General features: G+C 36.2%; 44 protein-coding genes and 1 pseudogene (2 of these 45 running past the window's edge). 11 read left to right on the forward strand and 34 right to left on the reverse strand.

Going from position 1 to position 57,671, the window contains the following annotated elements; all coding sequences use genetic code 11:
- From nuoK to BMW37_RS04475, 5 genes are all read left to right on the forward strand, one after another.
- A protein-coding gene (nuoK, locus tag BMW37_RS04455) for an NADH-quinone oxidoreductase subunit NuoK (RefSeq protein ID WP_093318112.1) crosses the window boundary here: on the forward strand, positions 1-268 show its 3' portion. The gene continues 47 nt to the left of window position 1, outside the view; only the last 268 of its 315 coding nucleotides appear in the window; its start codon lies off the left edge, out of view; its stop codon occupies positions 266-268.
- Positions 265-2,103 carry an NADH-quinone oxidoreductase subunit L gene (gene nuoL, locus BMW37_RS04460; RefSeq protein ID WP_093318115.1) on the forward strand — a complete coding sequence of 613 codons (1,839 nt, stop codon included), beginning with the start codon at positions 265-267 and terminating at the stop codon, positions 2,101-2,103. The genes nuoK and nuoL overlap by 4 nt, the downstream gene beginning before the upstream one ends.
- 47 nt (positions 2,104-2,150) lie before the next feature.
- Positions 2,151-3,683, forward strand: a complete 1,533-nt coding sequence (gene nuoM / locus BMW37_RS04465; RefSeq protein WP_093318117.1) for an NADH-quinone oxidoreductase subunit M — start codon at positions 2,151-2,153, stop codon at positions 3,681-3,683.
- A gap of 6 nt (positions 3,684-3,689) precedes the next feature.
- Entirely contained in the window at positions 3,690-5,180 is a 1,491-nt protein-coding gene (gene nuoN, locus BMW37_RS04470) for an NADH-quinone oxidoreductase subunit NuoN (protein WP_093318119.1), read from the forward strand.
- A 509-nt stretch (positions 5,181-5,689) separates the two neighbouring features.
- Positions 5,690-5,917: a YdgH/BhsA/McbA family protein gene (locus BMW37_RS04475; RefSeq protein ID WP_177168577.1), complete on the forward strand. Its 228-nt coding sequence runs from the start codon at positions 5,690-5,692 to the stop codon at positions 5,915-5,917.
- Positions 5,918-6,144: 227 nt separating this feature from the next.
- On the opposite strand, the gene sstT is transcribed toward BMW37_RS04475, so the two are convergent.
- Together sstT and BMW37_RS04485 are read right to left on the reverse strand one after the other, a co-directional pair.
- On the reverse strand, positions 6,145-7,344 hold the full coding sequence (sstT, locus tag BMW37_RS04480; RefSeq protein ID WP_093318125.1) for a serine/threonine transporter SstT: 1,200 nt from the start codon (positions 7,342-7,344) through the stop codon (positions 6,145-6,147).
- Between the two features lie 413 nt (positions 7,345-7,757).
- Positions 7,758-10,652 (reverse strand): autotransporter domain-containing protein, encoded by a 2,895-nt coding sequence (locus BMW37_RS04485; RefSeq protein ID WP_093318127.1) that lies wholly within the window; start codon positions 10,650-10,652, stop codon positions 7,758-7,760.
- A gap of 322 nt (positions 10,653-10,974) precedes the next feature.
- On the opposite strand from BMW37_RS04485, the gene BMW37_RS04490 reads away from it, so the two are divergent.
- Positions 10,975-12,036 (forward strand): hypothetical protein, encoded by a 1,062-nt coding sequence (locus BMW37_RS04490; RefSeq protein ID WP_093318129.1) that lies wholly within the window; start codon positions 10,975-10,977, stop codon positions 12,034-12,036.
- Positions 12,037-12,082: 46 nt separating this feature from the next.
- Positions 12,083-12,949: a hypothetical protein gene (locus BMW37_RS04495; protein WP_093318130.1), complete on the forward strand. Its 867-nt coding sequence runs from the start codon at positions 12,083-12,085 to the stop codon at positions 12,947-12,949.
- Between the two features lie 114 nt (positions 12,950-13,063).
- Here the strand turns inward: BMW37_RS04495 and BMW37_RS04500 are convergent, their stop codons facing one another.
- The 11 genes from BMW37_RS04500 to BMW37_RS04550 all read right to left on the reverse strand — a co-directional run bounded on the left by BMW37_RS04500 (position 13,064) and on the right by BMW37_RS04550 (position 26,077).
- Entirely contained in the window at positions 13,064-13,957 is an 894-nt protein-coding gene (locus tag BMW37_RS04500) for a hypothetical protein (RefSeq protein ID WP_093318132.1), read from the reverse strand.
- Between the two features lie 103 nt (positions 13,958-14,060).
- Positions 14,061-15,503 (reverse strand): cation:dicarboxylate symporter family transporter, encoded by a 1,443-nt coding sequence (locus tag BMW37_RS04505; RefSeq protein ID WP_093318134.1) that lies wholly within the window; start codon positions 15,501-15,503, stop codon positions 14,061-14,063.
- 226 nt (positions 15,504-15,729) lie between these two features.
- Positions 15,730-17,094, reverse strand: a complete 1,365-nt coding sequence (locus tag BMW37_RS04510) for an L-cysteine desulfidase family protein (protein ID WP_093318136.1) — start codon at positions 17,092-17,094, stop codon at positions 15,730-15,732.
- A gap of 571 nt (positions 17,095-17,665) precedes the next feature.
- Positions 17,666-18,667 carry a substrate-binding domain-containing protein gene (locus tag BMW37_RS04515; protein WP_093318137.1) on the reverse strand — a complete coding sequence of 334 codons (1,002 nt, stop codon included), beginning with the start codon at positions 18,665-18,667 and terminating at the stop codon, positions 17,666-17,668.
- 63 nt (positions 18,668-18,730) lie between these two features.
- A complete protein-coding gene (locus BMW37_RS04520; protein WP_093318138.1) occupies positions 18,731-19,684 on the reverse strand; it encodes an ABC transporter permease in 954 nt (317 codons plus the stop codon).
- Positions 19,685-19,851: 167 nt separating this feature from the next.
- On the reverse strand, positions 19,852-21,333 hold the full coding sequence (locus BMW37_RS04525) for a sugar ABC transporter ATP-binding protein (protein WP_093318139.1): 1,482 nt from the start codon (positions 21,331-21,333) through the stop codon (positions 19,852-19,854).
- 48 nt (positions 21,334-21,381) lie between these two features.
- A complete protein-coding gene (locus tag BMW37_RS04530) occupies positions 21,382-22,347 on the reverse strand; it encodes a sugar-binding transcriptional regulator (protein WP_093318140.1) in 966 nt (321 codons plus the stop codon).
- Between the two features lie 122 nt (positions 22,348-22,469).
- Positions 22,470-23,126 (reverse strand): dihydroxyacetone kinase subunit DhaL, encoded by a 657-nt coding sequence (gene dhaL / locus BMW37_RS04535; RefSeq protein ID WP_093318141.1) that lies wholly within the window; start codon positions 23,124-23,126, stop codon positions 22,470-22,472.
- A gap of 82 nt (positions 23,127-23,208) precedes the next feature.
- Positions 23,209-24,201: a dihydroxyacetone kinase subunit DhaK gene (locus BMW37_RS04540; protein ID WP_093318149.1), complete on the reverse strand. Its 993-nt coding sequence runs from the start codon at positions 24,199-24,201 to the stop codon at positions 23,209-23,211.
- Between the two features lie 42 nt (positions 24,202-24,243).
- Positions 24,244-24,975, reverse strand: a complete 732-nt coding sequence (locus BMW37_RS04545) for a GolD/DthD family dehydrogenase (protein ID WP_093318151.1) — start codon at positions 24,973-24,975, stop codon at positions 24,244-24,246.
- Between the two features lie 7 nt (positions 24,976-24,982).
- Positions 24,983-26,077, reverse strand: coding sequence for an MDR/zinc-dependent alcohol dehydrogenase-like family protein (locus tag BMW37_RS04550; protein ID WP_093318153.1), 1,095 nt, complete (start codon positions 26,075-26,077; stop codon positions 24,983-24,985).
- A gap of 315 nt (positions 26,078-26,392) precedes the next feature.
- On the opposite strand from BMW37_RS04550, the gene rpiB reads away from it, so the two are divergent.
- The gene (gene rpiB, locus BMW37_RS04555; RefSeq protein ID WP_093318155.1) at positions 26,393-26,845 is read left to right on the forward strand and encodes a ribose 5-phosphate isomerase B; all 453 of its coding nucleotides are present in this window, start codon (positions 26,393-26,395) and stop codon (positions 26,843-26,845) included.
- A gap of 73 nt (positions 26,846-26,918) precedes the next feature.
- A complete protein-coding gene (gene tal / locus BMW37_RS04560) occupies positions 26,919-27,875 on the forward strand; it encodes a transaldolase (RefSeq protein ID WP_093318157.1) in 957 nt (318 codons plus the stop codon).
- Positions 27,876-27,985: 110 nt separating this feature from the next.
- Here tal and BMW37_RS04565 read toward each other — a convergent pair whose 3' ends face one another.
- The 7 genes from BMW37_RS04565 to BMW37_RS04595 form a co-directional block, all read right to left on the reverse strand.
- Positions 27,986-28,330 carry a PTS lactose/cellobiose transporter subunit IIA gene (locus BMW37_RS04565; RefSeq protein WP_093318159.1) on the reverse strand — a complete coding sequence of 115 codons (345 nt, stop codon included), beginning with the start codon at positions 28,328-28,330 and terminating at the stop codon, positions 27,986-27,988.
- A 388-nt stretch (positions 28,331-28,718) separates the two neighbouring features.
- A complete protein-coding gene (locus tag BMW37_RS04570; RefSeq protein WP_093318160.1) occupies positions 28,719-29,666 on the reverse strand; it encodes an AraC family transcriptional regulator in 948 nt (315 codons plus the stop codon).
- Positions 29,659-32,109: a beta-glucosidase gene (locus BMW37_RS04575; RefSeq protein WP_093318161.1), complete on the reverse strand. Its 2,451-nt coding sequence runs from the start codon at positions 32,107-32,109 to the stop codon at positions 29,659-29,661. Before BMW37_RS04575 ends, BMW37_RS04570 begins: the two co-directional genes overlap by 8 nt.
- A gap of 55 nt (positions 32,110-32,164) precedes the next feature.
- Positions 32,165-33,583, reverse strand: a complete 1,419-nt coding sequence (locus BMW37_RS04580) for a glycoside hydrolase family 1 protein (protein WP_093318162.1) — start codon at positions 33,581-33,583, stop codon at positions 32,165-32,167.
- Between the two features lie 229 nt (positions 33,584-33,812).
- Positions 33,813-35,081 carry a PTS sugar transporter subunit IIC gene (locus BMW37_RS04585; RefSeq protein ID WP_093318163.1) on the reverse strand — a complete coding sequence of 423 codons (1,269 nt, stop codon included), beginning with the start codon at positions 35,079-35,081 and terminating at the stop codon, positions 33,813-33,815.
- A 99-nt stretch (positions 35,082-35,180) separates the two neighbouring features.
- Positions 35,181-35,498: a PTS sugar transporter subunit IIB gene (locus tag BMW37_RS04590; RefSeq protein WP_093318164.1), complete on the reverse strand. Its 318-nt coding sequence runs from the start codon at positions 35,496-35,498 to the stop codon at positions 35,181-35,183.
- A 161-nt stretch (positions 35,499-35,659) separates the two neighbouring features.
- Positions 35,660-36,451, reverse strand: coding sequence for a histidine phosphatase family protein (locus tag BMW37_RS04595; RefSeq protein WP_093318165.1), 792 nt, complete (start codon positions 36,449-36,451; stop codon positions 35,660-35,662).
- 591 nt (positions 36,452-37,042) lie between these two features.
- On the opposite strand from BMW37_RS04595, the gene BMW37_RS04600 reads away from it, so the two are divergent.
- Positions 37,043-37,591 carry a hypothetical protein gene (locus BMW37_RS04600; protein ID WP_093318166.1) on the forward strand — a complete coding sequence of 183 codons (549 nt, stop codon included), beginning with the start codon at positions 37,043-37,045 and terminating at the stop codon, positions 37,589-37,591.
- 105 nt (positions 37,592-37,696) lie between these two features.
- Here the strand turns inward: BMW37_RS04600 and BMW37_RS04605 are convergent.
- From BMW37_RS04605 to rbsD, 14 genes and pseudogenes are all read right to left on the reverse strand, one after another.
- A pseudogene (locus BMW37_RS04605) lies at positions 37,697-38,200 on the reverse strand (DUF4411 family protein).
- Entirely contained in the window at positions 38,197-39,345 is a 1,149-nt protein-coding gene (locus tag BMW37_RS04610; protein WP_093318171.1) for an ImmA/IrrE family metallo-endopeptidase, read from the reverse strand. The pseudogene BMW37_RS04605 and the gene BMW37_RS04610 overlap by 4 nt, the downstream one beginning before the upstream one ends.
- Positions 39,346-39,521: 176 nt before the next feature.
- A complete protein-coding gene (locus BMW37_RS04615) occupies positions 39,522-41,768 on the reverse strand; it encodes a YgiQ family radical SAM protein (protein ID WP_093318172.1) in 2,247 nt (748 codons plus the stop codon).
- 334 nt (positions 41,769-42,102) lie between these two features.
- A complete protein-coding gene (locus BMW37_RS04620; protein WP_093318173.1) occupies positions 42,103-43,224 on the reverse strand; it encodes an ABC transporter ATP-binding protein in 1,122 nt (373 codons plus the stop codon).
- Entirely contained in the window at positions 43,217-44,980 is a 1,764-nt protein-coding gene (locus BMW37_RS04625; protein WP_093318174.1) for an ABC transporter permease, read from the reverse strand. The genes BMW37_RS04620 and BMW37_RS04625 overlap by 8 nt, the downstream gene beginning before the upstream one ends.
- A 195-nt stretch (positions 44,981-45,175) precedes the next feature.
- Entirely contained in the window at positions 45,176-46,300 is a 1,125-nt protein-coding gene (locus BMW37_RS04630; protein WP_093318175.1) for an ABC transporter substrate-binding protein, read from the reverse strand.
- 161 nt (positions 46,301-46,461) lie between these two features.
- Positions 46,462-49,206: a sensor histidine kinase gene (locus BMW37_RS04635; protein ID WP_093318176.1), complete on the reverse strand. Its 2,745-nt coding sequence runs from the start codon at positions 49,204-49,206 to the stop codon at positions 46,462-46,464.
- Positions 49,187-49,852 (reverse strand): response regulator transcription factor, encoded by a 666-nt coding sequence (locus BMW37_RS04640; protein ID WP_093318229.1) that lies wholly within the window; start codon positions 49,850-49,852, stop codon positions 49,187-49,189. The genes BMW37_RS04635 and BMW37_RS04640 overlap by 20 nt, the downstream gene beginning before the upstream one ends.
- A gap of 220 nt (positions 49,853-50,072) precedes the next feature.
- Positions 50,073-51,077: a ribose operon transcriptional repressor RbsR gene (rbsR, locus tag BMW37_RS04645; RefSeq protein WP_093318230.1), complete on the reverse strand. Its 1,005-nt coding sequence runs from the start codon at positions 51,075-51,077 to the stop codon at positions 50,073-50,075.
- Between the two features lie 91 nt (positions 51,078-51,168).
- Positions 51,169-52,095 carry a ribokinase gene (gene rbsK, locus BMW37_RS04650; RefSeq protein WP_093318178.1) on the reverse strand — a complete coding sequence of 309 codons (927 nt, stop codon included), beginning with the start codon at positions 52,093-52,095 and terminating at the stop codon, positions 51,169-51,171.
- Positions 52,096-52,279: 184 nt separating this feature from the next.
- On the reverse strand, positions 52,280-53,164 hold the full coding sequence (gene rbsB, locus BMW37_RS04655; RefSeq protein WP_245711024.1) for a ribose ABC transporter substrate-binding protein RbsB: 885 nt from the start codon (positions 53,162-53,164) through the stop codon (positions 52,280-52,282).
- Positions 53,165-53,328: 164 nt separating this feature from the next.
- Positions 53,329-54,297, reverse strand: coding sequence for a ribose ABC transporter permease (rbsC, locus tag BMW37_RS04660; RefSeq protein WP_093318180.1), 969 nt, complete (start codon positions 54,295-54,297; stop codon positions 53,329-53,331).
- A 23-nt stretch (positions 54,298-54,320) separates the two neighbouring features.
- On the reverse strand, positions 54,321-55,811 hold the full coding sequence (gene rbsA, locus BMW37_RS04665) for a ribose ABC transporter ATP-binding protein RbsA (RefSeq protein WP_093318182.1): 1,491 nt from the start codon (positions 55,809-55,811) through the stop codon (positions 54,321-54,323).
- 7 nt (positions 55,812-55,818) lie between these two features.
- Positions 55,819-56,238: a D-ribose pyranase gene (gene rbsD / locus BMW37_RS04670; protein ID WP_093318193.1), complete on the reverse strand. Its 420-nt coding sequence runs from the start codon at positions 56,236-56,238 to the stop codon at positions 55,819-55,821.
- Between the two features lie 586 nt (positions 56,239-56,824).
- Here rbsD and BMW37_RS04675 point away from each other — a divergent pair.
- Positions 56,825-57,671, forward strand: partial view of a phosphohexomutase domain-containing protein gene (locus tag BMW37_RS04675; RefSeq protein ID WP_093318194.1) — the 5' portion only. Its footprint extends 521 nt past the window's final position; the window shows 847 of its 1,368 coding nt (coding positions 1-847); it begins with the start codon at positions 56,825-56,827; its stop codon lies beyond the right edge, outside the window.

The raw sequence follows: 57,671 nt of genomic DNA on the forward strand, positions 1-57,671 counted from the left end.
CATCTTATTTGTCTTAGGATTAACTGGTCTATTGATTCGACGAAACTATATTTTTATGCTTATCAGTTTAGAAATCATGATAAATGCTGCAGGTTTAGCGTTTATTGTTGGTGGCGCTGCACATGGTTCTGCTGATGGACAAGTTATGTACATATTCCTTATCACGTTAGCTGCGGCTGAAGCGAGTATTGGTTTAGCTCTATTACTCCAACTTTATCGCCGTCGCCATACCCTTAATATAGATACAGTAAGTGAGATGCGCGGATGAGTATATTATTTCTAACAATTTTATTCCCTCTGATCGGGTTTTTAATTCTAAGCTTTTCTAGCGGCCGATTGAGTGAAAATGGTGCTGCTACAATCGGAATAGGTTCGGTTGGTCTTGCTGCACTCGTCACTCTATTTGTCGGGTTTGGCTACCTAACAAATACCCCTGATAGTGCAGAAACCATACATCTTTGGACATGGATGCAAGCTGGTCAATTTAAGATACCCGTATCTTTAACCTTAGATGGTTTATCACTTACCATGTTAAGTGTTGTGACAGGTGTTGGTTTTTTAATTCATATTTATGCATCGTATTACATGCGTGGGGAAGAAGGATATTCTCGCTTCTTTGCTTATACCAATCTGTTTATTGCTAGCATGGTAATTTTAGTGCTTGCCGAGAACATGGTGCTGCTCTATCTTGGCTGGGAAGGCGTTGGACTTTGTAGCTACTTATTGATTGGATTCTATTTTAAAAATCCTGCTAATGGTGCTGCTGCAATGAAGGCATTTATCGTCACCCGTGTCGGTGATGTACTTTTAGCATTTGGTTTATTTATCCTCTTTCGTGAAGCCGGTACGCTTAATATGCGTGAATTGGCACAAATTATCCCTGTGAGTTTAGCAGCAGGTTCACCAGAAATTACCTGGGCGACGTTAATGCTGTTAGGTGGTGCGGTGGGTAAATCAGCTCAATTACCACTTCAAACTTGGCTAGCTGATGCAATGGCAGGTCCGACACCCGTTTCTGCATTAATCCATGCAGCAACCATGGTGACTGCTGGAGTCTACTTAATTGCTCGTAATCATGTTTTATTTTTACATGCGCCAGAAGTGTTACACCTAGTTGGTGTGGTTGGTGCTATAACGTTAGTTATGGCTGGATTTGCTGCACTAGTCCAAACAGATATCAAACGCGTACTTGCTTATTCAACAATGAGTCAAATAGGGTATATGTTTTTAGCATTAGGCGTTCAAGCATGGGACGCGGCAATCTTCCACTTAATGACTCATGCATTTTTCAAGGCCCTGCTCTTCTTAGCGTCAGGTTCTGTGATACTCGCATGTCATCATGAACAAAATATCATGAAAATGGGTGGTCTAAGACGTAAAATACCTCTAGTCTATGCAAGTTTCTTAGTTGGTGGTGGCGCACTTTCTGCCCTACCACTTATTACCTCAGGCTTCTTCAGTAAGGATGAGATATTATGGGGTGCTTATGTTAACGGAAATAATATACTGATGTATGCAGGCCTTTTCGGTGCCTTGTTAACTTCTATTTATACCTTCAGGATGATTATCCTTACTTTCCATGGCGAAGAAAAAACACACGCACATGAACTAAAAGGTATCACTCACCATTTACCTTTAGCTGTCTTAATTGTTTTATCTACTGCAATCGGTGCATTGATTCCTCAGCCATTGCATTCTGTATTGCCTGCAATAAAAGACATTGGCGAAAGTAAACTATTTTTGGAAATTGCCTCAGGAATTGTTGCAATAGTAGGGGTTGCTATAGCTTTTGCTCTCTATCAAGGTAATCAAAAACTGGTCAATTCCATTAAAAATAGTGCAATCGGTAAATTATTAGGAAAATTATGGTTTCATGCTTGGGGCTTTGATTGTGTTTATCACTGGCTATTGGTTAAACCTTATTTATTAATTGCAAAATTAATATCAAATGATCCCGTTAATAGCGCACTAGATTCAACTACCTTTGCCTTTAAATTAGGGAACAAAGGTTTATTATTGACCGCTAATGGTCAAACTCGTTGGTATATATCGACTATTGTCATTGGTGCAGTGATTTTACTCGTATTGCTGTTTTGGTTATAACGTTCGCGTTATGCATTTTTATTAATTAACAAGGAATATAAAACGCCATGCTACTACTTTGGCTTATTCTTATCCCTTTCATCGGTGGCCTGTTATGTTGGCTAATCGAGATATTAGGTGGGCGTTCTCCACGTTGGATGGCGCTTTTATCGATGGGTGCAACGCTTGCGATTTCACTTTATCTTTGGACACAGGGCACATACAGCTTATCGCCTGCTGAAAGTGGTACAAGTTGGCCATATGAACCTTTCAAGGTTCAATGGATACCAGCGCTAGGTATTTCACTCTATTTAGCAATTGATGGCTTGTCACTGCTAATGGTCGTATTAACGAGCTTGCTCGGTATAATGGCCATTTTATGTTCATGGAAAGAGATAAAGCATTATGTAGGATTTTTCCATCTTAATTTGCTTTGGATTCTAGGTGCAGTAATCGGTGTTTTCCTAGCAATGGACTTGTTCTTGTTCTTTGTATTCTGGGAATTAATGCTCGTACCAATGTATTTCTTGATTGCATTATGGGGACATAAAGCAGCAACAGGTCGCTCTAGAATCTCAGCAGCAACAAAATTCTTCATCTACACACAAGCAAGTGGTTTACTGATGCTAATCGCTATTTTAGCATTAGTATTTATTAACTTTAAAAACACAGGTGTGTATAGCTTTGCCTATGAAGATTTGCTAAATGTGACAATGAGTGAAACCACTCAATTTATCATTATGCTCGGATTTTTCATCGCGTTTGCTGTTAAGATGCCAGTTGTGCCATTACATGGGTGGTTACCTGATGCCCATAGTCAAGCACCAACAGCAGGATCTGTTGACTTAGCTGGGATATTACTTAAAACAGCTGCGTATGGTTTATTGCGTTTTTGCTTACCGTTCTTTCCAGAAGCCTCAATTACTTTTGCGCCTGTCGTGATGGTGCTAGGTTTAATTGGTATTTTCTACGGCGCATGGATGGCATTTGCACAAACCGATATAAAACGTTTAATTGCCTACACTAGTATTTCACACATGGGATTTGTTCTTATAGCTATCTATACAGGCAACCAAGTCGCCTATCAAGGTGTAGTCATTCAGATGGTTGCTCATGGTTTATCAGCTGCTGCGTTATTTATCATATGTGGACAAATTTATGAGCGCTTACATACCCGTGACATGCGTGAAATGGGTGGGCTATGGTCAAGAATTAAATGGATTCCAGCTCTCACTCTAGCATTTGCTGCAGCAAATCTAGGCATGCCTGGTACAGGTAACTTTGTTGGTGAGTTTATGATACTAATCGGAAGCTTTAGTGTTGCGCCTACTATTATTGTTATAGCCACATTCGCTTTAGTCTTTGCCTCAGTTTACTCTTTGATTATGGTTCAAAGAGCATTCTATGGACCGGTTAAAAGTGAAACACCTCTTGAAGGCATGAATAAACGTGAAATGTCTATTATACTGACTTTATTAGTTTTACTTATTTTATTAGGTGTCTATCCAAATCCGATTTTAGAAACTTCTAGCGGAGCGATGACACACGTCCAGCAGATTTTTACTACTGCTGCATCTTCTTTAACAACAATAAGGCCGTAATTAGCGATGACATCTTCTAATCAATTGCAGCTGCAAGATCTAATTGCAATTTTGCCATTATTAATCGTCGGATTAACTGTGGTAATTGTCATGTTAGGAATTGCATGGCGACGTAATCATTTTGTTAATGCTACGCTTACCGTAATCGGTCTTAATGTAGCGTTAGTTTCGATTCTATTTTTATATAATTCTGAACCTAGCTCAGTTACGCCAATGCTAAAAGCAGACAACTATGCCTACTTATTTAGCGCTATGGTGATACTAGCTAGCCTTGCGACCTGTACATTTGCTTATCCATGGTTATCAACTTACCCTGAAAACCGAGATGAGTTTTATTTACTGATTGCAATTGCAACATTAGGTGGCATCGTACTTGCTTATGCTCAACATTTTGCTTCGTTTTTTATCGGCGTAGAGCTTTTAACTTTGCCACTATTTGGCTTAATAGGGTATACCTATAACCTCAAACGCTCTCTTGAAGCGTCAATTAAATATCTAATTTTGTCTGCTTCAGCATCAGCCTTCTTACTATTTGGTATGGCGCTAATTTTTGCACAGTTAGGTCGATTAGATTTTGCATCTGTTGGACTTGCGATCAAAACATTTGCAACATCAGGAGATTTAAGCTCACATGCTATCTTGTTAGCAGGGCTTGGCATGATGATAGTTGGAATAGGGTTTAAATTATCAATTGTGCCATTTCATTTATGGACACCAGATGTATACCAAGGTAGCCCTGCACCTGTCACGACTTTCCTTGCAACAGCAAGTAAAATTGCCACATTAGCAGTCGTGCTGAGATTCTTTAGTTATGGTGTTGGTGATGCTCAAATCAATTCATTGAATATTGCATTAATGCTGCTTGGGATCGCCTCGATACTATTTGGTAATATCATGGCGCTTTACCAAAATAATATCAAACGGATGCTAGGTTTCTCATCAATCGCTCATTTAGGCTACTTAATTGTCGTACTGATTGTCTCTAATGATAAACAATTGGCGGTGGAAGCAACTGTTATTTATTCCGTAGGCTATCTGTTTAGTAGTATCGCTGCCTTTGGTGTAGTCAGCCTAATGTCATCCCCATATAAAGGAGATGACAGTGACGAGCTTTTCTCATATCGTGGCTTATTTTGGTATCGCCCATTCTTAGCAGCAGTACTCACTACCGCCCTACTCTCTTTAGCAGGCATTCCATTGACTGTTGGGTTTATAGGTAAATTCTATGTGATAAAACTAGCAGTAATAAATGAAATGTGGTGGTTAACAGCAGCTATGGTTATTGGTAGTGCAACAGGCATCTATTACTATCTACGTACAATGGTCAGCTTATACCTACGCCCACCTTCAAATACGACCTTAAAACGCCAAAGCACAGAAAACTGGGCAACAACAGCTGGAGGTATTATTGTATTAGGTGCTGGTTTATTAGTGGTATTCTTTGGATTGTATCCAGTACCTATTATTAATTTAGTAACTGGTAGCTTTTTAAATTAATTGATCATTTACCACTGTAATAAAAAAGGCGCTCTGCGCCTTTTTTATTACTCAGAAAAACACATATCTCTTTTTTTCATCAACTCACTAGAATTCCTATCTTACTTCCATCACAACAAATTACAACAAAACAAACACTCAAATAGATCAACTCAAATCATATTCAATTTCAAAAAGAGGTGCCAAATACAGTCTTTAGCATGCTAATACCATTTACTAGGATTGATAAGGCAACAAAACCTTCGTGGTAATGTACGAATAAGAAAATCAATATTAAATTAATTTCAAGAACTCTGACTAAATCATTATATCGCTCAATTTTTATGAATAGCCCTATCTAATAACTTAGATTTTAAGTTATTAGATAGATGGTTATGATAAAGACACTCTTGAAATATCAAGGGAAATGCGAAGCTCAAAAGTGCTCTTAATTAAGTACATTTAGGCAATGATATTAATATAATTTAAGAGATGTGTAGGATATGAATTTTTTTAAAATAGGTTTAGTAATGGCTTTAACATTTATGTTTTCATCTGTATGGGCAGCTGAACTTGTAGAAGTACAAAATGGGCAAAGAATTGGCTCTATCGTGGAATCATCGCATAATGGCATTGAAGAAGGACTTGCAAGAATTGCTATTCAAGCAGATGAAATGGGTGGAAAGTCATACAGAATTACAGGAATTAATGACAATGAAAATGGCAGTTTTAATATTTTTGCAGAGGTTTATAGATAAATACTAGGATCCAAGCTAGTATGCCTCCTAAAATCTATTTTTAGGGAATGAATTGACGGCTACACTAATAATATCTTCAAAGTGGCACATAAAGAATATAACATGAAGCGTTTGAAAATTAATTGTTAATTTTCTTTTGATAAAAAAGCGTACTAAATAAGAGTACAATTTTTAGGATAAAACACGATGTATCTCACCAGCATAATCGGTGAGATACATGATAACAACTAACTGTGGCGTTTATCTATTGCAGCTGTAAATAATACGTCTGTAGAGCTATTTAATGCGGTTTCTGCAGAATCTTGAATGACACTGATAATATATCCTACTGCGACAACTTGGAAAGCAATTTCATCGTTAATCCCGAACAATCCGCATGCTAAAGGAATCAATAATAAAGAGCCACCTGCTACGCCTGATGCTCCGCATGCTGAGAGCGTTGCAACAATACTCAATATAATAGCGGTGACCATATCAACTTCAATACCCATTGTATTTACTGCTGCTAATGTTAGTACTGTTATTGTAATTGCTGCGCCGGCCATATTAATAGTCGCACCTAACGGGATAGTTACCGAGTATATATCCTCTTTAAGATTTAATTTCTTAGCTAATGCCATATTCACTGGAATATTAGCAGCACTTGAACGGGTAAAAAATGCTGTTAACCCACTTTCACGAAGGCAAGTAAAGACTAATGGGTATGGATTTTGTCTTGTTGTCAAAAATACTATAATTGGATTAACCAAAAAGGCGATAAAGGCCATTGATCCCAGTAACACGGCTAATAACTTGCCATACTCAGCAAACGCTTTAAACCCTGTTGTGGAAATGGTCGCGGCAACCAAACCAAAAATTCCTATCGGAGCTAAACGAATTACGACTTTAATGATAGAAGAAATGCTATCACTTAAATCGCTAAATACTGCTTTCGTTGTATCTGATGAACGAATAAGCGTTAACCCTAATGCTATACCCCAAAGTAAGATTCCAATATAGTTTGCTTCTAAAAGTGCATTAACTGGATTATCAAATAATTTAAAGAGTAAATCCTTTAAGACTTCAACTACACCTTGAGGAGCTGCAGTTGCCACACCATCTGTAGGTAAGGTTAGTGTAACAGGGAATAGAAAACTTGCCACTATTGCAGTCACTGCAGCAGAAAACGTCCCTAACAAATAAAGTATGATGATGCCTCTAAATGATTTTGTTTGCTCACCAGTACTTTTGTGATTTGCGATAGCAGAAGCGACTAAAATAAACACGAGTACTGGCGCAACTGACTTTAATGCTCTAACAAATAATTCACCTAAAATTGAAATAGGACCCGCTACATCTGGTAAGTAACGACCTACAACCACACCTAAAATGATACCAATTGATATTTGAAATATCAGATTATTCCAAATAGTTCCTTTGTTCTGCATGATGATTCCTTTTGAGATATATGAACAAACGCTCATTAATAAATTTAATTTATTGATTGAATATGCTAACTAAAAGCATATAGCTTACCGAAATATACTATACATTTATTGACAATACCTACGTTACCAAAAATAGCTATATCTGTTAAGTATTAATTTTTTTGACCAATCACTTAGCCGTAAATTAGCTAAAAGTCAGAGTAATAGTATAAAATTCATACCAAATGGCATTTTTAATATACACCTTACTGTAATTAAGTTTCATTCTATATAAGGCCGCATAGATTCGTATAAATCTGTCTATAATCTTTAAATAGAATAAATGAATAGCAATTAACCCAACTTTTAAGCTGACAAAAAAGCCCACCTAATAAGATGGGCTTTAATTTTATGAAACGACTAAATAGTGACTATTAGAATGTCCAGCGTAAATCAACTTTAGCTGCATTTTCGTTACGGCTGCTACCAAACTCACCATTATAGTTGAGACCTAATTTTAGTGAATCACCTACATCAACAACTGTACCTGCTCCAACTATCATGGCATTTTCATCCATTTCAATCCCACGAGTTTGGAAACTTGCCCCATTACCAATCAGTGTCATATCTGAATAAGACTCTGTATCTCCCATATTATGACGCCATGCTAAAGTTGCATTCACATTACCGGTCGCTGTTCCTACTTGGAAGTTATTAGACACCCTTGTTCCGACTTTAGATGAAACAACATCTTGCCCTTCACGTCTAGACCTTAGCCCACTTGATAATTCACTTTCAGAAATGTCACCAATACTATACTTGTGATATGCAAGATTCAAGAATGGTTCAACATGTGACTGCTTGCTTAATGGGTATTGATACCCTACTTCAGTTGCTAATGAAATTGAATCAACATCGTATTTAGCACTCAGTACCTCTTCGAAATTAGCAAAAGCAACGGCACGTTTAGTTTCAACTTTATTCTGTTGATAGTTAAACCCGCTCATCCAGTTCACTTTAGCGTTACCAAGGTCATAAACCGTACCTCCATACATTGCTAAGTTCATTGTGCGCGTATCAGCATGACCTGGTTGTCCATGCATTTCTAGATTACCATTATCATAACCGACTGATGCTCCAAGACGGAATGTACCCATATGGATATCACCACCAAATGTCACACCTGAAGTTCTAATGTCAGCAGAGGCCGCAAGCTCACCTGATAGGTCTTGCTTAGCTGTATGAAAATCAATCCATAATGGCCACTCATCCTCAGGTGTATCAGACATTAAATTGTAACGAGTCTTCTCAAATTCATAATCTAACGATGTTAATGCCTTATTTTTCATAGCTGTTGTTGCTGTAGGGTGAATTTCACCTGCAATTAGCATCGATGCGGTACCTAGCAATTGCTCCCTTTGTGTTGGGGTCAATAAATCAAAATCAATAGCACGCGGCACTGGATTATTGCCATAAATGATTTGACGGATTGCTTTACTTAAATTATCTTCAGATGCCCAACCTGAAATGGTCATAGTATCAGTAGTTCTAACTACAGATTGGAGTTCATTCCAGACTCTGCTAGCATTAGAGTTTATAGCAGCTTGAATATCAATATCTTTTATTTCCGGTGTTTGTCCACCACCATTATCACCGCCGTCCTCACCGCCACTATCTTTAGTATCATCTCTCTGTAGAGAGATATTTACATTTCCATCTTGATAGGTTACATTTAAATCAGTGTACCAGAATCCGTCTTGTTCGAGTTCATTAAACTCGCCTTCAAGTTCAGTTGCGGCAATAATGTTAAATGACAATGCTTCACCTAACGCAAATGCTCTAGATTCAATGATTTCATCTATTGGATATAAAGCTAAATTAGCACCTGTTAAGAAAGCTTTACCGTCAATATTGAGCTTATCATTTTTACTTGATTCATTACCACTTAGCCTAAATTTAACAGTTGAGTTATCATTCAAAACTAAATCACCTGACAGAGTAGTTTCAACTGGAGTAGGATCATAGCCATCTGGGATTATATAAGCACCATCACTTTTAGTAATGAAGGACTCTGAGAATTGTAAAGTATTAGCACCCATTCCTGTGAATGTTAAACCACTTATAGTGCCACTTTTTAGAATTGTCAAAGTACTCGCACTATTATCAGTATGAATTGCACCTTGAATATCGGAACCTTCTCCTAAAACTAATTTATTATTACCATTTTTTAACCATATTGCATAACCATCTAAAGCTGCAGCAGCAGGATTATTTGCTTTTAAATAATCTGAAGGTCCAATATTATTAGTTCCAAGTACTGCTCCATCATCTGTAGACCTAATACCTGCTACACCTGCTTTAATTATACCCGTATTGTATAAGGTGATATTCTCACCTACAATAGCTGAGCCACCAGCTCCTGCACTGGCATATTTACCAAATACAATATTAGCACCTTCAGTTGCTCGTCTACCACCCGCTGCCCCTCCTTCTCCTTGCCCACCATTACCCACTTGAAATGTGAACGTATTAGCTTCTAAAGAAAGACCTTCAGCAATAGCATCAGCAATACTTTTACAGGCAGTTGGGCAACCATTCGCTTTTAAAATTGCAACAACATTACCTTGACCACCCTGTCCTCCTTCGATTGTACCTGTGTTTTCAATAACTGTGTTTGTTGCTATTAATCCAGCACCGCCACCACCACCACTAGCTCCCATACCACCGGCACCACCTTTAATGTTACCATTATTAACAAGATTAGATTGTGTGACTAAACCAGCACCAGCACCACCACCACCACCACGTAAAATTGCATTATTTCCCAAATAGGTACCATTAGGGTCAGTAAAAACTAAGCCACTTGCAACACCACCAGCTCCGCCGATAATAGTTTTACCATTGTCTATGGTAATTGAATCTGTAGCATTGAAACCAGTTCCGCCGCCACCAGCTCCACCGTTAGTGCCAATTGTACTTGCACCATTCCCACCTGCTAAAACATCACTGATATATACTAAATCAGATTGCCCACCTGCCCCACCAACATTACCTTTAACACCACCTATGGCGGCATTTTGTGCAACTCCACCATCACCACCAGCTCCGCCTAGTACACCTACCGAACCAGGTCCAAGGTTAATATCAAAGTGACCACCACCAAATCCACCGTTTCCACCTGCTGCTACATTAGCAGAAGTAAGACCTATTGCTGATATGATTGCTAATTTGACCAAATTATTTCTTCCTGAACAGCTTTTTGCCAACTCTGATACCACTTGGGTTAGTCCTGATTGTTGATTTCTAATGACACGATAGATTTTATTCATACTTAATTCCTCTTTTTTACCAATGGAAAATAATTTATTCTTAACCTGTTAAAAAATGACTATTGATTTTAAAAAAATAATACTGAGTCAATTCCCCTAACTTTTTTTATTCCGATTGCCTATACAGTAATTATGTAGAATGGAATTTATACTAAATATAAAATTAATTATGTGAGCTACATCTCGTTATTAGAATAAATAATTCCTTACAATGAATGCAAGTTCGAATAAACATTTTAATAAACCTTTTATGACAAACTTCAAATCGTTTATACACATCCAGGACTAAACCTGAATTGCAAGAATTAATAGGAGAGAATTTATGAAAAAACATGCACTGTTAAGCGCTGCGTTAGCTGCAGCAATGACAATTTCATTTCAAGCCTCAGCTTGGAAACCTAGTGCTTTTTTTGTTGTTGAAAATGAATCGGAGCATGACAATCCAACATGGGATCATAATTCAGGAACAAGCCTCACAACAGGAATAGTGGGTGGTACTATAGAAGAGGGCAATTGGTTATTTTCAGGTTCATATGGACAATCATATCAATCTGCCAAAAGAGCTTACAAAAAGAATCAAAATAATTTATTTGTGACTTATCTTAATACATACCAAGGACCTTGGGGTGGACAGGATAGTGATTTTTCATTAAAGGTTGGATATCGAGGTGAAAATCATAGCAGAGCGCCTGCGAGTAATAACGCTCTAAATGCAGCATCATTAAAAACTGATCTCATTTCTAATGAACAGCGCAATGAATATTGGATTGTTCCGACTGCAAACTATAAATTTAGTAGAAATTTTAGAATTCATGGTCAATACACTTATCGTTACATTGATAGACAGTTAACCTATTTAAAGCGCTTTGAACAACCTAAATATTTTTCTGAAACAATTAATACTAGTAGCGATATCCAAAGTGGTTATGCAGGATTCAGGTATACCTTTGAAAAAGGTGTTACTGATTTCACTAGAAATTTTATTGAGGTTAACTATTATTTTACAACTGAGAATTTAAAAAACACCTTGTATAATGATGAGCATTTTATATGGGTTAGAGGATATGTTCCGTATAAAGTAAACGGATACATAGGTGGTATCTCTCCATATGTATACTGGGACTTTAAAGAAGCTAATCGTGATTATTATAATTCATATGGAACATTATTAAGATCTGAAGAAGCATCTAGACCTCGTTATGGAATGCGATTAAGTCAAAATCTACCTAGTGGTTGGTCCATTGCCTTTGATGGTTATTATAGTCCTCGCAAACATACTGTCACTTATGATTTTGATCCAAAATATACAGGAAATGTTATCGGTGAAGATAATGTTGATATTAATTTCCTATACGGTGCATTAGAACTAACTAAACGTTTTTAATAGAAAAAACTTTATATTCAATTTTTAATATAGGTAACATATAAATATGCTAAAGAAAACACTCAAACTTACCTTAATTGTAAGTACTATCACATTATTAGTTGCATGTGGTTCAGGTGGTGGGACTAGAATCGTAAATTACTTAGATACAAGTAGTGCTGAATTGAAACATATAGGTGGATTAATTTTCCGTAATGAAACAGGTGGTAAAAAAGACAACCTTGCTTTTTGGAATAAAAATGAAGAGTTTCCATCATTGGGAATAGGCCATTTTATTTGGTATCCTGAAAGCTTTGAACCACTTTTTCCAGATTCTTTTCCAGGATTAATTGCTTTTTATAAGGAACAAGGTATTGAACCACCAGCTGTTTTAACCTCGCGTTATTCTGCTTGGCCAACTCGTGAAGAATTTGAAGCTGCACGTTCTCGTGGTGAACTAAAAGAAGTGATTAATTTCTTAGACTCTACGAAAGGTGTTCAAGTTCAATACATTGCACTTCGTCTAAAAGACGCCTTACCTAAAATGATGGCGGCATCCGACAACCCAGATCATGTTGAGCAGCAATTTAACCGTATTATGAATTCGCCAAATGGCTTATATCCTTTGATTGACTATGTAAACTTTAAAGGAGAAGGCGTAAAAACTGTTCCAGAATACAATAATGTAGGTTGGGGGCTAAGACAGGTGCTAGAAGGTATGTCTGGCTCAGATACAGGTAAAAAAGCATTTGAAGATTTTGCCCGTAGCTGCGCAAATATCCTAACAGTCAGGGTTGAAAATCAGCCTAGCGGTAAGTCAGAACAGTCATTCTTACCTGGCTGGATTAATCGTTGTAAAACTTATGTATCAGATACATCAGGTGGCGACACTGAGCAAAATGAGTCAGAATCCTCTGTCAACACATCAGTATAATTTATTGTAATATACAAACCCGCTTTACGCGGGTTTGTATATTACAACATCCTAACTTTATATTTTTAACAGCCTTTATAATTCGAAAAATAATTAGACTAACAGAATACTGTATCAAATTAATTGACCATTAAATATCACATTTGCAGCTAGTGTTTTAGTAGCGACTTGATATTCTTCTATTAAGTTATCATGCTCAATTGTCAATTTCATGATATCTTCAACGTAGTTTCGTTTATTAGCAAAATTATCACCATATCCTATTCCACCTATATGAAACCAGATATTATCAATAACCTGTATATTAACTGCTTCTCTATTTGGTAACTCTAATGTCGCGATTTTATTATTGGCATACTCTTTAGGGTTGAGTTGAGTCGGTCGATAAAGTGATTCATAATTATAGCCGCCTGTATCTAGTGCGATTTGGAAGTGATACATAAAATCAATTTTTTTATTTTCCATATTACGCCTATCAAAAAAAGTATAACCAGCCCACGTTTGCCACGTTTCTCTTCCGCCACCATATAATAAGCCATAAAAGGGCTTGTTCTGGAGTGCGGGTTTAATTGTGAAATCAGCTAAAGGTATTAGGTCATGATCGATAAACCCAAAATAATCAGGTTTTTTGAGCTGTATGAATTGCGCATAAATCCAATTCATAGCCAAAGCATGTGAACGATTTGGATGTTTAACTTTATTTCTAGGTAGTCTGTAGTAAAAAATACCTAGAGTAATGCAGTGTTGCTTAATTTCATTAGCTTGATCTTCATTTTTTGAATTATCAAAAATAAGCAATTCAATGTCCTGACAATGTTTCTGAATTTGGGTTATTTGCCATTTTGTCACACTTGGATTTTGAAATGTAATACTGATAACTGGGACCTTGTTTGGATCAAGCTTTAACTGTTCAAATTGCTTACGAGTTTTTTCGTCGGACTTATTGTATAAATTACTTAACAACTGATTTCTTAGGTATTTAATTTTATATTTTAATGCATGAAACATATCTATAATCCATCTTATTTTCAACTTGATGATTAAATTTCATCATACTAAATTAATAAAACCTACCCCACTAAACAAAATGTGGGATAAGTTAATATTTTATTTAAATGTTTGTTTCATCTGACATATCAACTTGAACACTAGCATCATTAAATAGAGCCATATCCATAGTCCCTATGCCTTTGTCTGTCACTACTGCAGCAGTCATCGTACCAGAAACATTCGCAAGCGTGCGCGCCATATCAATAATAGGATCAATTGCAAGGACTACGGCTATCATTGGAAAATACTCCCCCATTCCCATACCTGATAACGTAATACTCGCTGCAATCGTTGCCGTACCTGGGATGCCCGCTATACCAATAGAGCCTAGTACAACAACTAAAACTAACATCAAATAAAACTGGATGTTTACTTCAATACCAATAGTGTGAGCTAACATCACTGCAAGCAGGGCTGGAAAAAATCCAGCACAACCATTCATGCCAATTGTGCTACCTAATGAACCAACGAGGTTTGCTGTCGCATTATTCACCCCCATACGAGTTTTTAATGTTGCAATAGTCATGGGTAATGTGCCAACTGATGAGCGACTTGTAAACGCCATTAACCATGTCGCAGCAGCTTTTTTTGCAAACATAACAGGTGAAACACCATGCAAAGTTACTAATATCAGATGTATAACAATCATGATAAAAGTAGCAATATAAATTGCTAGTATAAAAGAAGACACTTCAAAAATTGCATCGATACCATTAGATACAATTGTTCTTGCAAGAAGCGCAACAACTGCATAAGGCATGTATTTTATGATAGTCATAGCAATAGACATTACTATCTTATAAAGACCATTTATAAATAATTTAAATGCACCTATCGCTTCAGGATTTTTTTTCTCCATGCGATTAGCACCAATACCTATTAGTGCTGAGAAAATAACTAGACCAACAACATTATCAGCGCTCATAGCTCCGATAATATTACTCGGAATAAGATTAATTAAGGTATCTATCAGATTTTTGTATTCTCTTATTTCTGCGACTTTATCCGTACTCGCAATTTGTTGCTGAGATAGTTCCAGTCCCATTACAGATGCAAGGAAAATACCTAGTACAGCTGCAATTGCAGTAGTGAAAAGCAACCAAAAGATACTTCTCACAGCAACTTTTGGTAGGTTTTCCTTGCCAGAGAAATCCAAAATTACTTTGACGATAGAGACGAAAATCAAAGGAATGACTAGCATGCGAATAAAGGCAACAAACGCCCTACCAAATAAACCATACCATGTTGCGGTTTCTTTCATCCAAGTTGTTGGAGCATCAGGAAAACCTCCAGCAAGCTGAACTCCAAATCCTAATATTCCACCTAGTAATAACCCAACCATCATTCTTATTGAGAATGACATTTTTTGATTTTGTAATACCTTTAAAATATAAAAACAACCTGCTAAAAAAGCTAAAGCAATCAGTGTTTGGTAGTGTGTTAAAAATAAGAAGTTTTGAAATAAAACTCCATCGAATAGTGCGCTTGATGTAGTCGCCCCCATAAACTGCTCCTTAATTAAAGTTTCATAATCAATAAACTTGCTACCGCAATTTTTTTGTTAGGCCAAACCAATTAAATGATGCCCTAAATTGCACTTTTCAATAACTATAACTGTCACTATGTATACTTAAATAATTTTAGAACAAAAAACTATAAGACAACCAATCTGTCTCATGAATGCTTTTCAATATGCCATTACGCTAAATGCTGTAAATAACAAGCCAAGGTTAGCAATTGTCCTTCTTCACCATAATTTCTATAATCTGTACATCTGTTTGTTGCATGCTACCTCTAGCTAATGAGCATAAATTTTCAATAGATTGGTCTACATCATGACTCACAATTCCTTCATTGCCAGTGACGCCACTTGAGCTAATTGCCATGAGCACGGCTTTAAATGCAGAGCTTGCTGAGGTGGAGACTTTCATAGCGCAACTATTTGATGCCCCGTCACAAATAATACCAGCGATATCGCCTACCATACTTGATAAGGCTAAGCTTATTGGTTGATATTCACCCTTACCAAGTAACCATGCCATGCCGGCTGCAGATCCCATCGCAGCAGTACTGACAGCGCACATTGCTGAAAGTTTGGGTAATTTACTGTGAATATAAACCGCAATCAGATGCGATAATATCAAGGCACGTGCACGTTGTTCTGCCGTCGCCTTTAAATGATCCGCAACCACAACAACAGGCATTGTTGCTGATATCCCTTGATTACCCGATCCTGAATTACTCATTGCAGGTAAAGTTGCTCCTCCCATCCTTGCATCTGAAGCAGCCGTTGAACGAATTAGAATATTAGACAATAAATCATCAGAGAGTAATCCTGTTTCTATTTGAGCTTTTAATGTTCTGCCAATATGAAGCCCATAATTATGTTTCATCCCTTCTTCAGAAAGCGCATTGTTTAACGCTTCAGCCTGTAGGATAAATTCTATCTGTTCAAAGGGAACATTATGCGCAAATTCATATATAGATTTAACAGTTGCTTCTCTTAGGCAATACGGAGCCGTATTATCGATTGTTTCATCTAATTTAAGCTCAAACAGCACTTCTTTATTTTTTTCAATCTTAATTACTTGAGTGTGAGAATCTGCAATCGCAACTGTCACAGAGTCTTCAGAAGCAACAATCGTTACTTCTGAATATAAAATATTAGCCACTGGCTTAATCGCAACATTTACACGATTAGTTTCAAGTAAGTATTTACCCGCTGTGACAATCTCATCATTTAATCCCTTTAAAACTTCAAGCCCACCTTTTGGATCGCCTCCTAATGCGCCGACTGCTGCAGCGATAGGCAGCCCTACCATTCCGGTACCTGGTACAGAAACGCCCATACCATTTTTCATTAAATTGGCGGAAACTTTACCGTTAATTGATGTAATTTGGCCTAATTTAGTGGAAATTGGGGTAGTATCATCAAAGAGATAGCTTCCTGCTATCGCACTTGCTAATGCTAAAGAGATAGGTTCAGTACAACCTAGTGCGGGTAAAACTTCATGGTGTATGGCACGTAAATAAACCGCCCATTGACTATTATATTCAGTTTGATTCCCTGAAGAAGTAGGGTTAATGCTTGACATTTAACATTCCTTTATATTGTTATTAGGTTCCATATTATACTTTTTAGCTGAGAAAGAAAGTGCCTTTTATCAACACTAATAAGTCATCTTAAGTCTAAAGTACTCATCCTGGCTATCAAGATCATACTAAACTGCTGATATATAACTGTTATCTCACGCATACTTTTTCATTTTTTATGTTTTTTTATTTACCTATTGAGTTATATCAATAATTTAGCAGATCATTGTGTTTTAAATCAACTTTAAAAAAGTGGGTAACAAGAAGCTAATCAATTATATTCATTTAATCTCAGCCATACTCATATAATATCGCCTAATTAGCATTTAACATTCTAAAATAAATAGAAAATAACGAACCTAACTAACGCCATGATTAAATTTTATAATGAAAGAGTTGAATGAAAAACTGTGTGAATAAAGAGGCTACCATGAACATACTAAGGGGAAACAATCAAAAATGAAAGTTAATTCATCATTTAGTGTGAGTACTAAATGAGACCCTATCTTAATGGTTTTAAAATTAAAATAAGGTCAATTAATTTAATATTAAGTCAAAATAGAGTTATGATTTTTACTCAGATAATTTTTGTAACAGACGGTCTGCATTTTCTTTCGTAATTTCAGTCCAAGGAATATCATAGCGCTTAGCTGTTCCATCACCCCATGGCATTTGATCTGCATATTCTTGCCAAATCACTGAGCGAGGTTGATACGATTCACCTTCAAGTTTTCTTAAGGCGACATCTAGAGCACCTTGCGCCTGAGCCTTAGCATCTTGAAAGAAACTCACATATAACTCCCCATCTTTTACAGATTGAATACCATCTTTTATTCCATCAATCCCTGCGGTAGGAATAGTATTAAGTTCAATACCTTTTGCACGAATTGCTTCCAACCCACCTAAGCCTATATCATCATTTTGCCCAACAACAGCATTGATTGCATTTGGATGAGACGTCAACCAGTTTTCCATAATTGTCATAGCTTCAGCACGTGACCAATTAGCTGGCTTCTGTTCTAATATTTTAATATCTGGATATTTAGCGAAAACTGTTTGATTGCCTTGAGTTCGTTCAATTTGCGCTGATTGCCCAATAGGACCTTCCATTATCACAATATTGCCCTTTCCACCGATTGCTTTTGCAATTGCTTCAGCTTGCATTTCTCCAGCTTTCACATCGTCATTGCCAACATAAGAATATAAGCTATCTCCTGTTACTTTAGTATTTGAACCTATAACTGGAATACCTGCTTCGTTTGCTTTTTCGACTGCATCTCCACCGGCTTCTATATCAATTGGTACAAATAAGATAGCATCAAATTTTTGAGTGATCATAGTGTCAAATTGATTACTTTGGGTAAGAGCATCATACCGTCCATCAAAAACAGTAATATCCACAGTTCCATCTAATACAGCAGGATGTTTTTCTAATTGATCCACCCACATTTGCATAAACTCACCTTTAAGACCATAAACAGCTGCACCTATTTTATAAGGTTTAGCATACGCAGTTGAAGCTAATGCGACTGATAATATTGAAGCTGATATAATAGTTTTAAATAATTTATTCATAATTCACCTTTATATTAATTTAATTAAATTAAACTTAACAGTACTAATATATTTAGTACTATTTTAATTACTCTCTTTTCTAGTTCCATCTAATAAAACAGCAACAACAATAATTAATCCCTTGACTACTTGTTGATAATAAGAAGATACACCCATTAAATCTAATCCATTATTAATAACGCTAATAATCAAAACGCCAAATACAGTACCAATTAAACTCCCTCTTCCTCCTTTTAAACTTGTTCCACCAATTACCACAGCAGCTATCGCATCAAGCTCATAAGATTCTCCTGCTTGAGGAACCGCTGCAGTGGTTCTTGCAGTTAATAAAACACCAGCTAAACCTGCTAAAGCACCCGATATCAAATAGGTTGAAAAAATAACCGTCCTTGTCCTAATACCGCTTGTTTTAGCGCTTCTAATATTTCCACCTACTGCGTAAATATAACGGCCAAAGATGGTATATTTAAGAATAAATCCGAAGACTATAATTGCAATAATTAAGACAATGACTGGAATAGGAATATTAAGAATATGGCCTTGGCCAATAAATTTAAATTCAGGAATAAATCCAGAATAAGGTTTACCATCATTATAAATCTTAGTTAACCCACGAGCCGCACTTAGCATCCCTAATGTTGCAACAAAAGGAGGAACTGAAAATCGTGAAATTAACAATCCATTTATTGAGCCAAGAGCAGTACCAACACCTATACCACAAGCGATAGCAAGAGGTATAGACATATCGCTATTACCAGTTACAAGGCTTCCAGTAACGATGCCTGAACAAGCTAAAATTGAACCAACCGAGAGATCTATCCCACCTGTTAAGATCACATAGGTCATGCCAATTGCTAAAATTCCATTTATAGAAGCTTGACGAAGAATATTAGTCCAATTTCCCCAATCCATAAAATAAGGACTTAAAAAAGATAATAATATGCATATTATTAAAAATGCTAAGACTATACCATTTTTTTTCAATATATCTTTAACATTAACTATATTTTCAGCCATAACTCCCCCAGCAATAAATTTGCTTTAATTAAATAGATTCAAATTGAATGATATATTAGATTAATTACAACATTAAAAAAAATATAAGAATACCCCTCACTCAATTAAATAATAGTGATAATTTATATATTAATAATTTAACGTTTTAATTATATCTGGATATTAAATTAAGATGCTAAGTGCAATAACTCCTCTTGATTAACCTTATTAGCCAAAACATTACCCACTACCTTCCCATTTTTAAATATTATGATACGATCTGATATTTTAAGTATTTCTGGTGCTTCTGATGACACTACAATTGCCGCATTACCTTTAGAAACAAATGTTTCTAAGAAATGATACACCTCCTGCTTAGCGCCTTCATCAATACCTCTAGTTGGTTCATCACACAGTAAAAACACCGGGTCAGTCGATACACATCTTGCAATTACAACTTTTTGTTGATTACCACCACTTAAACTTTTAACGGCTAGAGACGAATGTGTAATTTTTATTTTTAATAAATTAACCATCTCGTTTACCATTAATTTAATTTTTTTAAGATCAATTATGGAATAATAACTTAAACGGCCTAAACTTGAATAAGCAATATTATCTTGAATACTAGCATCTAGTACTAAGCCAGTATCTTTTCTATCTTCTGTAATATATGAAATACCTGACTGAATCGATTTTATAGGCGTTCTATTTAATAATCTTTGCCCCTTTAAATAAATATCGCCAGAATCACAATTTGTAATGCCATAAACTGCATCTAGAAATTCACTTCTGCCAGATCCCACTAAACCATAAATTCCTAAAATTTCACCTGATTTTACTTCCAGAGAAATATCAGAAAAGACAGAATGTCTTGAAAGCTTATCTGACTTAAATATTACTTCATCTTTAATTACTTTATTTTCTTTACTTGTTTCGGTTAATTCTCGACCCACAATCGATTGAACCAAATGTGCTCTATCAATATGTTCTATTTGACCAGATTCTATATACCCACCATTTCTAAAAACAGTATAGGTATCAGCTATTGTAAAAATTTCAGATAATCGATGAGAAACATAAATAATACCTGCACCATGCTGAGTAACACTTCGAATAGCTGCAAACAAAGTTTCCGTTTCTTTTTCCCCTATAGATGAGGTCGGTTCGTCCATAATGATAATATCATTCTTCTTATTAAATACCTTCGCAATTTCAACTAATTGAGTTTGCGCTAAACTTAATTCAGACATTTTATTTTTTGCTTGTATTTCAAACCCTAGAGTGTCAAGCAAATGCTGCGTTTGAGTAAATAGTTTTTTATAATCAATAATGCCCTTTATTAATCTAGGCTCATTTCCAAGGAAAATATTTTCAGCTACGGTCATACCTGGTATAGGTGAAAGTTCCTGTGTAATAATCGCTATTTTATGATTTATAGCATCAATTGGTGAGGTAAAATCAACAGAATTACCTTTAACTAGTATTTCACCTGCATCCTTTTTCAACAACCCCATTAATATATTTAAAAAAGTAGACTTACCTGCTCCATTTCCACCACATAATGCATGTACACTTCCCTTTTTCAGTAAAATTTGACCATTATGTAATGCAGGAACACCATTAAAGCTCTTTTGGACATTTTTTGCTTCTAATAAAATATCAGACATATATTTCCCCTTAAAACATAATTGGCAAAGATAGAAATTGATTACTCTCTATTTTGGTACCAAACTTAATATCGTTTTAACATTCGAAGCACTAGTCGCTATCATATCTATTGCTCCTGTTTTTAATGCACCAATAATAGATAATGCTTTCGTTTTCTCTGATGCAACTGCAATCACACACGGAATATTTTTTAATTCCTCAACACTCAAACCTATTACCCTATTATTCATTACTGTATCGACATTTTGGCCATTTGCATTAAAAAAGTCATACCCAGCGATATCACCTATTACCCCTAAATTCAGCCTTGCATAGGTGATTTCCTGTGGGGTGAACCAACCTAATTGGACCATGTAGCTATTTTCACTCATGTCACCAATTCCTACTATGGCGATATCAGCTCTTCTTGCCCTATCTAGGGTTTCTTTAATTGTGCTATTACGCATAAAAATTTCGCGTGTTTCATTATTTTCAACGTATGCAGGCGCATAAAGTGTCTCACTAAAACCATTAAATCTCTTGGCAAGTAATCTACTAATATGATCTGCATTAATATCATCATCTGGCCTATGAGTTCCTCCTATACCAGATATAAATCGACACTTCCTTTCAACAACGTTATTAAGCTGCTTCGCAACTTCTGCTACATTACGTCCTTGTCCAACTGCTACAGTCATATTATCTTTGAGCGTATTGGATAAATAATTAGCAATCAGCAATGATACTTGGGCTCTTTGTTCGTCTTCATCATCATAATCTAAAGCTATAAAAGCTCTTTTGATATCAAATCTATCGATAAGTTGCTTCTCAAGCTCAGTACTAAAAACAGGATGATATCTAACACTTATTTCAACAATTCCAGCTTCTCTAGCTGTTTTTAATAACCGCCCGACTTTAATCCTTGAAATACCAAATTTATTTGCTATTTCCTCTTGGGTGATCTCATTTTGATAATAATCGATGGCTATTTCAGTCAACAATTCATATTCAGAAATGCTTTTTTCTTTTTTCATATTTTACGAGTCTCTACTATAAAATTGGTTCTCAATCATTTTCGTTACCTTGATTTGGACTTTCCTTAATCGATTATTAAGGAAAGTTACATTACCATATTTTAGAACAGAAACTAAATGACTCATTCGATATTAGCCAAAATGCCGTCTGCGAGTGCCACCAATAGCAGACAACATGACGTTGCACCTGCATCTTGCACTCCTCTTGAGCGCTCCCCTAAACGACTTGCTCTGCCGATTTTTGCCACTAAATCAATAGTTGATACTTTTCCTTTTTCAGCAGCTTCTTTCATATGGATAAGTGCATTGGAAAAATCATTTCCCTTATCGATTGAAGCTCTATATGCATAAATGGCCGGCACTAGTGTATCCATTAAGCATTTATCACCTACTTGCGCATCACTGATAGTTTTTAGCTCTGCTAAACCATGTTCTAACATATCAGCAACATCATATTTAGTAAGTGTTTCTTTTTGAGAAATTGATTCAGCCAACCCAGTAAAAAAGGAACCATATAGTGGACCCATAGAACCACCAATTCCTTCCATTAGAGCATCAGCTAATACTTGAAAAGCCTCATCTAAACTGAGTATTTTTCCTTCCATTGTGTTTCTACATAGCTGGAATCCTTTTGCCATATTAATGCCATGATCTCCATCTCCGATGGCTCCATCAATATCACTTAAATAATCCCTATTTGCTACTATTACATCAACCAATTGATTAACAATCACATTACCTAGTTTTGCATTGAAGATGTTTGTAATTTCACTACCCATAATTATTCCCTGCTATTAATTTAAAATCTGGTTTGCCTAAACTATCGCCAATAACACATAATTAAAAAGCTTAATAAAAATATCATTTAAATGCTAAGCAATCTGCTTTTAAGTCAATTAACTCTTTTAATTCATCATCTAATTTAATTAGTGTTAATGTCACCCCCATCATATCTAAAGAGGTAAAATAGTTGCCAACAAGTTTTGTGTGAATATGAATATTCGATTTATCTAATAAATCTTTCAGCGCTGAAAAATAAATATACAATTCCATGGTAGGTGTTCCACCTAAACCCGAGACTATTACCCCTATTTCGTCGTGAGAGTTAAATAAACCATCTGCGAGAATTTTATCTAGCATGATATTAGCCATATCTTTAGCACTGGCTGTGTTAGTCACTTCAATACCTGGCTCGCCATGATGTCCAATTCCAATTTCCATCTGGCCATCAGCAATATGGAAATTAGGTTTCCCTACTGCGGGTATCGTACAAGAACTTAAACCAATTCCTATAGAACGTGTATTGTCGATTGCTTTTTGTGCTACTTTAATAACATCATCTAACACATATCCTTTAGCTGCAGCAGCTGCTCCTATCTTCCACATAAAGATTTCGCCCGCCACCCCCCTTCTTTTTTCAATCTCATCAGCAGATGCTGAAGCAACATCATCATTTGCAACGACTGTTTTAACAATTATCCCCTCTGCTTGCGCTTTTTTGATAGCCATTTTGACATTCATATTATCACCAGCGTAATTCCCATAAAGACAGGCAACGCCTTGGCCTGAGTCTGCTGCTTTAAAGGCATCCAAAAAAGCAACTGCTGTCGGAGAAGAAAAAATTTCACCTATGGCGACCGCGTCAAGCATATTATGGCCTACGTAACCTAAAAACGCAGGTTCATGACCAGAACCGCCACCAGTTACCAATCCTACTTTATTCGCTACTGGGGCTGTTGGTGATTTTAAAACCTTAGGATTATTTGTTTTAACAAAATACTCGGGATGAGCTTTAACATATCCTTCAATTGCATCTTCAACAACAAAATCTGGTTGATTGATAATTCTATTCATAATAACCTCATTTTAAAGCGATTTATAGTTAACGTTTCATTTTTACTGTACAGTATAGCCGCCGTCGATAACCAGATTTTCACCTGTAATCATATCTGCTCCAGAGGTTGCTAAAAAAACAGCCGCCGCAGCAATTTCTTCAGGTTCTGCAAACCTTCTCATTGGAATTTTTTGCTTCATCTGTTCTGCAATTTCTCCAGACCAAGCTTGCTTACCTAGTTCAGTCATCACAACAGTTGGAGAGATTGCATTTACTTGGATGTTAAAAGGTCCCCATTCAATCGCTAATACTTTCGTCAATGAAATTACCCCCGCCTTACTCACGCAATAAGCCAAATGTTTATCTAGTGCAATAACACCTGCTTGTGAGGCTAAGTTAATAATTTTTCCTGAGCGCTGTCTAATAAAGTGTTTACCGACAACTTGGCATAATCTGTAAACTGCTGTTAAATTAATATCTAAAGTTTGTTGCCAGTCCATTAGACTCAAAGACTCTGCATTTTCTAATCTAACAATACCAGCACTATTAACCAATATGTCTATCTTTTTATCACGCTCAATAATTTGTTCAATCGCATGTTCAACATCCTTTTCATTAGTCACATCGACTTCATAAAAGCTATCAAAATTGTTGAGTTTAGGAGGTTGCCTATCTAAAATAATCACTTTAGCCTGTTTTTCGCTATAAAACTTAGCTATTTCTTGTCCTATTCCAGATGCGCCACCTGTGATAATCGCAACTTTATCTTTTAGTGAAAAATATTGTTCAATCATGATTTATCTACCCTTTTAAATTAGGATCAAGTATTACTTTTATCGATATTTTGCCTTCTTTCATCAATTGAAATCCTTGAGCAAACTCCTCTAAAGGCAAGGTATGAGTCACCACACCTTTGGTTGGAAAATCACCATTAGCTATCCCATTAATAACTAATGGATAACAATAGGGACCTAAATGTGATCCCAAAATATCCAGTTCCTTTCTATCACTAATAATGCTCCAATCAACTGTAACAGGATCTTTAAAAACTGAAAACTCAACAAATCTCCCAAGTTTTCGAATCATTTTCAATCCTTGCTCAACAGACTTTTGAGCGCCTGTTGCTTCAATATAAATATCACAACCATAACCATCGGTCATATCTTTAACATATTTATCGACATCAACTTTCATTGGATTCAATACGATATCTGCTCCAAACGATTTGGCTAACTCTAATCGCTCATCTGACAGATCAAGTACTATCAATTTTTCTGCGCCAGATTTTTTAATGGCTCCTATCATACCTAGGCCTAACGTACCAGCTCCCGCTAATACAACAATATCTCCTAATTGTATGCTAGCTCTTTGTACTGCATGCAAAGAGCACGCATAAGGTTCAATCAGGATTGCATCTTCAATAGGCATTTCTTCTGGAACATGAAAATTGATACTTTCTTTGGTGAATTTCATATATTCTGCCATTCCACCATTTACATTATTTTGAAATCCATACAAATCATGCTTTTCACACATCCAATATTGGCCTCTATTACAAAAACGACACTCCCAGCATGGCACGATTTGTTCAGAAATAACTCGTTCACCAACTTTAAATTTTTCTATTTTTTTCCCAATTTTGACAATGCGTCCAATAAACTCATGTCCTGGAATCATCGGCGCTTTAATATAAGCCGGCTGTGTTTCATCTCCCCAAAAGCTAGGTGCGCCTTCAAATGCTTTTACATCCCCAGCACAAATACCACAAGCTTCTACTTTAACTAATATTTCTTCATCATTAATTTCAGGAACAGGTACAACCTCAAGCCTATAATCACCAGGCGCATAAGCAACAACAGCCTTCATGGTGGTTGGAATAGTATGTGTGTTTGGCATTTGGAACCCCTCTTTTTTTGTTTAATTGAAATATTAATGCTCATATGAACAATGCGACTATTCTGGCTTTATGTCTAGCAATTGGTTTAATAATTGTGATGAACCTCAAATTATTTACATATTTTTAACAAAAATACCGAATAAAACCCAAAAAAACCTTATATAAATATTTTTTCTATTGATCGTTTATTTTTTAGTGATACTATCAATAGCACAAATGAACACAACAATAACAAATGAACATTAAATTAATCACTAATAATATGCCCTACTAACTATGTAATGCCCTTATTTATTAACTAAAGAGGATTGAAAATGCTAAAAACGATTGCTATTGGCGCTGACGATGCAGCGAGCACCTTAAAAGACATCATCATTAATCACATCAAAGCAAAAGGATTAGAAATTGTTGATTATTCTGAGTCAAAAACAAGAAATGAAAACGATTATCCTGATATTGCCTTTGAACTTGCAACAGCTATCAAATCAGGTTTACACGATAGAGGGATTTTATTATGTGGCACAGGAATAGGAATGAGTATTGTTGCTAATAAAGTTAATGGAGTACGGTGTGCTCAGTGCCATGATACCTATTCAGCTCAACGTGCAAGAAAAAGCAACAATGCCCAAGTCATATCTCTTGGCGCTAGGGTAATCGGTCCTGAGTTAGCAAAAGAAATTATCAACGAATGGCTACTTTCTGAATTTGAAGGTGGGGGCTCGGCTCCTAAAGTAGAAAAAATATCAAAATATGAACAAAAAATATGAGCTAATTCTTATTCAGCTAATAAATCAAAAATATGAGAGTGTTATTATTCTAAAGTAAAACATGGGGTAAATGATGAATCAGTTAGATCAATTAAAACAATTTTCAACTGTAGTAGTTGATAGTGGTGATTTAGAAGAAATCAAACAATATCAAGCAACTGACGCTACAACAAATCCTTCAATTATTTTAAATACATTAAAAAATGAAAAATATACTCATTTTTTAGACTCTTCTATTGAGTATGCCAAAACCCATGTCAAAACTTTAGAACAGCAAATCAAGTTAGCTAGTTTAAAAGTTGCTGTAGATATTGGTAAAGAATTGCTCACTATCGTGCCTGGTTTTGTTTCGACTGAAGTTGATGCAAGAGCATCATTTGATATTGAACAAAGTATTAGAATTGCAGAGCAAATAATTGAGCTGTATGATAAAGAAAATGTTGATACATCCAGAGTATTAATCAAACTTGCGGCAACTTGGCAAGGTATCAAAGCAGCTGGAATCTTAGAACAAAAAGGGATTAAAACTAATTTAACACTGATTTTCTCTAAAGCTCAAGCTATTGCAGCAGCTGACTCTGGTGCATTCCTAATATCACCATTTGTCGGTCGAATCACTGATTGGTATACAAAAAATAATTTATTAGAGTCTGGAAGAGATCCTGGTGTTGAGTCAGTAAAAGAAATCTATACTTTATTTAAGTCTCAAAACATCCCAACTATCGTAATGGGAGCGAGTTTTAGAAATACGGCTCAAATTTTATCTTTATCAGGATGTGATAGACTTACCATCTCCCCTGCTTTACTTGAAAAGCTCAAGCAGAGTCATCACCCAATTGTTCAGATATTGAATTCAAATTTTATCAATAAAACTAAACGCAATTCTAAAATGATAGAAAGTGATTTTTATTGGGAACATAATAGCAGCGAAATGGCAGTGGCGAAATTATCAGAAGGTATAAGAGGATTTGCTAAAGATCAAATTACCATGGAGTCTTTACTGCTTTCTAAGCTAAATCAGTCTAATTAAGCTATGTTTAAACTACCCCTAGAATGCTCAGTTGTGATTGCATCAATTAGGGGTAATTTAATCAGCTAAGATAAACACATACCAACTAAAACCGATTTATCTTAATGAATTTATGAAAGTTTAATGCCATTAGTATTCAGCACACGATAAAGATTAATCATCTCTTGAGCCATTTCTTTTGCAAGCATTGAGGTCATAATATGGTCTTGTGCGTGAACCAAAATAAGGTTAACAGGTACTTTACCTTCCCCCATATCTAATCCAATTAATTGTGTTTGAACACTATGAGCTCTTATTTCAGCTTCACGAGCAGATTTAATACACTCATCAGCTTTATCAAAATCTCCAGCTCTAGCAGCTGCAAGTGCTTCCATTGCATAACTACGCGCTTCCCCAGAGTTAATGATTAATTCCATTACTGTTTGTTCCATATTAGATAAATCGATATCAGACATTTCATTCTCCTATATAATTAAAAGTGATAATAAAAAATATTTCAAGGCCGAAATAATTGCTTTTAATAATGTGATGCACGAATGGACCCATGCTCTTTATTACGGTCTATTGTTAAACAAAATAGAGATAGATTCACCACTTCTTAAATACTTAGTTGGTGTAAACTCCTCACTATTTTACCTATTGAGTTTTGCAATATATGTTTCTTTACCTCAGTTCCACTTGGAAAGTGTCAACACCGAGCTGTAGAAATTAATTATTCCATTAAAATAGCATATTTTAGAATAAAAAATTAAACATTTTTAGCATTTTGTGCAATAACTCACTAAAAAACTCAAATCGTTGGACAAACTATTGTGACATAAACTCAAAGAAGTTCACCCACTACTAATTAAACAGTGATAAAACTAATTTTAAAGGAATTTGTTTACAATGCGTCACCATTTGCTCTTCATAATTACGCCATTGTAAATCTGACAGATACCGCTTACGAAATTCAGATGGTGGCATTTTACAATATCGATTAAATGCTGCAATCATCTGTTTATGTTCACTAAAACCCGCCATCAAACTCACATCCGTAATCGCAATGCTCGTATTTTTAAGCAACATTTTTGCTTTATTAACGCGGCACATGGTCACAAACTCAACCACACCATATCCGCTTATCTTTTTAAACAGCCTTGAGAAATGATGATAACTGACACCTGCTTGATTAGCGAGTTCACTGACTGAAATGGAGTCTTCAAAATGCAGATTAATATATTCAATCGCAGATTTAATTAACTGCTCATCTTTTTGAGTGAAGACATCTACAGGTGTGTCACTCTCAATTAATGGATGTTTTGTAATAAGCGACAATAAATGATATACATTTGTTAAGTGTACAAATGGGTTACTCGGATTCACTAACTCAGATAACAGCTTGAAAAGAGACAATTGAATCTCTAAATTAAAATTATCATCACGCTTAATCGTTGCACTTTGTAGTGCTTTAATTTCTATTTGTTTAAACAGTTCTGGTGAAAATTGACATGTCACTAATGTACTTTCAGCATATTTAGCTTCCAAGGCATGAGTTTCATCACCTTTGATAAATAGGAACTCGCCTTTTTTTAAAAGCCCCTCTTGTGAGGCTAATACAAATTCAAATTCACCTGATAGCACATAAATCAATTCAGGTGCAGGATGCCAATGAGGCTCACAATAAGGCACTTCTGCAGCAAATACATTGACATGCTCGGAGCCAAACGTTATTAACTCTAAACCTGACTGAGCTTGGCTAGACAAATATGGTTTATTAGAATCATATCTAAACGAGGAGAAACTAAGCATCCACTTCCCCTAAAGTATTACCAAGAGCGATTTTTAATTCATTAGGATCAATCCTAATTTGGAAAAATTCCGTCAATGTAATGTATAAACCACAAAATAGATTTGGTGCAATGCTTTCAAATTTCTCTTTAATCCAGCTAGATGGTTTACCTGTGTGAGTTTCCACTAGTTTAACAACATTTTCAAACAACATAGGTTGCTCCATCAATTTTACCAATGAACAATCAATTTCTAATGGAATAATATAAGGTTCGGCTTGCACGATAATTGACGCTTCTAATTGTATATCTCTAGAAGATGCGCCAATTAACACATGATATTCGCCTGAATCGATTACAAACTTATCTAATGACGTATGATAGTAGCTAAAATCTTCTAACGTCAATTGCAATTGAATCGTTGTTGTTTCCTGGTTGGCTATAAAGCACTTTGCAAACGTTTTAAGACTTTTTCGTTCTCTTGGGTAATTTTCAAAACGGCTTACTGGCCAGGCTAAATACAGCTGTACTATTTCATGACCATCAAATGGTCCTAAATTTTTGACATCAAGTGAAACTTCAACCAAAAGATCATTATTACTTACGCTTGGACGCCATTCAATCAAACCTTTGCATTTGATCACAGATGTTGAAAGCCTTAAATTTGAATACATAAATTCACTATAGCTTAACCCAAATCCAAATGGAAAACAGGGTTGCATATCACGTTTATCGTAATAGCGATACCCAACAAATATCCCTTCGCTATAGTAATGTTCTCTTGCTTCACCTGGATAGTATAAAAAGCTCGGTGTTTCTTCTAGCCGATTAGGAACAGTGATAGTGAGTTTTCCACAAGGATTGCATACACCTAATAAGATTTTAGCTAACGCCCCACCAACACCCTGACCACCAAAAAAAGTTTCGACTACACCTGAAACCTTATCAAGCCAAGGCATCACCACGGCATCTGAATTCGCCATGATCACAACACAATTTTTTTGAACATTTGAGATATGCTCAATTAATTTTTGATGAGTGGGTAATAAATCCAAATCCGATCTATCCCCATCTTCCCCATCTTCTCCTATTGCAGTATTCACAAAAATAAGTGCAATGTCAGCTGCTGCCGCAATCTCTATGGCTTGTGGGATGGCATTTTCATCTTCTACATAATCAAGGGGCGCGCCTATTGCGTAACGAATTTCAAAAAGATCTGCACCTAAATCCATTAATTCATCAAGTGGCCTATCTACATAGTAAGGTGTGGTCGTTGCCGATCCTGAACCTTGTATCACAGGTTCATGTGCCCATTTACCGATCACCGCGATCTTGGTATATTTTTCTGGAGTGATTGGTAGGATTTGCTTATCATTTTTAAGCAAAACAATTGACGCAGCTGCAATATCAATTGCTAATTGGTGATGTTTAAAAAAATCAATTTTATCTGGATAATTATCTGTAGGTTGTTGACCTAATTTACCTGCTTTTTCAAGCAATAAAAGCATTCGCCTGCAAGCTTGATTGAGTTCATACTCGTGAAACTCCCCTCGTGCAAATGCCTCTATGAGTTGTTGTTTATTTTGCTTAATTTCTGGCATGTCCAAATCATTACCTGCTCGCAGTGCAGCTACTCGATTTTTAATGCCATACCAATCAGAGATAACTAGGCCATCAAATCCAAATTGGCTTCTTAATACATTCGTTAACAACCACTTACTTTCATTGACTTGCTCACCATTTAGCCGATTATATGAGGACATGACAGCCCAAGGTTTAGCTCTTTGAATCGTGCGCTTAAAAGCCAATAAATAAATCTCATACAATGCTCTTAAATTAACAACTGAATTCATTTCTGTACGGCGATATTCGGAGTTATTGCACGCAAAATGTTTCAAACAAGCACCGACGCCCTCTTTCTGAATACCTTCAATCATTGCAATTGCCATTTCACTACTAACAATTGGATCTTCTGAATAATATTCATATCCCCTACCAGCAAGAGGCGTGCGTCTAATATTAATTCCAGGGCCAAGCAGCAAGTCAACTTTTAAGGCTTTACACTCTTTTCCAAGAGCAAGGCCCATTTGATGAATTAACGCCCTATCCCAACTACACGCCAGTGCTGAGCCATTAGGAAAGCAGGTAGCAGGCTTTGTCCGCCCAAATAATCCTTCGCTTCCCCCAGCTAATACTTCACCAGGCAAAGATGGTTCTGCACTGAGTAAATTCATATCATGGGCAGATTGATTGATGACTTCAATAAAGTCGTCAAAAGCCCAATTATGACCTTGTTCAATTTGCTCTGTGCTATAACGAACACCATACGTACCGTCAGTCATGACGATACTATTAATCCCATGTTGTTCTATACAAGCTGTGCGCCAAAGGCCGTTTCCCGAAATCAACTCGATTTTTTGTTCTAAAGTTAATGCTGCTAAGATTGAGTTTATGTGTGTTGTCATACTGTATCCTAAATCAAACTGAGCTCATACATTAACTTTAGCAATGCGTTATTCACTACTTTGTTGCTGATTGAATGAGGGATTGATACCAATAAAAAGATTTTTTCTTATACCGTGCTAAATCTAATAATTCCTTATCAGTTCTATTGACGTAAACGAAACCATAACGCTTATTAAACCCACTTGAGGTACTCAGTAAATCCATAAATGACCAAGGGCAATATCCAACAACGTCAACTCCATCATTTACCGATTGCGTCAATGCATCAAGATGTTCAGATAAATATTCAATGCGATAACTGTCATCGACAGTGTTGTTTTCATCTAAGCTTTCTTGGCCGCCAATACCATTCTCAGTTATGATAATCGGAACTGGGTATCTTGCATAGATATCATTTAATAATATACGAAGTCCTATCGGATCGATCTCCCATCCCCAAGGCGTTGTATTTAAATTAGGGTTTTGTATGACTTGATAGCGACCAGGTGCAGTTTCAAAAATCGCTTGCTTTGCACCATTTTCATCAATCGCAACATCTTGAGCCACCTCAGTTTCAGGGCACGCTCTGACCATGGTACTTTGATAATAATTAATACCCAGTAAATTCGGTTTAGCTGATTTCATGAGTGCCAAATCTTCTTCTAAAATATCAAGGTTGTACCCTTGTTCCAGTATATACTTCCAGATATTGGCTTTATACTCACCTTTAAAATAGAGGTCCATAAAAAAATAGGTTTTAAAATCAGCACAAACCTGCGTTGCTAGAACGTCTTCTGGTAAAGCTGAAGCCGCATAGTAAGGGGATAACCCAATTGCAGGCCCAATTTTATGTGATGGATACTGGGTTCGGCAATACTCAACAACTTTAGCATGTGCAACAGTCATATAATGATTCATTTGGTATTTTTGCTCTTCAATACTTCTGGTATCATTTTCATCAAATACCAATAAATAGGGAAGTGCGAACATATTACTTTGTTCATTAATTGTAAACCAGTGGGTCACTGAATCGGAAAATTCATCTATCACTGTTTTAGAAAAATGAAAAAAATCATCAATCACCTGACGACTAGACCACCCTTGATACTTATCTTGTAACGCCTTTGGCAAATCAAAATGATAAAGTGTCACTAATGGCTCAATACCATTTTTGACTAATTCATCAATGAGATTTCTATAAAAATCGAGTCCCTTTTGATTGATGATACCATCACCATTTGGGAAAATACGTGGCCAGGCGATTGAAAAGCGATACGCTTTTAGACCTAATTCTTTCATTAATGCGACATCTTCTTTATACCGATGGTAATGATCGGTTGTCACTGATGTATCTGCAAATTTAGGATTAATATTCAAATCAACAATAGACAACCCTTTTCCATCTTCTAGCTTTGCTCCTTCGCACTGATATGCTGCTGTAGCCGCGCCCCACAAAAACTGTTTTGATAGTGGGGAAATAGATTGATATTGCATAGGACACTCCAGAAAAAATGTAGTAATTAAGCAAGGCCTATTTTTAACTCATATAAAAAATGTCCTGCATATATTGCGAGCACAAAATATCTCAATTAGAGTGCATAACGATTTTCCTGTAAAACAAAACCAGTACGTGTCCTACAGGAAATTGTAGTTTGCATGACAAGAGATAAAAAATGAGACCTTTTAAGCATTCAAAATTAAAAATAATGATTAATAATACAATTTAAGCATTTGTTAACGCAGTTTCTTCTGCTAGTTTCTCTTCAGCTACTTTGGTTCTTTCAGCTACTTTAAAGAAAGGGTAATAGATACAAATCGCAATAATAATCTCAATCGCCTGCCAAATAACTGCCCTAAAATCTCCCCCTGTGACTAAAAATGCGCTAAATAAGGGCGGCGTAGTCCAAGGAATGGCAATAACAGGCCTACCAATAATATTAAAATGCATTAATAGGTAAGTTGCAGCAGATAAAACAAGCGGCGTTAAAATATAAGGAATCATGACTACTGGATTGAACATAATAGGAAAGCCAAACACTAATGGTTCATTAATGGTGAAAGTACCAGCTGGTAGGCATACCTTAGATAAAGAGCGATAGGTTTTGCTTTTAGAACGTGTCATTAATAATACTAGTGCAAATGTTGCACCTGTTCCGCCAATCCATAAACCAAAATGGAAAAAGCCATCCGCCGTAATATGAGGTATTGCAGCGCCAGTTTTAAATGCTAAGCTATTTTCAGCTAAAAATGCGAGCATGATAGGTGTATAAATACCATTTAATACACTGTCTCCATTTAGTCCACAGGTCCAAAGTAGCAATACAACAAAGCACATCAACAAAATACCAGGCAAGGTACTTAATCCGTCTACTAGAGGTGAAAATATCACTCCAACGATTGCATTGACATCAAATCCAAAAAAAACGCGAATCGCCCAAGCAAGTAAAATCACAAACGTAGCAGGTAGCAAACTTAAGAAAGAGTCTGAAACATAAGAAGGCACTCCACCAGGCAATCTAATGACTAAATTCATTTTTTGAAATGCAGCCATGGTATAAGGTACCAGTATAGCAATCATGATAGCGGTAAATATCCCTGTTACGCCAAAATTAGCAGTGCTTAATGCAAATCCGCCCCCATCGATAGGTTCTACTTGGATTGTTGTAAACGTTATCATCGCAACAACTGCACTATTAAGTGGGTTTAAGCCTAAATTTCGCCCTAAATTATATGCAACAGATAGGACGACGATAATCGCTATCATCCCAAACGTGAATTCATAGCCAACATCCAAATATCCCTTATAAGGCGTGATAATCTCTTCCCAAATTGGACTTGGGAAACTTCCTAGTATTAAAAATAAGCTACCAATTATCGTAAATGGGATGGTTACCATCATTCCATTACGAATAGCTTGCAAAATGACGTTTTCACTCATCACAGCTAATTTATCAGCGATATTTTCTTGTATGAATTGAAAAACTTTAGACATGCGCCCCCCTAATACCTAGTAATCTAGATATATTTTATGTTAACTATCTTTTTAATTACGCTATCCTCAATTAATCGAGGTATTTAGCGGTCATGAAGTTTATTTATTATCAGCATCAAGGCGCAATTGCTTTGCAAATGCTAAAATTTTAGCGCCGTTTTGCATGGCATAGTCCATCGAATCAATAATTTCTACAGGGATATTGTCTTGTTGAGCTTCTTTTTCCATACCGGCTTTTTTATATCTGATGTGAGGTCCAATTAAAACAACATCATAGTTTTTATAGACATCACTAAATAATTGTGAAGATTTTGCTTCTATAACAAAATGCTGTTCTGATTCTGTTAATGCCTTACGCATACTTGCAGCGACCATACTCGTTGACGCGCCTGCATCACAACATAATAATATTTTCATTTCATACTCCAAAATATAGATTGATTGATTACTCGTGATTGGCCGTAAATTAGCCAATCACTCTGTTATTGATATTGGACTGAATCCCAAAAACTCTAAATTATTTGATTAATAATCCAAATTTGCTTTTATTACTGATTATTTCGTGAATCGATAAAACATTATTTAGCTAATAGTGCCTTACCTTTTTCTAAATAACTCAAGTCACCCGCTTTTTCTAACGTATATTGCCCATCTTTGTAATGAATGACTGTCACACTGCTATTACCAATATCTGCTCCAATAGCTTGTCCTGGAGTAAAAATATCTAAAATTGAACCAATTGCACCACCATGACTAACAATCATGACATTACCACCTCCTATAGATTCAGTAGCTTTAACAATGTCGTTGATTGACTGAGTGTAGCGTGTTTTAATTTGATCATATGTTTCAGCCCACTGTAGCTTGTCATTTCTAGCAATGGCATTAGCGATATCTTCATCACTCATTTTTGCAGTAAATTCTCCCCAATTACTCCAATCAGGTTTAAATTCCATACCAAGCTCTTCAAATAAAGGTTTCCACATCTCGACATCATCTCGCCCCTCATAGCCCCCATAATTCCATTCACGAAGGCGCTCATCATCATTCAAAACGAGGTTTCCTCGATCACCCTGTTCTAAAATAATTTTTGCAGTATGGCGCGCCCTGCCTAAATCACTTGTATATGCAGCAACAAAAGGAGTCTCTGCTAATCCTAATGCAGCAGCTTTTGCACCCTCTACCCCTACAGCGGTAAGTGGCGAGTCAGCCCATCCTTGTACTTGGCTTGTGGTATTAAACATCGTTTTACCATGTCGAATCAGATATAAATGCACACCATCTTTATCAGTCTCCTGTGCGAATCCTGCTGTTGATGTTAAGGTCATAACTAAAGCGGTTGTTACGGCTAATATTTGTTTAATCATCATGACATCTCCTAAAATGAGTCAGAGCAATTGCAAGATTGAAATTAACCACCAGCAAAGTAACGCTTTTAAGTACCATCACACGCTTAGGGGTAAATATAAGGTAACAACAAACCAAAATATTCACTTCCCAATTTTTGCTTGAGTCATTCCTAAGTTTTGTTTTACTGTTTTGGAGTATAAAAATTGTGATATTGCTCACGCTAATAGTCACTTTTTACAGTGGCATATAAAACAATTTAGGCACTAAATCATCATTTGCCCTATCCGCACATCAAAATATGACTGATAGATATTGACTTAAAGAATTGGTGTGAGAGCGGATTTTAATCATTAGTGTTAAATCTAACCTGAATACGGTTCATGCTTATTTAACGTGCCTGCACTTCAAATAAATGGATTCTTCTGTATACTGCAAATATACGGTTGGCCTGTTCAAACACTTTTTGTTATCTAGAGTAAGGGTTATAATGAGTTTAAAATAAGCTTGCTCGTTAAAATTAGCCCTCTTACTCTAGTTTTTTATTGACAACAAAACTCAAATAAGAACACTTCACTTTGCATTTAAAGACTAATCTATATTAGGAAAACACAATGTATAAATTCTATTTTTTATTAATCATTTCTGGCTTAACTTTAATGACTGGACCAGTTTTTGCTAAGAATAATTCAAATGATAATCAACCTTCGTCAAATTCTAGTCAGTGTTTTGCTGGAAAAATTAGTTGGATTAATGGAGGGGTAACTCAGGATATTTGTATAAACGACTCAGCAAATTTAATTCGCTTAGATTCAGTGATGCGAAATGAAACTGAAACTTTAATTAAGTTGACCTATTTAGGAGGCGATAGAGGATTTTGCTTATGGCCCGCAGGTCATAAGCATAGTTTAATCTTAATTGATATTGATACGCAAACTAGATATAGGCTTTTATCTAAAGAGTCTCAAATTGCATCTTGCGAGACTGAAAACTCTAATCTTTCATATAATGCGACTAATGAGAATAAGTCTGTGACCTTACTGTATAATGCACTTCCTAAAACAGCATTACACTTAATGTTGATTGAAGAAGATATAACCATCCCTTCCTTTAATGCGACAAAATTTGGTCCTTTTGCGCTAAATGCACTCAAAAAATGGTGAATGTTAACTTAAGGCACACCAATTTAATAATAATAGAACATAATGCGCTTCGATTAGCATTGCAGAGCCAATAAGATGAGATTAAATTGATAATTCAATCCCATCTTATTTAACTGAAAAATTATGTCCTGCATGGCGCTGCAAGAATTCGCATAATGTAAACGTTCGAATACCAAAAGCTTTTGCAGCATTAGGAATTAATATCCTTTTTTTAACATCGGGACTAAACTTTTCAGCAGTTACTATATGAAAATGATGTTGTTTCGCATGGGCAACCAAGAAGGCATCAGCTTTTGTACTAGCAAAATCTAATTTTGCATTTGAAGTAACGTTTTGAGATTGGCCCAATTTATTAACTTGCTATATGCTAATGTAGAGGTTAGTTCATCTTCAAAAAAACTTGTCGGTAATACTGATAATTCATTTTTTGATCCAATCACTTAGGTCATCATCTTTTTGGAGCAATTCTTCTTTGACTGCATTAATGCTATAAACAATACCTTTTTCATGCAGCTTTACAAGTAAATCCCAAAAAATTCTACAATACTCAAACCTATATTCAAAATTCTTAGATTGAATAAAAATATTTGAATCAATAAGATATTTCACACAACCTCCTTACTTAATATTTTATAATAGAGACTAACCACTGAATCAGGCTTTATATTCAATAATTTAGCAGCATCTCTCAATAAAATATTTTGGGACATAGCGCTATTAACAATAATAGTCGTTAATTTTTGGCTATTCCTATAGGGCACTGTGTAGTAAAAATTACCCCCACCATTTTTTTTAGAATTTAAATTTATCAACCTATTTTTAATATCATCTACAACGTTAAATTGAACTAACCCTAATTGATAAAGTTTTATTGCAGCAGCATATGGGCTGACTTTAAAATATTGAGAAATAGAAAAAACTTTGTTGTGAATAGTTACATTCTCACATCGGTTCCATTGTCTTAACAATATTTCAGTGGGCATTAAAATTTCGGCTGCAACTTGATTGCAAAATGCCTCTATTTTGTTCTCATTCGTCCAATTAGAAACGCCTTCTTTGCCAATCCACAAATGTGCAACTTCATGTAGTAATGTGAATGTTTGAGCAGAAAACGAATCTTTACTGTTTACAAAAACAGCTGGTGCAACTTTATCAATTAAAGAGAATCCTCTAAATTCATTCACATCTAATGTTTTTGCATTATTGTTTTTTACCACACCGTTTTTAAATACAAGGATGCCAATATTTTCAAGTAATGAGGCTATTTTTTTAAAATATGAGTCATGAGTTAAGGACGGTAATTCTTTATGTAAATCAAAATTTATAATTTTTATAATGTCACAAGCAACTGCCGTTGGGGATAGATTTTTACTTAATTCGAATTTTCCTATAAATGATAGTTCAACAACAGAGCCAATATTCTCTAAGTAATCTTTATACCAATTAACTTTATTTTTTACATCCTCTAACGTTTCATAAAAATTAGCACTCAATTCAGTTGCATTGACAGTTTGTCTTAGATCTGGGATTTTAGATTTACTTATTTTTGGTGGTGTTGCTAAAAAAAGATAACCAAAAGGAATTCCACCCAACTTTGTTAATTTTTCAGCAATTGTTTTATTGATAATACCTTTCAAAAATTTTTCTTGCTTTTTTGGCGCAAGTCTATCTGCTAGGGCCGTAACTGTGGTCCCATTATGAGTCGCAATCCAGTTAATCATTGTTGTTGAGATTTGAAATTCTATTATCGCCATGGAGTGATAATTTATCCTATTTTGAATTGTGATTTTAGGATTAGAATATCATAAATATAATATAAAAAAGATAAAAAATGCTTAAATGCATATGAGTTATTGCGAATCATTCACTTAACATGGGTTAATTAAATGAATGAGTCGCAAAACAGAAGGAAGGATGACTGCACAAATAATTAACGCTTAACCTTATCAGGCACTGGAGTATGCTTTGTCATCGCAGGCTTAAAATGAGTACGCCTAGCTTTACGTTCAGCCTCTCTTACTTCATCTCTACTAGCGGGTGGCACTAAACACTCCCTTTTATTTCCTATCAAATGAGATAAGCCCATTTCAGTTAATGCTGCGCGCACTACCGCAAAATTAGCAGGATCATGATAGCGTAATAATGCTTTATGTAGCCTGCGTTGTTTATCACCTTTAGCCGAAAGCACTAACTCACTCTTATGATCAACCGGCCTTAGCGGATTTTTCTCTGTGTAATACATAGTCGTTGCATTAGCCATAGGCGATGGATAAAAATTCTGAACCTGATCTAATCTAAATCGATTTTTCTTAAGCCATAGCGCAAGATTGACCATATCTTCATCTGTTGTTCCCGGGTGAGCTGAGATGAAATAAGGAATTAAGTATTGTTCCTTTCCTGCCTTTTTAGAGTACATATCAAAAAGTTGTTTAAACTTATCATATGTCCCCATACCAGGTTTCATCATTTTTGATAACGGTCCCTCTTCAGTATGTTCAGGGGCAATTTTTAAATAACCGCCGACATGATGTTCGGCTAACTCTTTTATGTATCTCGGATCTTCAACTGCTAAATCATAACGAACACCAGAGGCGATTAAAATTTTCTTAATACCAGGCAATTGTCTTGCCTCACGATATAAATTAATCGTCGGTTCATGGTTAGTATCCATAAATGGACAAATTGTCGGATAAACACAAGAGGCCCTACGACAAGATTGCTCCGCTTTGGGAGAAGTACACCGTAGCATATACATATTCGCGGTAGGACCACCAAGATCTGAAATGATCCCTGTAAACCCAGGGACTTTATCTCTTATCTCTTCAATTTCTCTAATGATAGATTCTTGCGAACGGCTTTGTATGATACGACCTTCATGCTCTGTAATAGAACAAAATGTGCACCCTCCATAACATCCACGCATGATATTAACTGAAAAACGTATCATTTCATAAGCAGGAATGCGAGCATCACCATAACTTGGATGAGGTATGCGTTGATAAGGAAGACCAAATACACTATCCATTTCTTCGGTTGTGAGCGGAATTGCAGGAGGATTTGCCCATAAATAGCGATCACCATGTTGCTGCATTAATGCTCTTGCACAACCAGGATTAGTTTCATGATGCAAGATACGTGAAGCATGAGCATATAATACTTTATTATTGGCAACTTGCTCAAAACTTGGCAATAAAATATAGGTTTGTTCCCAAGGTCTTGCTTTTGCTGGTTGTACTGTGATTCTTTTGGGTTCAGCCGCATTTTTAATGTTAAGTTTTACATCAATTTGATTGATAGCCTCTATAGCCTCTGAATCTTTTTTAGGGCCACCACTGGTTTGGCAGGCTAAATCCTCTCCATATGGATTGATAATTGGATCGATTTTCCCTGGCGTATCAAAATGGGTAGAATCAACACCCTTCCAACCATAACGAGCGAATTTGCGGATCATTGCTGTACCACGAATATCCTCAATTTCTTCGATGCGCTCACCCGCAGCTAAGCGATGAGTCAGCTCAACTAAGGGTCTTTCTGCATTCCCATAGATTAAAAAATCTGCTTTAGCATCAAATAAAATAGAGCGCCTAACTTTATCCGACCAATAATCATAATGCGCAATACGTCTAAGACTCGCTTCAATTCCACCTAAAACCACTGGCACATCACTGAACGCTTCTTTACAACGCTGCGTGTAAACAATTGAAGCTCTGTCTGGGCGTTTACCCCCTTCATTATTAGGGGTATAAGCGTCATCATGGCGTAACTTACGGTCAGCGGTATAACGATTGATCATAGAATCCATATTGCCCGCAGCCACCCCAAAATAAAGATTAGGTTTGCCAAGGCGCATAAAATCTTCTTTGCTGTTCCAATCCGGTTGCGCAATTATCCCGACACGAAATCCTTGAGCTTCAAGTAATCTCCCTACAATCGCCATCCCAAAGCTTGGATGGTCAACATAAGCATCACCTGTGACAATAATGACATCACAACTATCCCATCCGAGTTGATCCATCTCTTCTCTGGACATGGGTAGAAAAGGGGCTGTTCCATAACACTCAGCCCAGTAAAGTGGGTAGGAAAAAAGATCTCTATCAGCTTGGATGAGTGAGACTGGTTTAGGTTTGTTTTGACTATTTTTGGCTTGCAGATGCTTACCCTGGCTGGTATTTGACATGTTTTATATTTTTACTTTAAGTGTTGAAATGCATAATCGGATCACAGAATTCATTATGATACGCTAAAAAAATACAATTAATTTTTCGCTAGCTTCTATTATAGCCCTTACACTAAGAGGATTAAAGCAAATATATGTCTAATACGTAAAGATTAGTGACGTCACCATTATCTAAAAGATTATATCGATTACTTAAGAAGTTGAACTCATCACTGTTATGGAGAACTCAACAATTTATCATTAGTGGATTTACTATACTTGTGTAAGCCCCATTCATGGGGTTTACACAAGTATAGTAAAGGTAGTTTTCACTACCTTTACTCTCAACTAACATTTATTGTGGATAAATCCATACATCTTCTTTTGGTAAGTGCAAGTGGTAAACGCCAGAACTGACTGTTTGTGATGTAAACATACGAATCGATATCGGCAAATCCATAGGATGAGTAATATTAGACACATCTCTTTTTGCATCTCCATCACGAAATAATGTTTCAAATTTATCCCCCAGATACATCGTAGTGACATGAGGTAATGTCATCACATTTTCAGCTGCAGAATCATCACTGATTTTAACTCTTTCTACTCTAATCACTGCGGTACTTAGATCCCCTACTGACAAAGAAGCCAGTGCACTTTTACTTGCCCTTCCCCAAATTTTAAGAAGTTTAGTTTCGATTAAAACATATTCCCCTTGTATCTCTAACACGTTTCCAACTAATCGATTATTACTTCCCATAAATTCTGCAGTAAAGAGTGTTTCTGGTTCACCATACATCATTTCTGGTGTGCCTTCTTGTGCGATTGTGCCATTATTGAGTAACAAAATTCTATCTGATATGGCCATGGCTTCTGCTTGATCGTGAGTAACCATTAACGCTGACAGGCCAAAATCTATGATTAATTCCCGCAAAAAGACTCTCGCCTCTTCACGCATTTTCGCATCTAAATTAGATAAAGGTTCATCAAGCAACAGCACTGGAGGGTTATAAACCAAAGAGCGAGCAATCGCGACCCTTTGTTGTTGACCACCTGAAAGTGCATGTGGAAAACGTTTAGATAAATGAGCTAATCCTAATTCTTTTAAAACTAGCTGAACTTTTTGTGCTATTTCCTCTTTATTCAAATTGCGTAACTGCAGAGGATAAGCCACATTATCATATACTGTTAGATGTGGCCAAAGCGCATAAGATTGGAACACCAAACCCAGATTACGATTTTCAGCAGGTAAATCAATTTTTGATTCGCCATCAAATACAGTATTACTACCAATCATAATTTTACCGCTTTGCGCTTCTTCTAATCCTGCTACCGCTCTAAGTAATGTGGTTTTACCACATCCAGATGGTCCAAGTAATGAAACCACTTCTCCTTTTTTCAAGGTCATTGATAAACCTTTAAGAACAGGGTTATCGCCATAACTTAAGTGTAGATTTTCAACTGATAACTCAATCATGTAATTTTACTCCAAAGCGAAGCGCAATGCCCAAACCAACGACAACCAGCGCAATATTAATAAATGAAAGTGCGGCAACGATATCTATTGCCCCAGCAGCCCACAAAGAGACTAAGGAAGAACCAATCGTTTCAGTACCTGGACCTAGTAGATAGACACCTGTTGAATACTCACGTTCAAAAATTAAAAACATCAACAACCAAGAGCCTATCAACCCATATTTTGCTAATGGAATGGTGACATGCCTGGTTGTCTGACCTGGGGTTGCCCCTGCTGAACGTGCTGCTTCCTCTAATTCAGGGCCAACTTGTAATAACGTGGCTGAGATTAACCTAAGACCATAGGCCACCCAGACAACGGTATAAGCGAGCCAGACACTAAAAATAGTACTTCTTAATTTACGTAACGCAGGCACTAAACTTTCACGTAAGGAATCTGCAAATGGCAACCAGCTCATTACGCCATCTTTTAATGCGCCATCAAGCCATTTAGGAACGAATAAAAATACCCACAAAAATGCAAGTCCCGCAAGTAATCCTGGCACAGCCCTAGGAATCATAACCGAGTAATCTAGTACACGAGTAACATTATCCGGTTTACGGTGCATAGCAAGACCAATACAGGTATAACATGCCACCGCTAAAGCACCTCCGATAACGCCTATCATGACTGAGTTAAAAATGGCTCGGATATGGGTAGGTTGCTCCCAAACTTGCCTAAAGGCATCAAATGACAGTGCATCTATGAGTGATACGCCAGATCCCCAATGAGTGACAAATGCTCTTAGCACTATCCCTGAGACAGGAATAATTACCGTAATTAGCAACCAAAACCCAACAACTGCTCCTGCCGCTAAGCGCCATTTACCTAATGGTAGGACTCTAGATTTCGAGGCTTTACCTTTCATAGTCACAAATCTATTGGCTGTTTTAATTAAAATTCTTTGAAGTAATACAAGTGGTATAGTCATAGCAATTAAGCATACTGCAACCGCCGCCATCAAATGATAAGAAGGTACGCCAAATTTGTTCGTTAATTTATAGATATAGGTTGCCAACACAAGATGCCCTTCAGGATCACCTAGCACTAAAACTAATCCGAAAACCTCAAGCCCTAAAAAAAAGAGTAAAACAGAGGCATACAAGATAGCAGGACGAACCATTGGTAAGCTAACGGATGTCATCACTTTAAGCGGAGAGGCGCCAGAAATACGCGCCGCTTCTTCAACATCGGATCCCATACTTCTTAACGCTGAAGAGATGTACAGATAGGCATGAGGAACATGGGTTAAGCCTGCAATGACAATAATACTTGTTAAGGAATAAATATTCCACGGCACAAACCCAATGATATTTCTAACAAATTCACTGACAAACCCAACTGGGCCCACGCTGACCACATAACCAAAGCCGAGTACTAAAGGTGAGACAAAAATAGGCACTAATATCAAAGGCTCTATCCAACGTCTACCAGGTAAATCAGTTCTTATCATTAAAAAAGCAAGCACGCCCCCTAAGGGAACTGCTATCACAAACAGTCCAATGGCAATTGCAAAACCTGTGCGCAATGCTTTATAAAAATCCCTATCTGAAAAAATAAAACGGTAACTTTCTAAACTGCTCGTTGCCGATTTCATAAAAAATGGCTCAGATAAAAAGCTTTGGTATAAAATCAACCCTAATGGTAATGCGATCATCGAAAGCGTTATTAATACCACAATCGCTCTTGGTAATCTTTGCACTAATCGTGTTGACATAAACATACTCCACCTCACTGGCATAAAAATGAGTCATAACACCACCTCTATCGATTGAATAATTCAGCCCTAGTCAGCTTTACCTGTCCAAAGTGGTGATATGTTTGAATTTAGGATAGAGGAATATCTATTTGTATTGGTATTTCATCCAACTTAACTAAAGCACTCGCTTTGTATAATTAAGTTGGATTAATATCACTTATTGGTAGCATCACGCCATTGATTGATGAAGTTCAAACGTTTGGTCTGTTCCAAAAAAGCCAAAAGTGAATCATCGATAGGGATAGGTTTAACTTGGCCTGGAATGCGTTCAGTAATCGCTTTAGATCCATTCGGCCCTGGGATATCATCTCTAATTGCGCCAAGTTGTGCGCTATCAGCAATTAAAGCTTGCCCTCTTGCAGATAAAAGATAATCTAGCCAGAGTTTAGCTGCATTTGGGTGTTCTCCTGCTTCACTGATAAACGCCACGCGTGAAACGATTAAAGTATACTCATCGGAATAGACAATGCCTAAAGCGGGATCTGTTTTTGCTTTGATTTCAGCATAAGGCCCAAGTAAGTTATAACCAATTAACATTTCACCTGATGAGATACGCTCTAACATTGTGCCAACTGAAGACTGCACGACTAAATTTGCCGAGCCTAAATCCTTCATCAACCCAAAATAATCAGGATGATGGATATTATCTTGTACTGCAAGCATAAACCCGACAGCTGATTTTTCGATATCATAAGTTGTAACTTTATTTTTAAATGTCTCTTGGTTATTTGCAATTAATTTACCAAGCTCTGCTAGATTACGTGGAACATCATCCTTTGGAACTAAAGTCTTATTATAAACAATGACGACAGGCTCAAATGTTGTGCCAAATGCTTTATTGTCATAGTTAGCCCAGTTGGGTAAATGTTTCACTTCAGGAGATTCGTATGTCATCGCAAAATCAGTCGCAAGCTTAATACCCGAATCCATAGAGGAATTCCAGACTAAATCACCACTCGCCCCGCCTGCAGCCTGCTCACTGATAAATCGATTATAAATTTCTGTGCTATTCATATCATTGTATTCAACTTGAATACCCGGATAGAGTGTATTGAAATCTTTAATTAATGGCTGAACGGTTTTTGTATCAGTTGTCGCATAAATCACAACTTTACCTTCTTCATTCGCATCATCAATTATTTTTTGATAATCGGCAGGATATCCATCTGGTACAGCACTAAACACGGCAAAAGGTAATATAGATAATCCAATTAATAATGCTAATTGACTAAATGATTTTTGATAGAATGATGACTTGTATGTAATAGAATATGTCATTGTTAACTCCTGGTCAGTTCTTTTAATCCCTACCTGATAAAATGTAATCAGATCTGCTTAATCAAGAAACAGTTTAACTCTACTAAAATCCTGATACTAAGCAGACTAGGCCTCAAACCTGTCAAAGTCCTGTCAAAACATATTTCTACCCCTCTAAATCATTATTTTGTGACGAGGCTCAACCAGTTTTTAACAAATTTTGTTTTTTTGTAATCATCAAGCCCAACTAACAAGGTCGGTTTAAGCTCTAAAAATTTTATTACTCCTTGAGTATTACTATGAATTGATTCAGGTGTCCACTGGCCTTTCATATGTGGTCTCATAGCCCCTAATCCAGGATAGGTTGCAGCAATACTTTGGCCTTCATCAGACAATAAGAAATCAATAAACTGTTTAGCCTCATTAAGATTTGAGGCATCCTTTGCAATCATAGCGGTTCTAGGTAATACAAGCACATAATCTTGAGGCAAAATAACTTTTAAATTCGGATGGTCAATCGATTTGGCATAGGCATATGCCCCTAGCACATTATAGGCTAGTGCTATTTTACCTTCTGATAAATCATTCAATATCTGAGAGCTATTATCTTGAAGGAGTACATCAGGACTATCTAATGCATTGGCTAAACGCCAAAAATCGCTTGAAATGATCGCATCTTGTGTTGCAATTAAATATCCCACACCACTTTTTTCAATATCATAGGTACTGACTTTGAGATATTGCTTAGATAAGGTCAGAGGTATCTTTAGCCCATTTTCACCTAACTCCAAATCATCATTCAGTAACGTGTTTAAGGTTAAATCTGTCCGTTTTTGTGGTGTAAAATAGGCCTGCATTTCTGCAGGTAATGAAACTAGCCAGTTACTTTGCCGATTGAGCGTTTTTTGCTCTAACATTTCAATAAGTGCCAAATGTGTTTTAGGCACTCTTTTCTCTTCAATCAATTTTTGATTATAGACTATCACGATAGGCTCTAATGAAAAACCAAACAGCTCAGAGCGCCAATGAGTTCCTTTCGGTAAGTATTCCAAATAAGGTGAGTGATAGCGCTGTGCAAAACCGTCATTAGCTAATTTCAATTGAAGATCAGCAGCTGAGCTAATAATGATATCAGCTTTAGGTACTATTTCGTTATTCTTAACTCCCTCATAAAGCGCCTGTGTCGACATTTCAATATAACGAATAGATAGTGTCGGATAGCGCTCTAAATACCCGCGGATAAAATGAGCGAATATTGGTTCATCTGTCGTGCCTGCAATGACTAATTGCCGAGATTTTTCGTGAGATTGACTCTCTACAATGTTAGATTTTGCTCTTAATTCATATATTGTTTGGCTTAAGCCTAATGATTTAGCATAAATAAGGGACTCACTTGCTAAATTTGCCTCAGAGTAAGGCGTGAAGGTAAATAATCCTGCCAAAAATACCCCAATAAAAGACCTCATTATAGAAGAATAGGGAAGTAACTTTTCTTTTCTATCTAACGTTTTACTCTGGGATAAATACGCTTGATAAGAAAAATGAACTGGTAACTTAACACTGACTACAAGCCCCCCACCCTCTCTATCTAGTAACTCTATTTGTCCTAAATGCGCTTGAACAACTTTTAACACAATCGACAATCCCAACCCTGATCCCGTAACATGAAGATCCTCATGACCACGAACAAAACGCTGAAAAACAGTTTTTTTAAGACTGTCAGCAATACCTGGGCCTCTATCAGACACATTGATATCGAGGCTGCCATTTGAATTCAACCTCATCGTTAATTCAACCTGATCTGGACTATAAATCAAGGCATTTTGTAATAAATTGGCTATCATTTCTCTAAGTGCAATTCTATCACTTATGAATACACCTATCTCTGTTTCTATTATTAATTCGTAATGAATTCTAAATTGATCATCAGGGGATATTTGCAAATAAATTTCTTCAATGATTTTATCTAAAGTAAGCGGTTCTAAAATTCTATTTTCTAATCTATGCGATACTGTCGTATCCATCAAAATTTGATGAACCAATTGACTTGCATGATTTGCATTATGGTAGATTTTAATCAAGCGTGCTTGTTGCTTGTCATAATCTGTTTCTAATAATGCCACCTCAGCTTGTGCACTAATTGAGGCAAGTGGGGTTTTGAGTTGATGAGCAGTATCCCCAACCATATTTGTAAGCACTTTCATCGCATCAGCTAAACGCGCAATAAATTGATTTAAGGTCAATACAAGACTCTGAATTTCTTTTGGAACTTGAGAAATAAGTGGTTCTAATGAATCAGGTTGCCTTGTCAGGAGTTCTTTTTCTAATTGCATTAAAGGAGAGAGAGAATATTTTAGGCCTATTGAAATTAATACAAGCCCAATTAACATTAAGCATCCCATTGGGATTACTGTTTGTTTAAATAATGTCTGTTTTAAAATTTCTCTTGCATCAGTAGTTTCTGCAACTCTGATTGTAATCCACTTATTATGATCACTACTTGAAATTAAATGACCTAAACTAATGATTCTAATCTTATCATCATGATAGACAGCATCAACAAACTGTGGCGTATTCTCGAGCATTAAAGGTAATCCAATATCAATTTTATCATACCCTGTTATTAACTCCCCTCTATCATCACGGATACTATAAAATACCCGCTCAGTTTCAGTTAACATGTCGAATGCGGCAAGTGGTAACTCTACTGTAACTTTGCCTTTTTCTATCTGTATTGCACCTGCAATCGTTAACGCAGATGCAATTAATAGCTTATCATAAGCGCTATCTGCAGCGCGCTTAGCATATTGATTAACAAAATAGGTAAGACCAACTAAAGCAGCTATGAAAATAATCATAGACAAACCCATTAGCCGTTTTGTGATTGAAACATGACTATCAGATTGATTATTTAAACCTAGCGGCATACCCTACACCTCGTACTGTTACAATCGTAATATCTGCAGGTTCTAATTTTTTACGCAATCTAGAAATGTGTAATTCTAAGGCATTAAAGGATACATCCTCATCTAAGTTAAAAAGCTGAGACATCAATCGTTCCCTTACAATGACCTGACCAATCTTAGTACTCAAAATCTCAAGCAGCCGAAACTCACGTTTGCTAATATCAATTAAGCTATCGTTAATTTTGAGTGTTCTAGCTGCCTGATCAATAATAACATTGCCCAATGATAACTCAGCTGTCTTTGTGACTGCCTGACGGCGACAGAGCGCTCGTAATCTTGCATCAAGTTCTCTTAAGTCAAATGGTTTGACCAAATAATCATCTGCACCAATATCTAATAAACTGACTTTATCTTCGATTTCTGAGCGTGCGGTGATGACTAAAACAGGTGAGGTTTTTCCTGAAGCTCTAAACTCTTTTAAAACGGCAAATCCATCTTTACCTGGTAAATTAATATCTAAAATTAAAATATCGCATATCTCATTGGCTAAATGCAGGCTTGCTTCTAATCCAGATTGGCACCAATCCACACTATGGCCGGCAAACCTCAAACGACTTTCTATAGCCTCACCTAGATCTAAATTATCTTCCACCAAAATGATTTTCATGATGTTCCCTAATCTTTGTTGAAAAATAGCTAAAATAGCAAGCATGAAACATTAGCATATTATTATTTTTGTATTAACATCATGTTAACGCATCCAAAGAAAATTAAACCGTGCATAGATCGCACTCTAGATGGAATTTTCATCTAATTGACGACGATTTATCATAGAGTGTTATCATTATTGAAATTTAAAAGAACTCACCATGTAAAAATGTTTGCATTTAAATGAGAGGGTATACAGATTGGCGCTCGATTAACTCCGGTGTAAGAGATAATATCTGACCTTTACGATCAGGATGTGTGATACGATGCAAGAGTGCATCAACAGCAAGTTCTCCTAATGCATCTTTAGGCTGATGAATGGTTGTCAAAGGTGGGGTTAAATATTCACACAAGGCTATATCGTCATAGCCAATAATAGAAATATCATTAGGAATAGAAAGCTGGGCTCGAAATATGGCTTGATATGCACCTAATGCAATCGCATCGTTACCTGCAAAGACTGCCGTTGGCCTAATAGGTAACCTTAAAAGGGTTTGCATAGCAAATAAACCACCTTCGAATTCAAATTTACAAAATTGTTCATAACCCTCTATGATATCTAATTTTACCTCACTCATTGCTAGCCGAAAGCCAGCTAAACGCTGTTTTGCAGTAGCCTTATCTAGCGGACCTGCTATGCAAGCGATACGGGTATGCCCCATATCGATTAAATGTTGGCATGCAAGCGTGCCACCTAATAAAGAATTATCTTGTATGACATCATGTTTTGAACTAAAAGGAGACCAGTCCATCATTACTATAGGGATGCTTGGGTATCGATTAAGTAAATCTTCTGGTGGCTGCAAACCTTCAGTACACATAATGATAAGACCATCAACTCTCTTTTGCATCAACATTGCTAAGTTATGATTAAAACGCTGGGTATTTTCAGCTGTATTACAAAGTACTAAGCTGTAGCCTCTTTCATAACAACTTTGTTCAACCCCCGTCACAACTTCTGCATAAAAAGGGTTACTACTCGCAGTCACTAACATTCCAATCGTTTTGGTTTGTTTCATTTTAAGGCTACGCGCTAGGGCTGACGGCGCATAATTCAGTGTTTCAATTGCTTGCAAGACTCGCTTGGCTACTGAATCACTAACAAATCTATTTTGATTTATGACATGTGACACTGTTGAAGTTGAAACTTTCGCTAATTTAGCAACATCCTTCATCGTAGCCATTGCTGTTTCTCTCACAAATTATAACCATTCGATTAAAGTCAATTCATTAATAACAAGTGTATTTAAAATACTAATCAGCTTATTATATATCCTAGACACATTGTTCATTTAAAAACTGCTCAATCTCATATTTCCACGGAATAGCTGGCTGTGCGCCTTTTCTCATAACAGTAAGTGCAGCTGCTGCATGCGCAGTGATAATAGCTTGTTCAGGCGTTTTATCATTTAACAATTCAGTAACAAAAACCCCATTAAATGTATCACCTGCGGCAATGGTATCAATCGCCTTAACTTTAAATGCGGGCACTAATCTGCCTATTTTATTCACACTTTGCCATACCCCTCGACTTCCCAATGTAATTAGAACAGTCTCAATACCATATTCATGAAGCACAGAGCTTGCAGCCGCTGCGCTAGTTTCATCAATAACTTCAACACCTGTTAAAACAAATGCTTCAGTTTCATTAGGCGTGATAATATCGATATTAGAGAGAAGTGCTGGCGGTAAATATCTGGCTGGGGCTGGATTTAAAATCACTTTTGCATGGTTTTGTTTCGCAACCGATGCCGCTTTGATGATCGCATCTAAAGGTATTTCTAACTGCATTAAAAGATAGTTTGCACTTTCTAAAACACTTCTGCATGATTCAATATACTGTTCATCAACTTCTGTATTAGCGCCAGGGTAAATAGCTATCACATTTTCCGCTTGTTCATCGACAAAAATCATTGCTACACCGGTATTTTTAGTTTCAACCATTTTAATCCACTGTGTATCAATCCCATCTTTTATAAATTGTTTTAGTATCTCTTGGCCAATTGTATCTTGCCCAACAGCCCCTAAAAAAGAAACATTTGCATTAAATCGTCCTGCAGCAACAGCTTGATTTGCACCTTTTCCACCATAAGCCAACAAATATTCTTCTCCCATCAACGTTTCACCAGGTTTTGGCAACGTTTTTAGATGAATAATATGGTCGACATTAATACTACCAAGCACAACAAGTTTCTTTTTCATATCCATTACTCTACAAGAAAATGGTGATAATTTAGGACAGCGTTACAAATGTATGTTAATTAACATGAGCCTTATTTAAACAATATTCATAAGGTAAAACTTGAAAGTACTGCCTATAACAAACGCCCCACATTCAATTATTCATTGAGAATGAAATAGGGGCAAAAATCCAATCTAAACTCTTTTATTTAACAATCAATTCCAATTCTACTGGAATAGATGCTTCAACAGTCTCGCCTTTTAAAACTCTATCAGCAGTTTTAACGCCAACTGCACCAATTTCTTCTGGTTTTTGCGCTATTGTTGCAGCAAGCTTGCCTCCTTTAACTGCATTAATCCCGTCCTCTGTTCCATCAAATCCAACAATTAAAACGTCATCTACTCCTGCCGTTTGCACTGCTCTTAATGCACCTAACGCCATCTCATCATTTTGAGCAAAGACTGCTTTAACATCAGGATGGGCAGTTAAAAGATTTTGCATCACATTCAATCCTTTTGTTCTATCAAAGTCAGCTGGCTGAGAGGCTATTAGATTAAAACCATTTGCGTCATGCGATTGTCTAAAGCCCTCACCACGTTCTCGCGCTGCTGATGTACCTGTAATTCCTTCTAACTGAATTACTTTAACCTCTTTGCCTACTTGTTCAGTGATAAAATCCCCTGCCATTTTCCCACCAGCTATATTATCAGAAGCAATATGGCTGATAACAGAACCCTGCGCAGCTGCTCTATCTAGTGTAATAACAGGGATGTTAGCTTGATTAGCAATTTTAACTGCATTACCAACTGCGTCTGAATCTGTTGGATTAATCAACACTATTTGGGGTTTTTGAATCATCAAATCTTCAACGTTAGCCAATTCTTTTGCGGGGTTATTTTGTGAATCTAATACTACTAATTCATAACCTAAGCTATCTGCTTCTTTTTGCGCTCCATCTTTCATCGCGACAAAAAAAGGATTATTTAATGTCGATACAACTAAGGCTATTTTGTCTTTAGCCATCGATTGAGCACTAAACACCAAAGAAACAGCGAGAACAGATAATGCTAATTTTGAACGCTTAATCATAATTTATTCCTCTTTTAGCTTGGATAACAGTGTGCAACATGCACATTTAGGGCATAACAACATTTTTATACGAATCCAGGGAATGATAAATTTCACTTCCGGATAACCATCAACTTTCAATAGAATTACCAAGTATTTAATTAATAAGCTCTAGAAAAAGCTAATCATTTTGCTGCTTTATTATCTACAAGTACCGCTAACAAAATAACAATTGCTTTAACAATCATCTGAAAATACGGGGATACATTGAGCACATTCAACCCATTATTTAAAACACCTAAAATTAAGGCACCAATTAAAGTACCAATAATAAACCCTCTTCCACCGGCAAGACTAGTTCCCCCAAGTACAACAGCAGCTATCGCATCTAATTCGTACCCTAAGCCTGCATTACTTTGTGCAGAAGAAAGTCTTGCAACTTCGACTAAACTCGCCAATGCAGCTAATGCACCACAAATTGCATAGACACTTATTTTAATTAAATCAACATTAATACCTGATAGTCGTGCGGCAGATTCATTACCACCTACAGCGTAAATATATCGCCCAAAACGAGTCTGTTTTAATAAATACCAAGCACTCATAAAAACACCAAACATAATCCAAATTGGGCTAGGAATTCCAAGAGGACGGCCTAAACTTATCAATGAAAAATTTTCAGCTATAGGACTAAACCCTATATTAATTGAACTCCCACCGGTAAAAACCTGAGTAACACCTTTTAAAAATAACATCATAACCAAAGTAGCAATAAATGCTTGCACTTTTCCTTTTGCCACAATAGTTCCTGTCATCGCACCAACTACAGCACCTAACCCTAATGTGAGGGTAATAGCTACAAATAGATTTAAATCCTTACCAATCATAGAAGCAGCAACTGCACCTGTTAGTGCAAGTAACGCGCCAACTGATAGATCAATACCTGCTGTTAAAATCACAAGAGTCATGCCAACAGCTAAAATGGCATTGACTGATGTTTGCTGTAAAATATTTAAGAAGTTATTAATTGTAAAAAAATTTGGATTTAAAAATGCAACCACAGCAACTAAAACCAATAATGCAATTAATGATTTTTGAGCAAGCAGCGTTTCTTTTGAAAAAAAACGGTGCGGATTAAGGGTTGTTTGTATCATATTTTACCTTCTCTCTGATAATGTTAGTGCAATTTACCAACAGCTGCGGCCATAATTTTCTCTTGGGTAACGGATTTTCTTTCACAATCTAATGAAATCCTGCCTTCATGAATTACCAGTATCCTATCACTCATACCGAGCACTTCAGGCATATCAGAAGAGATCAAGATGATGCTTAGCCCTTCTAATTTAAATTGATTTATCAATTGATAAATTTCTTTTTTTGCCCCAACATCAACACCTCTCGTCGGCTCATCTAAAATTAAAATCTTAGGCTTAGTCATCAAGCCTCTTGCAATAGCCACTTTTTGTTGATTTCCCCCAGAAAGATGGCCAATAATTTGACTACTGGTAGGAGTTTTAATGTTAAATAGTGTTATAAAATCAGACACGGCTATTTTTTCGATTTCATGTTTAATTTGGCCAATAGGATGACTGAAATATTTCAAAGCGGTCAATGTCATATTATCTTTCACTGACATACCAAGAATCAGCCCATCTCTTTTTCTATCCTCCGAGATATAAACAATTCCAGCCTTTAAACCTTCGTTTGGCGAGGTAAAATGAACCGATTTATCCTCTAAAAAAATTTCCCCTGCAGTTTTAATAGTTGCACCATACAATAACTTCATGAGCTCAGTTCTACCTGCCCCCATTAATCCTGACACGCCTAAAATTTCACCTCGTTTTAAGTCAAATGATGCAGACTTAACTCCAGGTCCTTTGATATTGCGGACACTTAAAATGGTTTCACCAAAATTGCTTACAACATTAGGATATTGTTCTTCTAATTTTCGACCAACCATCATTTCAATTAACTGATCTTCATTTAATTCCTCAACAGAATATTCTGCAACAAACTGACCATCTCGTAATATAGTCACATCATCACATATCTCGAAAATTTCTTGCATACGATGAGAAATATAAATAATCCCCCTCCCCTCAGATATCAATTCGCGCACGACTTTGAAAAGAGACTGAGTCTCAGTATCGGTTAATGCATCTGTTGGTTCATCCATAATGATAACCTTTGATTCATGACTAAGTACTTTCGCAATTTCAACCATTTGCTGTTCACCTATAGACAAGGCAGCAATTTTAGTTTTACTGTTATAGTCAAGGTTTAATCTATTTAATAATTTATCTGCCTCTTCATACATTTTAGTCCAATTAATTTTACCGAAGGCATTAGTAAATTCACGACCAAGAAAAATATTCTCTGCAATTGACAATTCAGGTATCAAATTCAGCTCTTGGTGAATGATACCGATTCCTGCTTGTTGTGAATCTCTAGGTCCCTTAAATACAACAGGCTGCCCCGAGTAGGTTATTTCACCTTGATCTTTTTGATATATGCCTGTCAAGATTTTCATTAAAGTCGATTTACCTGCGCCATTTTCTCCTACTAATGCCATGACCTTACCTTCATACACATTCAAACTTACATTAGATAAGGCTTTAATTCCTATAAACGCTTTATGAACATTTTTTATTGCTAATAGTGTTTGCATAGAGCCCTCAAAAAGTTACACCTGCATGTAATATGATGTTGGCAAAAGGAGAACACTCACCAGTTCGGACAACACAACCACTTTGCATAACTTCATGTTTAAAATGATCATGTGAACAATATTCGATTTCAATTTCTTGATTGGTATCTATTCCGGTTTTTATAATTAAAGTCTCAACCTCTTCAAATAAATTAGGGTTCATATGCCTAAGCTCATTGGCAAGAGTCACTCTTTCAACGACCATTTCAGCAAGAATAATCGAGAGTGTTTGGATAAATCCAGGCACATTTTGTGTGAGTGCCAAGTCAATACGTGTCACACCTTGGGGAATAGGTAGTCCAGCATCGGCTATCACAATCCTATCAGTATGTCCAAGTAGTGCGATTTCATGAGACAATTGCGCATTTAGCAAGGGTCCTTTTTTCATTTTCCTCTCCTTTATCGAAACGTTTCGCTATAGAAGTGTAGAATGAAGCAAAAAGTAGCAAGAAACAACTTTTTTTTGAAATTTTGTGAGTGCAGTCATATTTTACAGTTAACAATATTAGAAAATTTAAAGAGATTTCAACCTATAAAATATTTATGATTAAAGTCAATGCTATCTCAGCCGTAGGAATAAAACAAATAGACGTTAAGTTACTTAATTTAGAAAAGTATAATCGAAGAATAACACTTACCGAGAAAGGCTATTAATACCTGTAATTATGCTATTATATGAAGATATGGGTAAAATGCAGAACAATTACATATAAGAACAGTTCTAAAATTAATTGATAGGGTAACTTTAGGAACCAACAAATTTATCTAATTTAATTAGAATAGCAAAAATCGCATATTCTTAACAATCAAAAACTTTGACAATATATATTTAAAAGTAACTACCTCAAGATATTTTATGGGTAAGATAAGATTATAAAATAGATACGCAAATTAACTTAAAAACTGTCAACTCAATACATTAACAACTTTAGTAAAGTTTAAAAAGCATATTCAAGTAAATATAAGAGGATAAGATGGACAAACTTAGCTGCTTCAAGTCATATGACATTCGTGGAAAAATAGGAATTGAGCTTGATGAACTTTTGATAGAAAAAATTGGCTTTGCCTTTGCCACTCAATTTAGAACTAAAAATGTTGTAGTCGGAGGAGATGCTCGTGCAACTAGTGAACTATTTAAAAAGGCTCTTATTAGAGGTTTAAACAAAGCAGGGTCACATGCAATTGATTTAGGTATGACAGGTACAGAGGAAATCTACTTTGCCACCCGTCATCTTCAAACTGATGGTGGGATTCAAGTCACCGCAAGCCACAACCCAATTAATTACAACGGATTGAAAATTGTATTAAAAAATTCACATCCATTAAGCAACGATAATGGCCTGCTAGATATCAAAGCTATGATCTCATCAATCGAGCTCCCAACATCATATGAACCCTCTATTACACAATCCACAAATAAAAAAGACTATATTACGCATATTTTATCATATTTAGACCTTACTAGTATTAAACCACTTAGAATTGTGGTTAATGCAGGCAATGGTGCAGCTGGCCCCGTAGTTGATGCTCTAGAAGCTGAGCTCAGTTCGAAGAATATACCTATTGAACTCATTAAAATACATAATGAACCTGATAGCAGTTTCCCTAATGGCATACCTAATCCACTTTTAGTTGAAAATAGAGCGCCAACTTCAAAAGCAATTATCGAGCATAAAGCAGATTTTGGTGTAGCGTGGGATGGTGATTTTGATAGATGTTTTTTATTTGATGAAAATGGACAGTTTATTGAAGGATATTATATCGTAGGTTTACTAGCTCAATACTTCTTATTAAATTCCCAATCAAAAGAAAAAATCATTC

The sequence above is a fragment of the Thorsellia anophelis DSM 18579 genome, assembly GCF_900111395.1.
Classification (GTDB): Bacteria; Pseudomonadota; Gammaproteobacteria; order Enterobacterales; family Thorselliaceae; genus Thorsellia; species Thorsellia anophelis.

Bases quoted from the DNA above. Each gene is read 5' to 3' on its own strand.
- rbsA (WP_093318182.1), bottom strand. From the start codon at position 55,811: ATGCAAACACTATTAGCAATAAAAAATGTTCATAAAGCGTTTATAGGA.
- rbsR (WP_093318230.1), bottom strand. From the start codon at position 51,077: ATGGCTACGATGAAGGATGTTGCTAAATTAGCGAAAGTTTCAACTTCA.
- rbsK (WP_093318178.1), bottom strand. From the start codon at position 52,095: ATGAAAAAGAAACTTGTTGTGCTTGGTAGTATTAATGTCGACCATATT.
- BMW37_RS04530 (WP_093318140.1), bottom strand. From the start codon at position 22,347: ATGAAAAAAGAAAAAAGCATTTCTGAATATGAATTGTTGACTGAAATA.
- BMW37_RS04580 (WP_093318162.1), bottom strand. From the start codon at position 33,583: ATGCAATATCAATCTATTTCCCCACTATCAAAACAGTTTTTGTGGGGC.
- BMW37_RS04550 (WP_093318153.1), bottom strand. From the start codon at position 26,077: ATGCCAAACACACATACTATTCCAACCACCATGAAGGCTGTTGTTGCT.
- BMW37_RS04485 (WP_093318127.1), bottom strand. From the start codon at position 10,652: ATGAATAAAATCTATCGTGTCATTAGAAATCAACAATCAGGACTAACC.
- BMW37_RS04570 (WP_093318160.1), bottom strand. From the start codon at position 29,666: ATGCTTAGTTTCTCCTCGTTTAGATATGATTCTAATAAACCATATTTG.
- rbsB (WP_245711024.1), bottom strand. From the start codon at position 53,164: ATGATTAAGCGTTCAAAATTAGCATTATCTGTTCTCGCTGTTTCTTTG.
- BMW37_RS04620 (WP_093318173.1), bottom strand. From the start codon at position 43,224: ATGATTGAGTTATCAGTTGAAAATCTACACTTAAGTTATGGCGATAAC.
- BMW37_RS04520 (WP_093318138.1), bottom strand. From the start codon at position 19,684: ATGGCTGAAAATATAGTTAATGTTAAAGATATATTGAAAAAAAATGGT.
- BMW37_RS04610 (WP_093318171.1), bottom strand. From the start codon at position 39,345: ATGGCGATAATAGAATTTCAAATCTCAACAACAATGATTAACTGGATT.
- BMW37_RS04500 (WP_093318132.1), bottom strand. From the start codon at position 13,957: ATGTTTCATGCATTAAAATATAAAATTAAATACCTAAGAAATCAGTTG.
- rbsC (WP_093318180.1), bottom strand. From the start codon at position 54,297: ATGATACAAACAACCCTTAATCCGCACCGTTTTTTTTCAAAAGAAACG.
- BMW37_RS04545 (WP_093318151.1), bottom strand. From the start codon at position 24,975: ATGATTGAACAATATTTTTCACTAAAAGATAAAGTTGCGATTATCACA.
- BMW37_RS04625 (WP_093318174.1), bottom strand. From the start codon at position 44,980: ATGTCAACACGATTAGTGCAAAGATTACCAAGAGCGATTGTGGTATTA.
- rbsD (WP_093318193.1), bottom strand. From the start codon at position 56,238: ATGAAAAAAGGACCCTTGCTAAATGCGCAATTGTCTCATGAAATCGCA.
- BMW37_RS04640 (WP_093318229.1), bottom strand. From the start codon at position 49,852: ATGAAAATCATTTTGGTGGAAGATAATTTAGATCTAGGTGAGGCTATA.
- BMW37_RS04505 (WP_093318134.1), bottom strand. From the start codon at position 15,503: ATGGGGGCGACTACATCAAGCGCACTATTCGATGGAGTTTTATTTCAA.
- BMW37_RS04615 (WP_093318172.1), bottom strand. From the start codon at position 41,768: ATGTCAAATACCAGCCAGGGTAAGCATCTGCAAGCCAAAAATAGTCAA.
- BMW37_RS04490 (WP_093318129.1), top strand. From the start codon at position 10,975: ATGAAAAAACATGCACTGTTAAGCGCTGCGTTAGCTGCAGCAATGACA.
- BMW37_RS04575 (WP_093318161.1), bottom strand. From the start codon at position 32,109: ATGACAACACACATAAACTCAATCTTAGCAGCATTAACTTTAGAACAA.
- BMW37_RS04510 (WP_093318136.1), bottom strand. From the start codon at position 17,094: ATGTCAAGCATTAACCCTACTTCTTCAGGGAATCAAACTGAATATAAT.
- BMW37_RS04585 (WP_093318163.1), bottom strand. From the start codon at position 35,081: ATGTCTAAAGTTTTTCAATTCATACAAGAAAATATCGCTGATAAATTA.
- BMW37_RS04515 (WP_093318137.1), bottom strand. From the start codon at position 18,667: ATGAATAAATTATTTAAAACTATTATATCAGCTTCAATATTATCAGTC.
- tal (WP_093318157.1), top strand. From the start codon at position 26,919: ATGAATCAGTTAGATCAATTAAAACAATTTTCAACTGTAGTAGTTGAT.
- BMW37_RS04590 (WP_093318164.1), bottom strand. From the start codon at position 35,498: ATGAAAATATTATTATGTTGTGATGCAGGCGCGTCAACGAGTATGGTC.
- BMW37_RS04475 (WP_177168577.1), top strand. From the start codon at position 5,690: ATGGCTTTAACATTTATGTTTTCATCTGTATGGGCAGCTGAACTTGTA.
- rpiB (WP_093318155.1), top strand. From the start codon at position 26,393: ATGCTAAAAACGATTGCTATTGGCGCTGACGATGCAGCGAGCACCTTA.
- BMW37_RS04565 (WP_093318159.1), bottom strand. From the start codon at position 28,330: ATGTCTGATATCGATTTATCTAATATGGAACAAACAGTAATGGAATTA.
- nuoN (WP_093318119.1), top strand. From the start codon at position 3,690: ATGACATCTTCTAATCAATTGCAGCTGCAAGATCTAATTGCAATTTTG.
- nuoL (WP_093318115.1), top strand. From the start codon at position 265: ATGAGTATATTATTTCTAACAATTTTATTCCCTCTGATCGGGTTTTTA.
- BMW37_RS04600 (WP_093318166.1), top strand. From the start codon at position 37,043: ATGTATAAATTCTATTTTTTATTAATCATTTCTGGCTTAACTTTAATG.
- BMW37_RS04525 (WP_093318139.1), bottom strand. From the start codon at position 21,333: ATGTCTGATATTTTATTAGAAGCAAAAAATGTCCAAAAGAGCTTTAAT.
- nuoM (WP_093318117.1), top strand. From the start codon at position 2,151: ATGCTACTACTTTGGCTTATTCTTATCCCTTTCATCGGTGGCCTGTTA.
- BMW37_RS04495 (WP_093318130.1), top strand. From the start codon at position 12,083: ATGCTAAAGAAAACACTCAAACTTACCTTAATTGTAAGTACTATCACA.
- dhaL (WP_093318141.1), bottom strand. From the start codon at position 23,126: ATGGGTAGTGAAATTACAAACATCTTCAATGCAAAACTAGGTAATGTG.
- sstT (WP_093318125.1), bottom strand. From the start codon at position 7,344: ATGCAGAACAAAGGAACTATTTGGAATAATCTGATATTTCAAATATCA.
- BMW37_RS04630 (WP_093318175.1), bottom strand. From the start codon at position 46,300: ATGACATATTCTATTACATACAAGTCATCATTCTATCAAAAATCATTT.
- BMW37_RS04635 (WP_093318176.1), bottom strand. From the start codon at position 49,206: ATGCCGCTAGGTTTAAATAATCAATCTGATAGTCATGTTTCAATCACA.
- BMW37_RS04595 (WP_093318165.1), bottom strand. From the start codon at position 36,451: ATGATGATTAAACAAATATTAGCCGTAACAACCGCTTTAGTTATGACC.
- BMW37_RS04540 (WP_093318149.1), bottom strand. From the start codon at position 24,201: ATGAATAGAATTATCAATCAACCAGATTTTGTTGTTGAAGATGCAATT.